The sequence below is a fragment of the Microcoleus sp. bin38.metabat.b11b12b14.051 genome, assembly GCF_013299165.1.
In the GTDB taxonomy this organism is placed as follows: Bacteria; Cyanobacteriota; Cyanobacteriia; order Cyanobacteriales; family Microcoleaceae; genus Microcoleus.
In genome coordinates, this window is sequence record NZ_JAAFKD010000039.1 from 1 (window position 1) to 55,300 (window position 55,300).

Sequence of the window (55,300 nt, forward strand, 5' to 3'; positions counted from 1 at the left end):
GGCTTTTAACAATCAGGAAAAGCTATATTTCGCCCAAACAATATGAGCAAAATTTATCAGGTCAAGGTAATCGCAAATTCACTCATCTTTGTAAATGCCGTTTTCTGACTTTTTCAGCAAGCCCTAGGTAAGCCAGGAAGATAAGGAGATAAGTTAACTGGAACGACTGGATTACCCTGTACCCCTGCATAAGCGTCATACATAGCTAAGTGAACGATCGCCAAAGCGCGAGAACTTAGAGTGGGGCCTTGTTGCTCTTTCTTTCCGTTAGTAAAACTAACGCGATTGGCTTCGAGTGCGACTTCATTCCAATACAGAATAGGATCCATTGTGGTTCTCCTAGAAATAGTTAAGTAGGGCTGCTTACCAACGCCCGGTAATGCGTTGGGCTATAATAAGGGAAATTTTGCTAATTTTAGTGCCAGCTAATTTCAGCTTGAGTTCACGCTTACCTTCAGTTAGTAAATCTAGCTGACGAGTTTTCCTCATTGCGCTGATTCTCACTAAAGTTTGAGGCAATTGCCTAGTCACTTTTTCGAGTTACCTCAAATGAGTGTCACTCGTTTGAGTGACATCGCAACTTTGCCCAAGATTTGCAGATTTTGCTGAACTAATACGGCAACCAGCTATGGAAAATAAGTAATAATTTGGAGGGAAATATTTTCCTAGGGTGTTTATAATTCGCTTGCACCAGATACTGCCCAAATCAAGAGTAGTTCTTCGATGACAACTTCCATCGGTATTTTTCGGGAAACAATAATGACACCAGCACTCTGATGGCATACATTTTTGGGGATTTTAATTACTTATTATCGGTGTTCGAGTTCGGGAGAGAGGTTGAGGGTGATGGTGGTCATGGTTATCTTGGCAGCAACATCTATTCATCATTTTAGCGATCGCACTTTCACCTTATCTCGAACTTCATCACCTGGGACTTCTCGGTTTTACTGCCCGCGTCCTGGTTTGCAATCTACGAAACCTAATGCTTCTGTGCCCTTGAAAGCTGGCGATCGAAATGGCGATCGGATCTTCAATTTTCGCAGCACGCGCGATCGGAGCCGCTGGAATTCGTTCTGGCAAACGTCCCAAAATAACTTCGGCATCAGCAGGAGAAAGTTGTTCTTGAAGTTTGGCTTGCATGGCATTCACCTTTGGGTTATAATTTGAACTAAAACGGTGGCTACACCCCAACAGATAATTTGAGGAGTTTAACGATCAAGTTGAGCGACGGCAGATAAGACTTAAACGAAGTACGAAGACTTTCGTCCGCCGCTCTAACGAATTGTTATGCCTCGTTACAGCACGACTATTCTGGATTCATCCAACCCTTAACAGCATCTTTTACAACGTTTACATAAGGGTTGCCTAAAAACTCTTCGATCGCAGTTTCACCACCAGCCTGTAAAGCACTTACTACTCGACGCTTAAAATTAGGAGTAGTCTCGTCATTGACATAGACATTTTTTTCAGCCTCAGTAGCTACAGGATTTGTCTGTTCTAGCTGTTTCAGAAGTTTCTTAATTTCAGCAGCAGCTTCGGCAAGGCTTTTATTTTGCCCTGATTGAAAGAACAGATTGTTCTCTGCACGAGCATCTTTGCCGACTGCTCCAGCTTGACCGCTTACGTAATAATTATCTCCATAAGTATCTCCTTCTACGATCATTTTTCCCTCGCTTCTATACTGAACGTTATTCGTTATAATAACACTAATAAATATGAGCGCACTACCATTTTGCTGTGATAATGCATCTTCAGTAGATTTCAAAATTTCTGTTGTCTCATCCAAATCCATTGTCTCATCCAAATCCATGAATGCTTTTGGAAGCTGACCCGGTTGTGAAAGGAGTGAGGGTAAAACTTGCTCATATTGTAAATAGTATTGACTCTTATATATCTCATTCTTCTCCAGATTATTTGTTTTAACCTTAACAGTAACCTGACCGTCTTCCGTTTTTTCCAGTGCGACAATTCTAAAAACCTCTTCAGGGTACTGATCTGCCAATTGCTTAAACGATATGGCAACAGCGCGTGAATCAAAATCATCTTTATGAAATAGATCGAGAGTACCAATTAGAGACATAGCAAAATTTTTAAACTCATCTTTTTTGAATTCCCCTCTATGAGGAATACGCTCTGTCTCTCTACTTCCTTCTACCGATTCTTTCATGTACAAATAATCGCACTTAACCTGGTCTAGTTTTGTGTTTGGTGTAGCTCCCCATCTCTCGATAAATGCCCCAGTCAGAGTAGCACCTGTAAAATCTGTTCCATCAAGGCGTGTTTGCACTAGAATGGCTTCACACAATTCTGCATCACGCAAGTTAGCATTACTGATATCCGCTCGTTTGAAATTAGCAAATTTGAGTTTGGCACCTTGCAAATTGATGCCCTGAAGTTTTAAACCTTCAAAATTTCCATATTCGCCTTCACCTGTTGTTAGCAGCTTTATTATTGATAGTCGCTTTTCCAAGTCTTTTAGGTAGAGAAAAGTCCCATCTAATCTAGATTGAGTAAGAAATTTTACCCCTAGCCAGCAAGTACCATTCAAGTCAGAATCTCTGAAGTCAGCACCTCTCAAGTATGCTCCAGTAAAATCAGCATTTGTGAGATTAGCTTCTTGAAAATTAGTGCCGCCTAGGGAGGCCAGTGCTATCCCAATTTCATTGACTAAATTATATTCAGGTCGATCGCTTGATGCTTGGTCAGCAACATAACTACCCAGAAAGACACCAAGTAGTGTGACAACCATAAACATTGCAGTAGGAACACTTCCTGAATGACTAGCATGAATAAAAAATGTTAGGGTGATAGATACGAAGATTAGTGAGCTACTTATCAATACTATAGCTTTTTTATTACTAATTAAAGTTTGAGTAACTACTATTAGAATTGCTACACAAACAGCTACAAAGCTGATTCCAAATCCTGCAACAGCAGCAGTGGCAATTTTAGCTAAAAATCTTATTGCATAGCCTGAGATAGAAGGAATACCATACCCAAATGATAGCCTAACTAAACTTAAAATCAGAATTCTAAGCATAGCAAATCCAACAATTACAGTGCCACAAATAATTGTTATCCTGAATGCTTTTTCTAAGCCACGTTGAATGTTATATGCAAAAGCTATAAATAATAAAGCGCACGTTGAAATAGCCCAAATGCTGGCTATTAGCTCATCTCTGTCCGACTGGTTGGTAGTAAATTTCACAAAGCTAGAACCGATGCCATCTCCTATGCGTTGTCCAAGATAGCCGAGGACAACTAGCACTATGACTACTAGAACAAATAATATTGTAGTCAAACGAATAGCTTTAGCAAATGACAATCCAGCTTTCGCACTGCAAAATTTAGCCTCTTCACAATTGCTATGACTGAAATCAGTGTCTTGGATAGTAGCTTTGGTGAAGTTTGCACCTCGAAGATCGGCTTTAGCGAAGTTATAGCCTGTTAGATTACGTCCATTAAAGTCTGCATTTCTGAGATCGCAATTGAAATAGTTATTTCTCATATAACTTCTGCCTTCATAAAGTGACATCAAATGAATACTTCCCAAATCATTCTGCTAAAGTTGTACATTTTGGTTGACTATCTTGTGGGAGTCTGACACAGGCGCTGAGTTTTTTTCCAGGTCCCATATTACCATAATGTACACCAGCTATACCATCATTTTCGGTTTCGTAGCGTCCATATTCTTTACCTTCTTTGTCTTTGACATAAAGGATCGAATAGGGAGGGACGATCGCCGATGCCCAACTAGCATGACACAGAGCAGAATATCTCAGTTTAAGTGTTATGTTTCCAATTTTTTGCTCAAGACGAGTTTGTACGTCAGCATCACATTTAGCATTTCGAGCATCCTGATTAATGCAAGAAATACCATGACAAATTGGTGGTTGCATGATGTCATAGATAGATATAGAAAGATCCCAAAAAATTAGAGGTGCAAGAAGAATTAACAAAGGGGAGACTAAAAATTTTAAGCTATTCATAATTTCTACATCCAAGGAGTTTTGATAAGCAAAGCTTCATCCCCTTCAAATAGCTTGAAGGGGATAACAGATACAAGCTAGTCGCTTACTTCAACCCAATGATGTGCAGAATTCTCTGCCGTCCCTTGGATGCATCGCGCAAGCTTTTACACGTGCTTTAGTCCTCAATTTATCTCCAAAGTTCCACCCATGCACACCAGCCGTGTAGCTGGTATACCTGCTACCTGACGCATCCTTAAGGTATAAAACTGTCCCTGCTGGGATACAAGCTCTCACCCATTTAATTGTATTTCGATTGGAAGTGCGAAGTTGAAGTCTTAGCCGATAGCCTCGAACAGTCTGTCGACTTTCTTGAATAGTTGTCGAACCTGGCTCAGATTTACCAGAATTATTACATATGCTGCTTGGGTCTACAGCGTTGCTGCTTGGTATAAACGAAAGCCAAGTAGCCAGCATAACTGATAATGCAAGTAGAGGCATCACTCTACGTTTCTTTAAAATACTCATGTGGTTACCTTTTAGTGTGAATACACTTTAGCCGTAAGCCACCCTGATAAGATTGATATTATACCGCAGATCAATTTTGTTTGTCAAGCCATACTCTTGATGGCTTTTTAGCTAAAATTTACCGCTTCGATTCAAACACTACTCGTAGCGTACTGAGGAGACCTATGTCTACTGAATTCGACACAGAACGATGATCGCGCGTCAGTCAATCTCTAGTTACCTATAATCCAATACTGTTCACTTAACGCTTTTTTGTCCGAAGAGAACGTCCCCGCGCCGCAATCTCCGTATATATTTTTCACATGGTTTTATAGAATCAACATTCTTAAGTGAACCGTATTGACCTATAATCTCGACAACACTTTCCCCTGCTCGAAACTGACACCGCGATATAATTCTGCGATCGCAACTTCAAGCTCAATACTCTGTAAAGTATTATTTGTAGGCTAGGCGTAGGCAGGAAGTGGCTCATAAACGAGTTGCATGAGTTTTTCTGAGGGAACGGTTTCCATTGCATAGGTATTACCTTGAGCATCGGCAAAATCTACTAGATAAGCGCGATCGTCAAACGTCATCAGAATCGTGCCAACTTGTCCGGGCCGGAGCAAAATGGGCTCAGAGGTTTCTTTATGGATTGCCTGAATTTCTTCGATCAAGGCAACAACATCATACTCGTGTAACGTCATTATAGTATCCTCACTTATTGACAGGATAGGTATTAGTTAACCTGGGAAAGTCTTCATCGATGCGAATCATCCAACATGACAGCACCCAAGAGCTTCCTGTTTCCGTAGTCATGAAAAATTTGAGATCATACAGGGTTCCATAATTGTCTGTTTTGTAAATTTTTGCCTCCTGATTGACCGCACATTCTAATAAAGCGACTTCTAAAATATCTTTATTTTCTAGTGTGATTCCCAATCTATTTTTAAACAGGATGGCTTTATCTTTTCCTTTGGGATGTTGCATATTTAGTGAGTATCGCTCAAGCTTGTCGCCAAGCAGTGCCTTCTCTCCGTTGGGTAATTTCATCTGTCGAAATGGTTAAGTCACTTGGTGGAAAGTTTTCATTTGCCAGAAACCGTATTAACTTGCCTCAGTAAACAGTAAAGGTGTGTAAAATACATCTTCCTTGAGGCATTCGGCCGCAAAAGCAAACACAGCTTCGATAGATTCAGGATTAAGCGTTGGGTAGTTTTCTAGAACTTGTTGCTGCGTCCAACCTTCTGAAAATAGCCCTAGAATAAACTCCACTGATATTCGTGTTCCCTTAATTAGAGGCTTACCAAGCAGAATTTTAGGATTTGAATGAATGTATGCTTTCCAGTTCATAGCCAGTTTGCCTCTATGGAGTTTTCATCTATTTTGAAACCTTTGTCTCTAGCTTACTTCATTTATCGCTCCAAACTCACACCGCGATATAATTCTGCGATCGCAATTTCAAGCTCAATACTCTGTAACATCACTAAATCGCCCGCACCATAAACCACCGTTTCCCACCGTTCCCCAGCCCCATCTTTCACCCGACGGCGACACTCAACTCGCATCTCATCCTGCGCGATTAAAACATACTCTTCCAAGGATTCCAACTGTCGATAATCCTCAAACTTATCAGTGCGATCCTCTTCGAGGGCTTCGCTAACGAACTTTTTAGTCGAAGGAGATAACACCTCAGCAATCAACTTAGGATAGCGCTTCACATAGCGATCGCTCTTATCTCGCGGATCGCACGTCACAAAGGCATCGGGATAATAGAAAAACGCATCAGCATAATTCACCTTTACGTCACCGGAAAAAAACTGACATTCCCCGTCACGCAGGTGAAAATTAATAACCGTTAAAAAATTAATCGCAAGACGGCTATGATCGTCGCTACCTCCGGCCATTGCGTAGACTAAGCCACGCCGATATTCATGGCGGACTTTATTGTGATGTTCCAGGGAAAGGTACTCTTCGGGGCTAAATCCAGAGGGGATGGCAATCATAGTATTGCAGGTAAATTGGATAGCTTAATTGTAGCGATTTTTGAGCCACTATATTATGATTAGACTATAATAAAAGAAGATCAGTTCCTTCAAAATTGCTAGAACAAACCTTCCCTTTGAGTTGTACTTATAAGTTAACTGAGATTTTAGACGATCACTTTTATCCTGGTGAATCGAGTAAATTAGTAGATAATTCAGACTTTATTTAACCGCAGATTAAAGCAAATTAACGTAGATTAACGCAGATTGGAAAATCTATTTTACCATAAACAAAACCCGCAAGATGCGGGCTTCATTTTGATAACTACTATTCAACTCTTGACTACATTACAACTGCACTAATCAGAGTGTGCACATTTTGGACAACAGCAGTAGTAAAGTTATGAGTCGCAGGCAAACTATCAACGACAATTCCAGCGCACAATAGCATCAGATACAGAATAGAGTATTTGAAGAGCGATCGCGAAACAGTCTTATCTTCTGGCGTCTGCAACAGCAACCAAGCTTTTTGGGCAAAAATAGCACCGAGGAAAATAGCTGTTCCCGCATATACCGGGCCCGCTAAATTCAGCGGATAAACAAACAGCAAAGTGGCTGGAAGCATCAATAACGTATAAATCCAAATTTGGCTGGCTGTAGCTGCATCGCCCTCAATTACCGGCAACATCGGCACGCCGACTTCCTTGTATTCGTCGCGAATCATCATTGCTAATGCCCAAAAATGCGGCGGTGTCCACAGGAATATAACCCCAAACAGCAGCCACGCACCCCAACTCAAATCTCCCGTCACCGCAGCCCAGCCAACTAGAGGCGGAATCGCCCCTGCTGCACCGCCAATTACAATGTTTTGGACGCTGTGGCGCTTCAGCCAGTGGGTGTAAATTAGAACGTAGAAAACTATGCCGGACATTGCTAGCATGGCGGCTAATAAGTTGGCGACAACTGTCAGTAATGTAAAGGATATTGTAGCTAGGGCGATCGCAAATATCAAAGCATCCCGCTTCTTGACTCGCCCGGAAGGAATCGGCCGCCACCGGGTGCGCTCCATAATATAGTCGATGTCGCTGTCGTAGACGCAATTAATCGTATTAGCCGACGCAGAAGCTAAAGCGCCTCCAGTAATAGTTGATACCAGCAATAGCGGATCTACTTCTCCTTTGGCGGCCATCCACATTCCTGCTGATGTGGTGATTAGCAACAGTAAAATAATTCTGGGCTTTGTAAGTTGATAGTAACTTTTCAACACTTGCGAAAAGTTTTCGTGGAGGCGAGGGCTATTGTTTGTAAGAACTTCTTGCATTTGTGATTAATTGTTAGTTGTTAATTGTCATTTAGTCCGCTTGGAGTGGACTTCGTTTGTGTAGTTTGACCTCGAATTCCTATGACGGGTGCTTCGCCACATCCGAATTTGAGGTCAACAGGTTTCAAGCGCCGAATTAATCAACACATCTATTTCAAGCTGATAAAACCCGATCGCGCCACGACAAAACACTAAAAGCTAGCAGGGTTCCCAGCAATGCTGCACCGACTGCTTGGTGGGCGACTGTCAGCGGTTCTACTTGAAGGTGCAGCCGGAATGTTGCTAATCCCAAAACTAATTGAGCAATCAGACAAACACTCGCTAAATTCCCTAATTTTCGCAAGTTAGAATTGAGTGCTGGTTGCCGCCAAGCCATGACGGCTACTGCTAAGGTTGCTGCGGTAGCGGGTACGATACCGGCGATGTGGCTGTTCATTACCGAGCACAATTCTGAGGAGCCCAAACATTGATGCAGCGCCCATCTGGAGCCGACTAAGGCACCTAGTAAGCTTTGCAGGTAAACTAGCAGTGCTGCGATCGAACTTACCCATGCTAATTTGCCTGTATTGCCCGTAGCTTCGTAGGGAGTCAGCATAAAACCGATCGCTAGCAGGGCGCAAAAAAACAGTAAAGCCGTCCCCAAGTGAGCGGTAACGATGTCAAATCTGAGCAGTTGCGTCACGGTGAGGCCGCCCAATACGCCTTGAAAAACGATTAAAAATACTGCCCCAGCGCTGGCAATCGGCAACCATTTCGGCAGGCGGCTGCGGTAGAATACAGAAATTCCTAAAAGGGCGATCGCGCTTAAGCCAATTGCTGCTGCGTCCAAACGGTGAAACCACTCCAGAAATACCTGCAAATTCATTTGCGCTGCGGGTATTAATTGACCGTAGCACAGCGGCCAGTCGGGGCAAGCGAGCCCCGCATTCATGACGCGCGTGGCGCTGCCTACTGCCATTAACAGCCAGGTTGCGATCGCAATTTTCCACACTAGGCCGCGGATAATATCTTTTGGCTGCCACTGCACTCCTGCTGCTGCGTTTGGCCCATTTAAAACTGAGTTTGCCATGAATTTTACCTTAGCCTTTGTTATCGATCGAGCTTAATTAAATATTGCGGTTTTGGATTGGCTGAGCTTAGCCGAGCTTAACACTCTTTTTCACTGACAAACCGTCATATTTACTACCTTAGCTAGTCTTCTATCCAATTAGTTTGTTTTTACATATTTTTCAACTTTCCTTTTATATTACAAAAGATTTCATTTATTGTGTCAAACTTAAAAAAAGTTTAATCTTTCACCCAATCCTCGATCGTTGACCGTTCCCCACCGTGGATTTTTTGGTAAAAAATAAAGATATAATTAAGAAAGAGATTTTAAAAAAAAGTTGTGATATGAACCGCTCAAAAGAGTTTACAAAAAACTAAACATCATAAAAAAACTATAAATTATCATTTGCAACAAACCAAATTTAGCTGATTCTGCTAGGGAGCATCTCAGTTTTGTGCGTGCAGATTTACCTCCTCGCAATTTTTTAAAGTGACAGTGGATTCAGCAGAAATCACAGTCTTGGTTTTTGTGATTTTTCCAATTCCGTTAAATAATCCTCATTTAGTTTGTTATTGACGGCTAAAGTCATCATAACAATCAGAGGAATTCAGTCATCACGACAAACCAATATAGCCATCCTAATTGCTTCTGGAGATAGGGAAAACAGAAATCCTTACTAGACAACGAGTTGAGCAATACAAGGCGTAGTTATCTTTTGAAACTCAGATCGGATTGCTATAGTATCAGTTATTTAACTTTTCTCCTTAGCAAGAGCCGGCCAATTGTTATCACCCTTAGAAACATTCCCAGAAATATCTTTTTGCCAACCCCACTGTACCGCCGAATTGTAATTAAGATAAAGTTTGCCGTCAACAATTTTCCAAGCATCGGGATCGGTAGAAGCTGTATAACCTTGACTGACAGCCCAAGCACAGAAACCGCCGTATTGAGGCGCATATTTATCAGGACTTTTAACAAACAAATCCCGATTTTGCTCGCTAGCAAATTGCCAAGTAGCATTGCCAAATTTGTAAGCAAATTCTGGATTGCCTTTAACAGGTTTGCCTTGAGTAAAGTAAGCTACAGGATCTGTACCTCGAATCGCTAGTCCCCCTTCGCTGTAAAATACCTTGGGAAGTGCTTTGTCAGGTTTCACAGCACTTCGGCTAGCTGGAGGTGCTGTTTGATTTTCAACCGAATTTGGGCTGGCCGGTGCTGTCACTGCCGTGTTAGGATTTGCTGTGTTGCTGTCAGATTTCCCGCAGCTCACAGCTAGTCCTAAACTTAGAGCAGCGGCAGCGAAAATGGTTGCAAAATAAATTATTTTCATTCTATCTCTATTGGGAATTGTTGCTAAGATTTGATGCACAACTATTATTTACAGCAGTTATGCAAAAAGTGGTTTTACGCACTACTTATAGGGCAGTACGGTTTACTTAAGATTGTCATTGCGAGGAACGAAGCAAACAAGAGTATCTATTTTTCATAGTGTTTTACCCCCAAGACGGCCTTAAGTAAACCGTATTGACTTATAGGGGTAAGGTTCACCACAAGCACCCTACATATATAGCCTCAAAAAGGTGAGGTACAGATTGAGATTTTAGATTTTAGATTTTAGATTTTAGATTGAGGGATTGAGGGATAGATAACTCGATCCGATCAATAAGTCATATTTATGATAACTGCTATAGATGAACCTTAAAAGTGCTAAAAGTGCTGATGATAGAGTAAGGTGCTGGTAGCGCACCCTACTAATGACAAATGACAACTGACAAATGACAACTGACAAATGACCAGCCTTCGGCTACGCTCAGGCTAAAATTACTAATGACTACCCTTCGACTTCGCTCAGGGCGAGATGACTAATGACTACCCTTCGACTTCGCTCAGGGCGAGATGACTAATGACTACCCTTCGACTTCGCTCAGGGCGAGATGACTAATGACTAATGACTAATGACAACTGACTAATGACTACTTTTCGGCCATTTGCCAACCCATTGGCCGCCCCGAAACCGCCACCGAGGAAACAGCAGCCGCATCATCACCCAGGAAGAAACGTAAACTGATACCCAAACTAAACTGTAGTGCTGGATAAAAGTTGGGATATCAAAAACTTCTTTGTCAATGTATGGCAATCCAAAGATTTTGATTATAAAACCGAGGAATACTGCTTCGACAATGCCAGCAAAGAATTGAAATACACCAGGCCAATCTCCATCCCACATAAATTTTTGCAAAAAGTTGTAGAGGACATCCCAACCTAATCCAAAAAATCCTACATAAAATAATACCCAAAAGTAAATAGGGCTTTCTTTAGTTCCTAAATAACCTAGGAAAAATGGTAAAGAGACTAAAACTCCAACGGTAGCTAAGAGAAATATCCGAGTTTGCCAGCGGCCAAATAATACGGGTGTCATATAACTTGAGAATTGGTAAGTGGTAATTGGTAATTAAGAGTTTTCCCTGTTCATCCATCAGTTACAAAAACTGTTGCAAAAATTCATGAGGGCGATTGATTAGTTGCCCATTTTAGCCATTGCCAAAGGGAGCCAACGCCTTCGAGATGGCTGAGTTTTGGAGCTTTCGCTCTTGCTAAACCTTCGGCGGAACGATGGGCCGCATATTGCAATCCTAAAAAGGTGTCTACTGGTGCATAAGGCCCTCCCAGCGTCATCGCTCCAGCAGCATAAATTCTACCTCGCTCGTTTCGCATTTCTACTATTTCAAAATCGTTGGCAACGTGAAGCCTTTCAAAGGGATTGATCGGCAAATTGTAGTGATTAATTAAATCATCTAACAAAGGATTGTCTTTGGGTTTAGCTTCTAAACCTGTGGCATCGATAATAAAATCGGCTTGGATTGTTTCTATTCCTTCATAATTTCCACTTTTGATGTAGGTGATTAATTTGCCGCTTTGCTGCTCTACTCGCTCTACTTTACCGAATTTAATGGTGTACCATCCGGCTTGCATTCCTGTTTTAACTATGTTGCGCCAATCTTGACGGCTGGCGGTAGTTGTACCGCCCAAAGCTGTTAGTATTTCGTGCCTTCCCTGGGGATTGGCTGCTTCTAACTTGGCGCGCATATCGCCTCCCCAAGTGCCTTTTGGCCAGTTGTAAGGTTGGAATTCCCATTGATTTTCTACATATCGCTGGGCAAAACCGAATTTGTTGCCTTGGGGTTTGGGCGATTGCATTAAGTTTATAATGTTAATCGGCTTGTTCTGCTGGCGAATTTCACTCAGTCGCTGCAAGATTCTGGAAGCAACAATTCCGCGGCCGCGGACAATGACTATGCCACCTTGGCGGCTGAGCTGTTGGTAAACGTGTTCGTGTTCTTCGTAGGCGTTTACTACTGATTTGAAGTCTTCGGTTTTGGCGCGGTATTCTTGCAAGTCTGGCAGGAATCTAATTGCTGGATAACCGGTGGCTATGTGGATGTATTTAGCTATTAAAAATCGGTGTTCGCTGCTAGCGTTGGGCTGTGGTACTGAGTAGGCGATCGCATATCTGCCGTCGTCGGTTTTGCGGATGCCTCGAACGCGGCCGTAACGTAGAATTTCGTCCCAACCGATGCGTTTTGCTTCTCTGTCCATTGAGGCGAAAACGTTTTGAATTTGCGGGGTGTAGGTGTCGGCAAATACTGGTTCGGCAAAAACTTGCCACAGGTGTTTTAATCCGGAACTAATTTGACCAGAACCAAGTTCTTTTGCTGATTCTCGCAGTGCGTATCCTGGCCAGCCCCAAATATTATCTGGGCAGGAATCGGAACCGGAGCGAATTCTTTCGTGGGGTGGAATTTGGGAATTGCGGCAGAGTCTTTGATAGCGTCCGTAGGGCTTGGTTTCTAAGCTGATGACTGTAATTTGTTCGCGGGGAACTCCGCAAGTCCTGATCGTATCTACCCAGACAAATGTTCCCATGCCGCCGCCAATTCCTGCGTAGGTTGTTTCTGTGACGGGCTTGCCGGTGGCGTGCAATTGTTGGACTGATACTCGATCGGCTGCAAATATCTCTGGCGGTGGAAAACGAGTTAAGTTATGAGTAGTTTGAGGGATTTGAGGTATTTGTGTTTGGAGGGCATCGGTATCTGGATTGAAAGAGATTCCGGGCGATGGGGCGGCATTTTGTTGTGCTTGGGCCTGTTGAGAGCTGACAACTTGGGTGTTTGGGTTGAAAATAATTGTGGATTCTGGCGCGAGGTTTGGTGAGGCTGCTGGTGCTAAGAGTACGATCGTCAGACTGTAGGGCCCGATTTGGATTGTATCTCCGCTAGCTATGGGTTTGGTGGCGCCCAGAATTTTATTTCCGTTGAGAAATGTGCCGTTAGCACTGCGATCGCCGATCGATATTTGACCGCCAACTAATGATATCAATGCGTGAAATCGCGAAATTTGTTCGCTGCTCAATACTGCCCGCGCAACTTGCTGCCCGTCAATACTGTTGGGCATTTGACTGATTTCCCTGCCTAATGCTACAGGAAGATTAAAAACAGGCTGTTTCACTTCTCCGGTAACTGGATCTTCCCAACTCAGTTGAATTTGCATAACCTTCCTCACAACAACAACAACTCCACTACCTACCCGCGATCGCACATTCTGACATTTGTGTGCCTAAGAATTCACATTAGATGCTGATACTCATCAGTCATCCGCAATTCTTTAATCTCAAAACTAAAATCTCAAATGGTATTACCCTGGCATTTCTGACACTCAGGATCTCAATACTTCCGATTCTCCTGCTTGTATTCCTTTACCGCAGTGCGGACAAAAAAGACCCAAATACTGATGGGATAAAACGTGACCTGTCGGACATTTTATGCCGTAAACTAGCCCAGCGGCAGGTTGGTTGATTTGTCGTTGCTGTTGCTCGATCGTCCTTATTTTTAAAACTATTGTTCCCAGTTGAATCTGACTGCCAACTTTGAGAGGCGCTTCTGCATCCAAGATTGTTTTACCGTCAACAATTACCGGGTTGCGTTTAGCTGGTGGCTGCTCCCGCGTCAGGTTTCGCACCCAGAATTGATTAGCGCTGTTAAGAAATATTTCAACGTGTAAGCGAGATAAACTTCTGTCGCCCTCACTTAGTACCAAATCGCACTGCTCTCGATCGCGGCCGATGCGAATTGTACCTTGGTGCTTGGTGGCTTGTGCGGGGGTGAAGGTTTGCGATCGCGACCGATGCCCTTCCATCCATTCTAGAGTTAACTTATACATAGTTCCTGCAAAAATAATATCCGCCCTCGGATTTGCGCTTATTATACTGCTGAGTGCGTCGCAATTCGCCTAAGATTTATAAAATAAATGTAAAAATGTAATTAGATGAGTTATTGGGCCTTCTGGCGGATGACCCGTCCAAAAACGGGTACAAGCCCCCGACGCCAGAAGTCTAGAGCCTCAAATTTGAGACTGAGAGTTCAAGCTCCCGATTCCAAGCTGCAAGTAAATTTAAAATCTCCTGACAAATGCCTTCTTCCTCATTTCCTCAAAATCGATCTTTTAAATCCGCATCCACCCGTTAAATCCGTTATAAAAAGCCGTTGCCGAACTTTTTTATTCCTTCTTGTTGAATCTAAAACCTAAAATCTCAAACTGTGCAGCCATGTCCCAAAAAAACGAAACCCCTGTTTTGGTATTATCGCTCTTAATTACGATCGGGCTAGCTGGTGCAGGTATTTGGTGGCTGAGAAGCGGCGGCGTCATTCCAGGAGGTTCATTACCCCAAAATCAGACGTTTTCTCAGCCCCAGACGGGGAATTCTCCGCAATCAGAGCAGCAAATTCAGCAGCGTCTGAGTGCCGGAAAAACACTGTTAATTCCAGACAAAGCAACCACAACCAAACAAGCCGCAGTACAGGCGATCGCATCTGGTAACTACAACGCCGCTATTTCCGATTTACAAGCTTCGCTAAAAACCAATCGCAACGATCCTGAAGCACTAATTTACCTCAACAACGCCCGCAGCGGCAACCAAAAATCCTACACAATTGCCGCAGCGGTTCCCATTGGCGCCGATACCAATGCTGCTTTAGAAATTCTGCGGGGCGTCGCTCAAGCTCAGAATGAAATCAACCAAAGCGGCGGCATTAACGGGACTCCCTTAAAAGTGCTAATTGCTAACGACGACAACAACCCAGAAATTGCGTCGCAAATTGCCAGTGCTTTCGCAAAGAATTCGGAAATTTTAGGAGTAATCGGGCATTTTGGTTCGGACACAACGCTAGCAGCTAGCAAAATTTACCAACAAAATCAATTAGTAGCAATTTCCCCGACAAGTACGTCTGTGCAGCTCTCAGGAGTTGGTAGCAACATATTTCGGACAGTCCCGAGCGATCGGTTTGCGGCTAATGCTCTTTCCCGCTATATGCTGACAAAATTGCAAAAGCAAAAAGTTGCTGTGTTTTTTAATTCTGCTAGCAGTTACAGCAAATCTTTAAAAGATGAATTCACTACTGCTGTTTACGGAGATGGCGGACAAATAGTATCGGAATTTGACTTTGCTAAGGGCAATTTTAATGCTGCTGAAAGCGTTAAAAGTGCGATCGCCCAGGGAGCAGAAGTCATGATGTTAGCTTCCAATTCTGCCACCATCGACCAAGCTTTGCAAATAGTCCAAGTCAACGCCAAACGCCTGCCGTTACTCGCAGGAGACGGCGCTTATAGTGCTAAAACACTGCAAATCGGTGGCGCGGAAGCTACAGATATGGTGCTGGCTGTTCCTTGGCACATTCTCGCAGATCCGCAGTCAAACTTTCCCCAAACCTCCAAACAACTTTGGAATGCTGAAGTCAGTTGGCGCACAGCTTTAGCCTACGACGCGACGATCGCCCTAATTGTCGGTTTAGGGCGCAATCCGACTCGTACCGGGATTCAACAAGCTTTATCGGCGTCGGATTTTTCGGCAACCGGAGCATCGGGCCCGATTCGGTTTTTAGCTTCGGGCGATCGCAATCGAGCAGTTCAATTGGTAACTGTTAAACCGGGAAATCGCACCAGTTATGGTTACGAATTTTTGCCGATATCCGGTTTGTAAATTCTATGGTAATCCTGATCTTATTGATAGTGCAATACGGTTTACTTAAGGATTTTTGACTAATTTCTTAAGTCAACCATATTACGGTAGGGGCAGGTGCCGGCGAACAAACCATGAAATAATCGACTGTATCAAGGCAAAACCTGCTCTTAAGTAAACCGTATTGATTGATAGTGAGAACTTTAATCCTCGGAGGGATGCGGACTAAAGTCCTCACTACAAACCTAATTCTAATAGACGGCTATCCGGTTTGTAAATTGTGTTTTAATCCTGATATTGTTGATAGTGAGAACTTTAATCCTCCGAGGGATGCGGACTAAAGTCCTCACTACAAACCTAATTCTAATAGACGGCGACACTCTCTTGAAAAGTGTATATTAAGTTGTAACCTAAAAATAAGAATTATCTTTATTTGTCAAGCTAAAATCTAAAATTGTACTCTTATGTCCCCAAAAAATCAAGCTCCGGCTGTCGTTTTGTCGCTGTTAATTACGATCGCGATCGTAGGTACAGGTATTTGGTGGTTGACAAGTCGCATTGGCGCAAATATCCAGACTCCAGCATCACCAACTCGTACTCTTCCCAATGCACCAACCCCTAAACCACGCTCGTCATCTCTCCGATAGATACACGATTTTTCAAAGAAAGCGGGTTGTTTTGAACTTAGTTCAAAGAGGATTGACAACAAGAATACCTTTACCGGGGCCTTCGTAAATTTCAACCCTAGAGACTTGTCCAGTACCGGCATAAAATGTTACTCCGGCGAGCGATCGAGATGGCATTGATTGCCAAACACCATCTGATGAAGACACCACATTAGTTGTGAATCCATCATCCCAGATGATTGTAATTTGGGTGAGACTCTGCTTGACTGAGCAGCCGATCGTTTGTGCCTGTGGTTGATTTTGTCCGTAAAAACTACATTGACCTTTATAGTTTTTAGTAGAGTTTCTAGAGTTGTCCGGCCCGGCTTGAGCAGAGATACCGAAAGCAGTGACAGATGCTAGGAGCAAATTTGTCACCAAAACTGCTTTATAAAACAAAGATGAGTTGAGTTTCATCGGTTCGGAAATTTTTACAAAAAACTAAATTCATGTTATCAAAATATTTATATTCTGTCAACTTTGGCTGTGCAAAAATGATAGATCGGATATCGGAATGTCGTTTTCCGAAAATTGATCGGGGTAGGGACACGGCACTGCCATGTCCTGATTTATGGTAGTATTAATTCCGATGCTACCGGATTTGATATGATATCTACTAAACTTGCGAAACTGCGATCGGTCTAACTGGCCTGTTTCTCTCAAACACAGCCCTCGGTTTCAAAGCAATTTTCAACAACAACCACAAAGATCGCCATTCTCCCGGCGTTTCCTGGCGCTTCCACTGGCCCGGGCGACAGTACAGCAGTTCAATCAAACAGCGGTGTTGAGTCATGTTTAGGCGATCGAACGCAATTCGTACAGTTGGAAATTCGGCAACACTGCGCCCTGCTGCATCGGGAAAACTTGAGTTTGATTGAGATCGATCGCTAATCAACTCAATCTTAGCGACAGGAATCAAACATTCCTCTTCCATAATTTCCAGAGTCGCCGAATCGCAATCAATCAAACCGTTGACAAAACAAGCTTCGGTGTCCAACTCCATCACAGCCGGTGCTAGCGATTTCTTCGCTTTGACGGCCGCACTGCGAGCGAGCGCTCTAATTTTACCCTGCGATAAACTTGTCTCAACAGCATATTTTGGCAAAATCTCTGCTGCGGTAACACTCTGATTGCTTCCTTTAGCTTTGGCCGCAAAACTCGGCCGCTGTGTCAGAGCAACTTCAGCGCCACTTTCGGAAATTACAGTTGTTATTCCCCAAAAACTTTCACCGCCCAGATTCAACTGCACCACCCTGCGTAAATTGAACCATTCGTAAATGTCCGGCTTAGGAATATCCACCAAAATTAACAGCGCAATCCCCAACATCAGCAGATTGTAAGCGCTCCAAATCCAGCCCAAACTCGTGCCTTTTAACAAATCAGCACTTTCTGATATTGCCTGCAAGCTACCAACATTTTTAAGTAAATGAAGATTTAAATTATGGCACAAACTGAATGCCGTCGCGGCGAACAAGACAATCAAAGGCCATCCCAAATTCCAGTTAAAACGAAAGCGATCGCTCGCAATTCCTTTTGGTGTCACGTTAAACCCTTTCTGAAAGGGATTTAGCATTGCACTCACCACCGTCACCGCTAAAGGAATACACTGCACGAACGAGTAAACATCCGACAGCAAAGCCGATCGCGATTTGCGATTCAGCCAAGAAAACACAGTAACTTGCACCAGATAGTAAGGCAGGAAAAAGTAGAGCAATTCCCGCGCATTTGTCCGCAAAGGAAGTACGCCCAGAAATGAATAAGCTAAAGGCATCAACAGAAACACAATCCTGCTTAAACTGGTAAACCAGTGCAGCAATCCTTCTAGATGACACAGCCTTTGTATGAATCTGAGGCCGCGAATCGTCAAAGGATTGGAATCAATAAAAAATGCCTGAAGGGTTCCTCTCGCCCAGCGCAATCTTTGAGTTAGATGGGCTTCTATATTTTCAGCCGCCAAACCAGCACTCAATTTTTCATCTAAATAAACTAAACGATACCCGGTGGCTGACAACCGAATTCCGGTAAAATAATCTTCGCAGATTGAATCTGTGACAAAGCCTCCCACTGTTTGTAGCGCGCTGCGCCTCATGACAAAAGATGTGCCAGCGCAAACTACGCTGTCGGCGCTGTCTTTGATGATTTCAATTTGTCTGTAAAATACTTCTTCTTCTGGCACCAGCACATTTTCTAAACCTAAATTGCGGGCGATGGGATCGTGGTTGTAAAAGCTTTGCGGTGTTTGCACGAGGGCAATTTCGGGATTTTGAAAAAAGCCAACTGTTCTTGTTAAAAAGTTTTTAGTGGGGATGAAGTCGGCATCGAAAACTACAATTAGTTCTCCACTGGTTAGGGATGTGGCGTGATTGATGTTGCCAGCTTTGGCGTGACTGTTATCCGGTCTGGTTATATATTTGCATCCGAGTTCTTTGGCTAGCAATTTGATTTCATGGCGCTTTGTATCATCAAGCAAATATATATTTTTGTTGCGATAATCTAAAGCTTGACAACCGATGACTGTGCGCCGCAAAATAAAGATTGGTTCGTTGTAAGTTGGGATAAAAATGTCTACGGACGGGGTAAAGTTTCCCTCTGCAACTGCAATGGCCATGCGATCGGCTTCTCGATGCCTGTCTTTCATTCTCAGCATTAAATACATTTGAATGCTGCTGCTGACAACCATCAGCATTTCTAGGAAAAACAGCCCCACACTAAATATACCGTTCAGGGGATCGCTTAAATTTAGAGTGACGAGCGATCGCCACAAAACGTAACGAATGGTTAAAGCTAAAAGTATGGCTACTACCACAGCGCGCGATATTTTCTGGGGCTGAGGCGAAATTTTCATTGCAGCTAAAGCAGCCGATACCAGGACAAAAGTTGGCACTAACAAATATATCTTGCTCGCCGCGGGTACTTGCAGCCACACAGGCGGGTTTTGCTGCCAAATGTCGATCGCCCCAAAAATGCCGCTTACTGTACCTTCACCGCTAAACCAGGCTACGGCGATCGCACTTGCGAAAGCAACCGCCCCCAACACGACTAGCGTTGCCGCCGGCACGCGCGAAATCCGCCAAAATAAGCGGCGTTTCAAGTCTTGAAGGTCAAATCTTGAATTTGTCATAAAATTTGCAATTCCCGATCGTGCTTGCAACAGTCAGGGTTTCCTGCTGTCCGCTGTTTAATTCAGTTGAAAATTCCGAGATACCCTACTGACTATCTTTAGATTTTTTAACATTCTGACAATTTGATGATACTTCACTCGCTGGCTGGTAGCAAACTGCTCAGCAAGTGCGATGCCCACTATAGCAACTGAACTTGAGATAGTGTGCGATCGCACAACCGCAATCAAACCTGGTTCGATCGTTCGGAATCGCAGTCCTGCTCTGCGGACTAAAGTCCTCACTACAAACCTGCAAGTCCCGATAAAAGTCTGCGGACTAAAGTCCTCACTACAAACCTGCAAGTCCCGATAAAAGTCTGCGGACTAAAGTCCTCACTACAAACCTACTATCAACCCAGTTTTTTGTCTGCTTGCTGCCAGCTTGACTGACTGCGAAAGCAGTTCTTTCCACCAAAAAATATTATCTCTACAAATCAAATGGGATTGCTATATCAAACGATAGCAATCCCTATGGGTTAATAATTAGACGAATTTCACATCTAACTCAAGGTAGATAAATTTTATATTAGTTTAAAAAAATACCGCGATCGCAGCATAAAAAACTAGCCGTGAAAAACTAATCAGAAATTTCTAATTGCGAAATTGCATAGCGGGCGACAGCCAAACCAACTCTAGCCTGTTCTATTTCCGACAATTGGGCCCAAGGTCTTCTAGTTTCCATCACCACTTCCACCCCGGACGAATCAGCCTCTCGCATGGCATAAGCCAAAGGACGCGCCAACACCTGCAAATCTTCCTCAGCCCACTGAGGCAAAATATCTAACACGCACTCAACCATTTGGTCAGCTAAAGATTGATACTTAACAGTTGCATTTTGGACGCTTTGAGCGATGCGGGCTAGAAAATCTTGAGGAACGCGAGCAAATTTTTCGCGCAAAGACTTTTGCAAAGCAGTCACCAGCCAAACTTGTTCTAATTTGGCGAACAAAACTTGCGATTTCTCGGCAATATCGCTGTCGCTGAAGGAATCAAACAGAGCAAATTCTTGCTCTAAATCGGTTAAATAAGATTCTGATTCAAGCTGTGCTGGATTCCAAGGATAGGCAACATCAGTCTGAACTATTGTGGTGAGAAGTTCCATCTGCGCCTGAGTTTGTGAGTCGCGAAAATATTGAGAATCAGGAGATTGGGTAGCCATGATGTAATACCTAAGTAGTTCAAGTAAAATACAGAAGGTGGACTCTGCCAAGTGCTAGTTGCCAGTGGTGAGTAACTGTTTTAACTTCAGACTTGAGACACGGGCGTCGAGAACTTTGGTGTCCCGATCGCCGATTGCCTTCATTAGCTACACCCGCACCTTAATTAGTTCCGCAATCAGTCTCACTGTAGCCCGAAGTTTTTGGAACCTCAATAGTGAATTCAAAAATCTGACCTTGAGAACTGCCAAATTTTAGCTGAGTACCCGATTGCAGCAGCAGTTCTTGGTGGTGAACTCTCACCCATCCGTCTGTACCCAAAACTAGAGTCCCGTAGCGGGAAAAATCGCGCAGGAAGTAGCTAGGTTCGCCCCCGCGATCGCCGATGCTGTTGCGGCAGAAAATCTCCGCGTGTTTTTGAGAAACCCATTGTTCTCGAATCACTACGTCGTTTTCTTCCCAGCGTCCGACTCGAACCATACCAGCGGTAATGGGCCAAACCTGATTGCCAGATTCGCTAGATTTGACATTTGGTCGATCGCGCCCCCGCAAGTAAGCGCAAGACGGCAAACGTCCCAGCCAAGTAGAAGAATTCAAAGGCAATTCAGTTTTTAGGTCATCTACCGGTTCAGTCAGTTGACCGTCAAACTCTGGGTGCATATACAGTACGGGCAACGTCCAAGCCGGTTGATTGAACTTGTACAGTGTCAGTAGCTGCTGTCTGGCGATGGCGACGGCGCGATCGATCGACATCCGCCCGGCCAAAGCTTGGGCAAAAGTTTGGATAAAACTCAGGGCTTCGCGATCGGCGATCGAGTCCCGCATCCCCAATACCGCCGGCACCCCGTGATGGATCAACACCTCGGCTAAGCTGCTGCGGGCGATCGCCTGTTGCTGACCGTTATTTGAATGCGGCCTTTCCACCGCTGGCTGAGCTCCCCAACAGGCATTAAACACCGCCAGAGTCACCCGGCATCGAACCAAAACTTGAGCTAATTCAGTACCGTTAATCGCCGTGTCTGGCCCCAAAAACAGCAAGCCGCCGTCCGGGCCAGGTATCCCGTGGCCGGCGTAAAACAGAATGTTATAAGCTTGCGTTTCCAGGCGAGAAATTAGTTCCGCCGGAGTAGGTTCGATCAGAGTATCAACGTTAGTCGGAACGCTGATGTCAAAATATTTACCGCTGTCGTCGGTTTGAAAAGCATTTTCTAGAACCCCAGCTAGGGCGACAGCTTCTGCTTCCAACTGCAAATGACGATTATTGCCCCTGGAAAATTCAGAATTAGCACTGCGCCCAGGTTCTGCTTGTCCCAAAACGAGCAAAATGTTGAGCGAATCCGCAGGACGCAGGGGCGGCAAAGGCTCAACATTGCTGGTAGTGCGGCTGAACAGCAGTTGCTGCGACAGAGAAATTGCCGGTTGACCGGCTTGAGGCTGCATAATTTCCCAAGGTAAAGCAATCAAATACGGTTCGCGTAAGTCTACGCGGACTCGCAGGGGTAGATTTTGCCCGATCGCGATACCTTTACTTTCCTGGAGACTACCCTGAATCGGGCCTTCAAACAGCCACTGCCAAAGATCGATCCCCAAATGCTGCATCAGACGACTGCTGTAGCTAGGAGGTGCTGGTGGCGGATTCTGCTCCCCCCTCTCCACCAGACCCCTTTGACTGAGGTGGAGCGGCACAGAGGACATAATAGGAGGGATTTGTAGCGATTGAGCGGTTCGTTTTTCAGTTTCTGCCAGTAGATTCTGGTTGTTTTCCGGCGAGACGAAACTGCCATCAGGATTTAGGGGCAATTCGTGAATTGTCCCTGACGGGGAGAACATTTCCTGCCAAGCTTTCCAAGATTGGGATAGGGTATCGGGCCACATACAGTCGTGGTGAACGTACCCGCTGGGATAGGGAGCTTGTAGAACCCAAGTGGCAAAATGGTTTGCCCCAGCGGTTCTCAGGCGAGCGATCGCTATACTGAGGCAAGGACTTTCAGGGCGCGCCATTCACAACTACCGAATCTGGATATAGGGATTGATCGAGTTTCTCTATTAGTAGTTTATCGGGTTTGGGGTGCGATCGAGTGCGCGACATTGGTTTGTGAGTTTTCAATTTGACTGGCCGCCCAAAAATTTATCAAAATTCGGTACATCCACCCAAGTTCCCGTAGCATTGGACTCCTGGGTCAAATCCATCAACAACTGCGAGTAAACGCCTTCTTTGAGGGACGGGATCAAAGATTTACCCGCATCAATTGCTTCTACCCACCTGTCTACTACTCGAATAAACGGTGCAATTCTGCCGTCTGGATAAACTTGAGGAAACTCCAATCTCTGAGGAATCTTAATTTCAGCTAAAGGTTCTCCAGCTTGGGAACCCCACAAGCGAAATCCGTGTACGTAATCCTGTTGATTGTCGCTTCCCAAAACCAAAGTACCCTTACTTCCGTAAATTTCGACCCAATGTCCCCGCCCTTGATAAGTAACCGAACTCAAACAAACTTGACAAGGGGTTCCCCCGGTCAATTCCAACATCAACGTGCAAGAATCATCGGCATCAACAGGTTTTAAATTTCCCGAATCGTTCGGATCTGGCCGTGCTGCAATTCCTGTAATCAATTGCCCAGAAAGCCTTTGTACGGGGCCGAATAGCCAGCTAATATAATCAAAAACGTGGGAACCTGTTGCACCCAAAACTCCGCCGCCTTGCTCTTTTTGCGCGTACCAATTCCAAGGACGAGTCGCATCAGCGCGGCCGGGCACCAACCAATCAATTTTAATTAAACGCTTTTCTCCGACATATCCTGTTGCTAATAATTCTGCTAGCATTTGCCATGCGGGGATAAATCTAAACTCAAAGTCCATTGTGGCAATTGATTTGGTTTGAGATTCGCTGTTTGCTAATCGGTAAAGTTCTCGGGCTTCATTGGCTGTCAGGGCTGTCGGTTTTTCTAGTAATAAATGTTTGCCTGCTTCTAGGACGGTTTTTGCCATTTCAAAATGCAAAAATGGCGGTGTGGAAATGCTGACGCCTGCTACTTCTGGGATCGCTACTATATCTGCGATCGAGTTGCAGGCGTAGGGGATATTGTGGGCGGTGGCGATCGCTTGAGCTTTGTCTAAATTCCGGTGATAGACGGCCACAACCTCTGTCCGGTGGTGTGTCTGGAATCCGGGAAGGTGTACTTTTTGACCGAAACCTGTACCGACTACTGCAACGCCAATTTTTGACATGATTTAATTATTGGGGATTGGGGATTAAGTCTTTGATTGAGAGGTCAACCGCAGATTGAAGGCAGATAACGCAGATTAACGCAGATAATTTTAAGATAGGAAAGCTTCAGAGTGCGATGTTGTCTGTTCGTACAAAAGCTGGCACATAGATGAACTTATGAAAATATTCAAGAATAAACCGGGTTTTTTGTAATTTTGTTAAAAAATTGGTTCTAAAAAAGTAACTATTACCTATTGATTTTTCTGGATTTTTGGGATATATTTATTTAATAATGGGAGTGGTGACTTAAATTTAAATTTTGTCACCACTCCCATTATTAAATAATACCTCTAAAATTTCTCAAAGTCAAGCTTTTTGCCCTAAAAAAAGGGCGATTTTTTTTGATTTCTCAAAAAAATATTTAGCAGCATATGAGTAATTCTCCGTTGTTAAATCCTAACTTCTAGTTCCTGCTTGCGAGACAGTCCATTCAATTACTTGTTTGCCCAAACTGACGCCATCAAATAAGTCAATTTCTCGGATTCCTGTAGGGCTGGTGACATTAACTTCGGTGAGATAACCGCCGATGATATCAATGCCGACAAAGTACAGTCCGTCTCGTTGCAGCACCGGTGCTAACTGCTGGCAAATTTGATGTTCGCGATCGGTAATTTCGGTTTTTGCGACTCGGCCGCCGACGGCCATGTTGCCGCGAAATTCGTTGCCGGTGGGAATGCGGTTGATTGCACCGACGGGCTTGCCGTTCAAGAGGATAATTCGTTTATCTCCGTCTTTTGCTTGCGGCAGATATGTCTGCACCATGACGGGAATTTGCCCTTGTAGAGTGCTAATTTCGACCAGGGAGTTGAGATTGCGATCGCCCGGTTCTAAAAACAAAATGCCCTCACCAGCTTTGCCACCCAACGGTTTAAGAACTGCGGCCCCTTTTTTTTCAACAAATTGCCGAATTACCTGCTTGTTTTGAGAAACAATTGTTTCGGGGATAGCTCCCTCAAATTGCAAAGCATACATCTTTTCATTGGCAGCCCGCAATCCTTTGGGACTGTTAACTACCAAAGTTTTCGCGGGATCGATGCCGTCGAGAAGATAAGTAGTGTACAGGTAGGGAACGTTGACTGGGGGATCGGTACGCATAAATACTGCGTCCATTGCTGCTAGTGGCTCTAAGGTAGGCTGTTCCGCTTTATACCAAGCCTCAGCGGCCTCCCAGCGCCCTTCTACCTGTTTGACTGGGGTGAGGGCCACTCTAGTCAACATTGCCCAGGTTTTGCCACCGATGATGCTTAATTCGTTGGCTTGAGTTGCCCAGACTTCGTGACCTAATTCTTGAGCTGCCTCCATCAGCGCTACGCTGGTATCGTGTCCTGGAATTAGTCGCGCGAGGGGATCGATGATGAATGCAAATTTCATGGTCAGTTACAGTTAAGATTTGGTCGCAGGAAAATTTTGGCAAATTCCAGATTCAACGGGGAATGCCTCATTTTGCTGCTAGCAGCGGATCGAGCAGGCCTCTAGCATCGAGTGCGTGGATGTCGTCGCAGCCGCCTACGTGTTGGTCGTTGATGAATATCTGGGGCAGGCTGCGGCCTCCGTTGGCTCGATCGGTCATGAGATCGCGTGCTGCTGCATCTCCGTCGATCGCGTACTCTGTAAACTGAACCCCTTTTTGCTTCAGCAGTGCTTTGGCACGAATGCAAAAGGGGCAGGTTCTCCAAGTGTAAATTTCTACTTTAGGATTCATCTGACGCTCAAATAATCACAATATTTTTTTATTTTAATCTTAACCAATCTTATTTTAATTTTTATCTAGTTGGCGCCAGCCAGGTCTAGTGTAATTATTAATACAATTTAACGTAATTTAACCTAAATATAAAAAAACACCGGCTCTTGAAGAAACGGAGACTTTGTGAAAACAAGTAGCAGGCTAGACCCGCCTACCGTTGCTGACCTACCTGCTTATTTCGTTTTCTGCCCGAACAGATGATTACTGCCCCTGTCATCAGGAGTGCTACTACTGTACCCGGTTCTGGGATAGATGTTGCTCTCTGAGAGCTGGTGTTTGTGTATATGTTTGTGAAGCTCGGCAGGGTCGCCTGTATGGGTGGAGGTGATACGACTATCGGCGGGGCTAGTGGCAATAGCGGTATCGGGTCTGGTGTTGGTACTGGCGATGCAACTACCGGCGGCGGTAGTGGTTCTACTATCGTTGGTGGTGGTGTTGCTAGTGATTCAGTTGCTACCGGCGCTTGTGGTTCTACTATCGGTGCTGGTGATTCAACTACGGGCAAGGGTAGCGGGTCGGGTGATGCCAGCAGCGGTGGCGCTACGGGCAAGGGTAGCGGGTCGGGCGATGCCAGTGGCGATGGCGCTACGGGTAAGGGTAACGGGTCGGGCGATGCCAGCGGCGATGGCGCTACGGGCAAGGGTAACGGGTCGGGCGATGCCAGCGGCGCTACAGGATCTGCGGTTGCTGGAGCTGTGGCTGCTGGAGATTGTGGGCTGCTGGTGGCATTACCAGGCAAGCAGGCACTTGAAAAGTTTCCGGGCCCACACACATCGACTGCTGCTGAAGCCGGAGGGGCGGCAGCTAGATAGTAGAACCCTGTTGCCATTGTGGCAGAGAGTCCAATCGCTAGTTTTGCCAGTGGCGTACACATAACTATTTAGTTAAACAGTGGTTAAATCGGAAAATAGAAATAGTGCTAGGATGAGCGCTGCACGGCGGGCAAGGATTTGAAAGAACTCAAAATATATGGATGTTTTCTGTCGCGGACGCCGATAAAAGATAGTATAGCGCTTGAGGCTAACTCCCAAACACTTCGATCGTTTTATTCTGTTTGACCTCGCTCTCGCGTAGCGTGGTCTGCACTATTTAGTAGTTGGCAAGGAGTGAAGCAACATTTTTGGTCAACCTCTCTACCAACAGCCGTTACGGGCATTAACAAATAGTCTCTTTACCTTGACCGCTGCCTCCTGACATTCATTATTGAACTCTTCGCAAACTAGCTCTGCTGTATTTTAATTTACAATGCACAATCCGACTACTCTTTTATAGTCTCATGCTGCGACCGAATCTGTCCTCAGTATATGTACGTATATTCCCGAATGTCAACTACTTGAAGGCAATATTTAAGTATTTACCGAGGGTAGAGGGCGTATTGAATGAGCTGGGCTAGTCTCTCGCGGAGAGTTTCCATTCCGAGACCTTTGGCGGCAGAGATAAATACGGCTTGAGGAAACTCTTCTCGGGCGAGGGCGAGAGTATCTCCGTCTACGGCATCAATTTTGTTGAAAACTACCAGGGCGGGCCCGGGAGTTACGGGCATATCTGTCAAAATATTCATGACAGATCGAATTTGGCTCTGCCACGCCGGATGGGACAGATCGACGAGGTGCAGCAAAGCATCGGCGTCTGTGACTTCTTCGAGGGTAGCTCGAAAAGCGTCGATCAAGGACGGCGGCAGTTCGCGAATAAAGCCCACTGTATCTGTGAGGACGATCGACAGCGGTTCACCGGTGAGGGCGCCCGGAATCGTCAGCTTTCGGGTGGTGGGGTCGAGGGTGGCAAATAACTGGTCGGCTGCGTAGACCTGCGAATTGGTGAGCAGGTTGAGCAGAGTCGATTTACCGGCGTTTGTGTAGCCGACGATCGCGACTGAGGGTACGTCCATGTGATGCCGGTTCTGCCGCAGCCGGAAGCGGTGGGCCAGTAGTTGATTGACTTCTTGCTGCAATCGAGAAATGCGTTTGGCGATCGTCCGCCGTTCGGTTTCGAGTTTAGTTTCCCCCGGGCCTCTGGTACCGATGCCGCCGCCTTGTCTCGACATTGCTTGACCGCGACCTGTCAGGCGGGGCAGGCTGTACTGTAGCTGGGCCAGCTCGACTTGCAATTTACCCTCGCTGGTGCGAGCTCTTTGAGCAAAGATGTCGAGAATTACCTCAGTACGATCGACTACGCGAATACCGATCTGAGTTTCCAAGTTGCGTATTTGTGCTGGGGACAGGTCGCGATCGAATACCACGAGGTTAGCGCTAATGGTTTGAGCGGTGAGGGAAATTTCTTGAATTTTGCCTTCGCCGACGACTGTCTGCGGGTGGGGGTTCGATCGCTTTTGACGCACTGTTTGCAGCACCTGACCCCCGGCGCTTTCTACCAGCCGGGTAATTTCTGCGAGTCCGTCCTCAAAATCCAGCAGAGTCATGTGCTGAGTCATGACACCAACCAAGAGCACTTTATCTTGGTCTGCATCTACTTGTCTGGCGACAAATTCAGCTTGAAAATCTGCTTCGAGTCCTTCCACCAACTCCAGAAAATCTTGGTCTGCGAGGTCGTCCAAACTCAGAGGTTCTGATATTTTCCAGGGAAAGTTTTGAGTTTTGATTGGTGAGTTTTGAATTAAAGGCTCTTCTATTTCCTGTTTGTCATCAGTTGAAGCTGGTTCTAACTTAGCGGTTAACACTGAAAACTCAAAATTTGGTCGGTCTCCCTGGGGTATCAGGTGAACGAGATAAGTTTCTTGGATGTAACCTGCCGCACCGCCGCCGCGGCGTTGAAATCCTCCGCCACTAAGTGTCAGCCACACGAGGGCGTCGAGGCGCTGAATTGCCATGGCGGTGATGGCTGCTTCACTGGGCATTTCCGGCTTGAGGTGGGTGGCGATGCACCGAATGCCGCTGAGGCGACCTCCCCCGTAGCGGGGCAATTCTAGGGGCGCAATCTGGGTTTGGCGGGGCGTACCGACGCCGACGCGAATTACTTGTCCGCGGCGGTTGATGTAGGTGCAGATTGGTTTGTCGATTTCGGTGCTGATGGCTGCGACGCGCTGGGCGAATTCTGCCGTGGTGATGCGATCGCCCGGTAGTCGCTGGTGGTAAAGCTTTTCGAGTTGTTTGAGTTGGCTGGACTTGAGACCCTGAAGGTTGCCGTAGATGGTTTCGATAACTGTTTCTCCCTCGCGCTCTGTTGATCTCCTATCTTAGTTAATTCCGGGGCGATCGTGTTCGGGTTTGCAGTTGAAATTTATTCAGCCGACAGCGGACTGTTGACAGCGGACTGTTGACAGCGGACTGTTGACAGCGGACTGTTGACAGCGGACAGCAGATCCCGCCCGCTCTCGTCGAGGGGTAGACAGTTGACGGCAATCCGGGCGACCTCTACCTGCAACCAATAGGATTCGAGTAATCAATAGTCTGATTTTAATTTATAGATAAAAGAGATTTGCCCTCAACCACTTCTTTCTGGTATTTTTTTGGGCTGCAAGCAATTCGCCGATTCAGTATTGTCGAGTCACCACCGCCGTTGCTGGTCGCTGCTGGGCCCAGACAGGGTTTCACGGCCGCCATCTGGGCTGGTGGCTGTGTTTAGTATCTACACATACAAGGCAGCCATTAAAAAATCTCGTTTAACAAAACTTAACACGTTATTTCGGATCTCAAAATCCTCCTTTAGACTTGTGTGTATTTTGAGCCTATCGGCAGATAGCAATGTAGAAATTAGCTCGCTACGATGATAGGCGAAACATGATTAAGGAATGTAAAAACATGGAAACTCGTCCTACTAACCTACCTTCAACTGCTAATGCCTACAACGGCAAAGATCGGAACGCTTTTCTGTTTGGCTTCAACCCACAAGCCGAACTTTGGAATGGTCGCTTGGCGATGATCGGTTTCTTAGCTTATTTGCTTTGGGACATGGCTGGATATAGCGTTCTGCGCGACATACTGCACTTTCTGCCTACCTATATCGTTAAATAATAACGAGCAGTATTGCCTGTCTGGCAGCCTGAGTAAATGCGGCAAAAGCCAGACAGGTTAACAGTGGTGGCAGTGACTTGGGCTTGGTTCCTATGTATCTTTCGTTACTTTTGAATGGCCTTAAAAGAATTCTTGCTGTGATTCGATGATTGCAGGTGGGGGCGCGATCGCTGGCGCGGTGAATGTGGAGAGCAAAGCAGATATTGATTGCGTCAACGCTCTCGCCCCTGCTCTATTCGTGGCAAGCAATTCGATCGAGACTCTCTGATACTTTATTAAAAATAGGAGCATCAACGATGATTAACTCAAATTTACTGGCAGTAGTGGAGTCGGCTGTGACTGACACAGCGTTAGGAAATTGGCAAAAGCCGCTAGTGATGTTTGTTTGCAATATTTTAGCGTTGCTAGTTCTGAGCCGCAGAATTTGGTATCCCCACGTCGGGCCGAAAATGCCTTTGCCTTTTCCGGCTTTGTTCAACAATGTTAGCGTACCGGCATTTCTGGCTTGCATGAGCGCGGGTCATTTGCTGGGAACGATCGCGATTTTGACGCTCGGTGTTGACAATTATTTTTAGAAGCAAATGCGCGACTGTTGTGGCAATTAGTTGCTGCGATGGATTGATTAAAATGCGAAAATTTTGCAGGGTAAGTGCAATAAATGCACTCACCCTAATTTTAAGTTTCGAGGCAACTGTTTGGGTGGCGCCTCGACGTGCTATTTTTCACGATTAATTGACCAGCCCAAAAACGGGTACAAGAGCCGACGCTATTGTGTGGATATCCCAAGATTTTAGACTTTTGCTCAAACTCCCAGATGTAGCTGTGGCATAAATCTAAAATCTAAAATCTAAAATCTAAAATCGACTGACGAGGTGTAAAACAATGGAATCTACTTCGATCGCAAATTCTGACAAACAAAACCAAAACACCGGCGATAGCGAACGCTGGGCTTCGTTGATTGGTGGGGGAGCGCTGGTACTGTTGGGCTTGTCGCAGCGTTCACTCAGAGGTGCTTTGCTGGCGGTTGCGGGGGGCGGTTTGGCCGCTCGCGGGCTGGGGGTTGTGGAGGGTTTGCAGTCGGCCGCAGACGCGAATCAAAGTATTAAAGTTGAAAAGACGGTGACGATCGACAAACCAGCCGATGAATTGTACCGTTACTGGCGCGATTTTGCGAATTTGCCTCGGTTTATGAAGCACCTCAAACACGTGACGGTAATCGATGACAAGCGTTCTCACTGGATTGCCAGCGCGCCGATGGGCAATAGTGTAGAATGGGATGCCGAGATTGTGGGTGAAGAAGAAAATCGCTTAATTGTTTGGGCGTCTGTGGAAGGGGCTGATGTGGACAATTCTGGTTTTGTGCGCTTTCAACCGGCACCCGCAGGACGGGGTACTGAGGTAAAAGTTGTGATTGAATACAACCCTCCGGGCGGTGCGATCGGTGCTGGTGCTGCTAAACTATTTGGGGAAGCTCCCGAACAGCAAATTGCTGATGATTTGCGCCGCTTTAAGCAGTTTATGGAAGCTGGGGAAATCGCTACGACGGAAGGTCAATCTTCTGGCCGCAAGTAATAAGTTCGATGGTATCCGCTCGTCTAACAATAATCAGTTTGTAGTGAGGACTTCAGTCCTTTCTTTGGGGGAATTGAAATAAATTAGGACTAAAGTCCTTACTACGAACCTTTGAGTTTGTAGTGAGGAGTTCAGTCCTTTCTTTGGGAATTGAAATAAATTAGGACTAAAGTCCTTACTACGAACCTTTGAGTTTGTAGTGAGGACTTCAGTCCTTTCTTTGGGAATTGAAATAAATTAGGACTAAAGTCCTTACTACGAACCTTTGAGTTTGTAGTGAGGAGTTCAGTCCTTTCTCTGGGAATTGAAATAAATTAGGACTAAAGTCCTTACTACGAACCTTTGAGTTTGTAGTGAGGAGTTCAGTCCTTTCTCTGGGAATTGAAATAAATTAGGACTAAAGTCCTTACTACGAACCTTTGAGTTTGTAGTGAGGACTTCAGTCCTTTGTCTGGGTATTAAAATCAGTTAGGACTAAAGTCCTTACTACGAACCGTTGAGTTTGTGTTACTAAAATATTGGTTTGTGAGATTATTAGCTGATGCCGTCAGAAGTAATTTTTGGCAATGCGGGTGCTGAAGGTGCCAGTCGCGGCGGGTGGTTTGCGGGTCACTTTATGACGCCGCTCGATGACGCGCGATCGACTTCTACGTTAGAGGTAAAATGGGGCGTTCACTCGGCCGGAGATTGCAGGACTCAGTGGGCAGTAAATGCGGTAGCAACTACGCTTTCTATCCTGGTAAAAGGGAGGTTTCGCTTGCAATTTCCTTCGCAAGAAATCTTGCTGTCTCGCGAAGGAGATTATGCTCTATGGTTGCCGGGAGTGCCTCATTATTGGTCGGCATTGGAGGATTCGGCGATCGTGACTGTGCGCTGGCCTTCGCTACCGGGTGATAGTTCTACTATTAAGAATTAAGTTTAACTTCGGGAACTAAAACGCGGCCGCTATAACCGGCGCGCTGGTAGCGATCGATCGCCTCTGATGCAATAACATCCGCTTTGCCGCTTTTGACTAGAGCTACGCAAGCACCGCCAAAACCTCCGCCCGTCAGCCTCGCGCCGAAGACTCCGGGGATTGACTGCAAGATTGCCGCCAAGGTGTCTACTGCGGGTACTGAAACTTCGTAGTCGTCGCGCATACTGGCGTGGGAAGCATTCATCAACTCGCCAAAACGCTCTGCTGGCAAGGATTTTACTGCTTCGAGCACGCGGTTGTTTTCGGTGACGACGTGGCGCGATCGCCTGTTGAGCGGTTCCGGCAATACTTCGACTGCTTTGGGATCGGTGATATCTCTAAGGGCTTTAACGCCCAATCTGCGGGCGGATTCTTCGCACTGGGCCCGCCGCTGGTTGTAGCCGCTTCCGGCTGCTAGTTGGTGGCTTTCGCCGCTGTCAATGACTAAAATTTCTGTACCTGTGGGGAAAGGTACCGGGCGGTATTCGAGGCTGCGGGTGTCAAGAAATAGCATGGTGTTGGTGTCTGCTAAACTCGACGCCATTTGATCCATGATGCCGCAGTTCAAGCCTGCATATCGAATTTCGGCTAGCTGTCCGATTTGAGCGAGGCGCACGTCGTCTAGGGGTAGGTTGAGCAGGGCGCGCATTCCTCTGAGGGTGGCTATTTCTAAAGCGGCGCTGCTGGACAAACCGGCGCCGATCGGCACGTTCGAGGTAATGTAGACATTTATTGGCGGTATTTTGTATCCTTCTTTTTCTACGAGTCTGATGCAGCCGCAGATATAACTTACGAATTTTTGCGGTATGGTATCGTCGTCTGAAAAATTTATGAGTTCGTCATATTCTGCTGAATAAAAATGGTATCGGCTGTCGCTGCTCAAGCCGATTTGTACTGTTGTGCGCTGAGGAATTGCCGTCGGAAGTACAAATCCGTCGTTGTAGTCTGTATGTTCGCCCAGCATATTTACTCTTCCGGGCGCGCTGGCTTGGGTTTTGGGTAATGTACCAAATACTCGTTGGAATTTCATTTTTGGGGAATTAGTCATTGGTCATTAGTCATTGGTCATTGGTCATTGGTCATTGCGAATTGCCAATTGCGAATTGCGAATTGCCAATTGCGAATTTGTAAACTTTTTTTTTATCGTTAATCCTTTTATGATGCCCAAGTTTTTTCCTGAATTCAACCCCTGTTTACAAAAATAAACATGACTTTAGGTTGGGAAAAAATATGAGCTTGTGATAGAATGAAAGGCTAAGATTTATCCAACAATTCAAAAAATGCGATCGACCAGACCCCGGAAACAGTTTGCTCAACATTGGCTCAAAAGCGAGAAAGCCTTAGATAAGATTGTGAAAGCGGCGAGTTTGGAGGGTTCTCGCGTCCTGGAAATCGGGCCGGGCACGGGGATTCTGACTCGGCGCTTGCTGGCTGCGGCTGAGTCTGTTGTTGCTGTGGAGATCGATCGAGATTTGTGCCTAAAACTCGCGCAGCAACTCGGCAAAACCGACAACTTTTTACTGCTGCAAGGCGATTTCCTGGAAATGGATTTAGAAGCGGAACTAAGGGTATTTCCCAAATTCCAAAATCCCCATAAAGTTGTTGCCAACATTCCCTATAATATCACAGGGCCGATCCTCCAAAAACTGCTGGGAACGATATCTGCCCCTGCTGCGAAGCCCTTCGAGGCGATCGTACTATTAGTGCAGAAAGAAGTAGCCCAAAGGCTTTACGCTAAACCTGGTTCTACAGCTTTTGGGGCTTTGTCAGTGCGAGTCCAGTATTTAGCAGAATGTGAGTTAATTTGCGACGTACCGTCAAAAGACTTTTATCCGCCGCCAAAAGTCGATTCAGCCGTGGTGCGGCTGCTTCCCAGAGTAATAGAAACGCCAGCGGTTAATCCGCGCTATTTGGAGACTTTAATCAAGTTAGGATTTGGCAGCAAGCGCAAGATGCTGCGAAATAATTTGAAAGGATCTGTGGATTTAGATAAACTCGTTCAATTGTTAGAAGAGTTACAGATAAATACTCAATCTCGTGCTGAAGATTTAAGCGTGGCACAATGGGTAAATTTGAGCAATAATTTGTTTGACAAACAGATTGTTTAGCGTTGAGCGACGGTGTGACTAAGTAGTTTTGAATGCTTATTTAATACCAATTTTCAAAATTAATGCAAAGCCGTATCTTTAGGGTGGGGATACATCGACAATCTCTCAAAAAGAGCTGAAATCTAATAGATCCGCACTTGACACATTGAATGAACGAAACAAACCAAACAATTGTTACGTAGCAACATTTTTTCTAAACCCTATAAGAAACTGACGCACTATGCTAATTTTACCAGTTGGGTCTAGGAATGTTCAACTTTTATCTAGGTAAGGTGCGTCGCCATGAGATTGTCGATGTTTTTTAGGAATTTTTCCAGGTATCCACACCCTACGGCTAATTGTGCTATTTGTGTAAGTTTTGTTAAACATTTCTCTAAGCTCATTTACGCTGACCGTAAATTGATTTACGATAATTATAAATATATTGACCATGACCGTAAATTAACTTAGTGTAGGCAAACATAGAAACATTAGATAGTATTGTTTAAATAAATTGTGCTTGACGGGAATTGCTGTCTTTGCATTAATTTGAAATTGTACGGGGTTTTACCGTGACAAAGCATCAAAACTATCCCAAATTGTTTGTCAAAACTATGTTGCAAGATTCCGCATCGAACCAAGCATCGCCCCAAGTTTTAACTAACCAAAGCTTTGAGGCCGATAATCGCGAATCCATCCGTCACGTCATCATCGGTTCGCCGTTGGGTGTACGGCGCACTATCCACTAACTCCACGCCTGGCGCTACGCGGATGTTGCTAATTAGACGCATCCCATCGCCATTACCGACAATCGCATCATCATTACACCGCAACAGGGAGAAATCATGAGCTTGTTGGTTAAGTTAATTCGGTTGAATTGATGTGTTAAATTTGCGATCGCCCTTTCTATAATCTAGTCGAAAGTGCGATCGGCAATCTCTTCTCCTCACCCGTGCTAAATCAGGGATTTTTACTTTATTGTTTCTTAGTCCGCGGAGGCGGACATTGTTTGTATAGCAGCGGTTTCAACCGCCGACTATTTTCGGGAACAATTAACTTATTGCAGCAAATTTGTCAACCCCCAAAAATCGATAAATTGTATCTCTTTGCTGATAAGTCCGCCCCAAAGAACCAATCGCATTTTGCAAATCTTCGACAGACTGACAACCGCCACCAACCGCACCGGCCATCGTGGTAATATGTTCTTCCATCAAAGTGCCGCCGATGTCGTTACAGCCCCATCTGAGCGCTTCTGTAGCTCCTGCTAAACCTAATTTGACCCAACTCGGTTGATGATTCGGAATCAAATTTCCTAGGAAGATTCTAGATACGGCGGTGAGCAACAGTGTATCTGCTAACACTGGCTGATCGCGGCCGACTCGACTGCGCAAAGGAGCCGGTGCATCCTGTCCGACAAAGGGCAGTAAAATGAATTCTGTGATGTGGGCTGGATAGTTGTTGTTAATGGCTGTTTGTTGGAGCGATCGCACTTTTTCTAAATGCAAAGCCTGCTGCATGGCCGTCTCAATATGGCCGCAAAGCATCGTGCTCGTTGTCGGCAAACCCAGACGGTGAGCAGTTCCCACAATTTCCAACCAAGTTGCCGAATCTATTTTTTCCGGGCAAATTACTCGGCGCACTGCATCGTCGAGAACTTCCGCCGCAGTACCTGGCATCGAACCAACTCCCGCATCCCGCAAAGCCGAAATTACATAGCTGAAACTAAGATTATCTTGTCGCGCAATAAATTCTATTTCTTGCGGGGAAAAAGCGTGCAAGTGCAACTGCGGAAACTTATTTTTAATAGTTTTCACCAATTGCAGATAATAAGATAAAGATTTGCCATTGAGCTTAGCTTGAACATTTAAGCCGCCCTGCATACAAATTTCGGTCGCATCCCGTCGCACTGCATCAGTTGCTTTTTCCTGAATTTGGGCTGCATCTAACCAAAAAGCGCCCTCATCTCCCTCATTGCGGCGGAATGCACAAAAACTGCAATGCTGCTCGCAAATATTTGTAAAGTTAATATTCCTATTTATAACATAGGTGACAGTATCCCCTGATTGTCGGCGCCGCAGCAAATCAGCGGTTTTTTGAATAGAAGCGATCGCATCGGTATCTTTTTGCTGCAAAAGTACCAAGGCCTCAGCGGTAGAGATGTTATAACGTTGTAAAGCGCGATCTAAAATTGCATCCACAGTTGTATTTTCCAATTCACTCATAGAATCAACTACCTATAATTAAGGGCTTTTTATATCTTAACAAATGAACTATAGACGAAACAGATTCTAAAGTATAAAGTCGTAAAAAACATCTTGTCATTTCAAGAAGCGCTAATTATGACCATTAACCAAGTAAATGAACTGTTGCCAGTGCCTTCTGGGCCTTTAGAAATTCTGGCTTTACCAACTGGCGGTTCAAATTTTACAGACGCACACACAGTGTCAATTTATTTTTCTCTGATCGTTCCCACCTACAACGAGTGCAAAAATGTCAAAACTATTGTGGAACAATTGAGCAAATTGCTCGATGGCATGATTCCCGGCAACTACGAATTAATTGTAGTCGATGACAACAGTCCCGATCGCACTTGGGAAATTGCCCAGTCCCTAACAGTCGAATATCCCCAATTGCAGGTGATGCGCCGAGAAGACGAGCGCGGACTTTCCACGGCGGTAATTCGCGGGTGGCAAGCATCTCGGGGCGAGGTTTTGGGCGTCATCGATGCCGACTTGCAGCATCCCCCGGAGACACTATTACAGCTTTTAGCAGAAATTCAGCGGGGAGCCGATTTAGCCGCTGCGAGTCGCCACGTTGCCGAGGGCGGGGTGAGCGACTGGAGCGTCATCAGGCGATTTTTGTCGCGGGGCGCTCAAACTGTTGGATTAATTATACTGCCGGGAGTGGTGGGCAGAGTTTCCGATCCGATGAGCGGCTATTTTATGCTGCGCCGCAATTGTATTGCCGGCAAAACCATGAATCCTGCCGGTTACAAAATTTTGATTGAAGTGCTAGGTAGAGGAAACATCCGCTGGATTGGAGAAGTTGGTTATGTGTTTCAGGAACGCAAAGAAGGCGAGAGCAAAGTTACATCGAAACAGTATATTGAGTATTTGCGGCACTTGTTAATATTGCGGTTTGCTCGCTGGCCGATGGGTAAGTTTGTGCGCTTTGGCATCGTGGGTTTTAGCGGTGTGTTTGTGAATATGGCGGTTTTGTACGTGTTGCGGACTTACCTCAATTTGGAACTGACTCGCAGTCTGATTTTTGCTGCTGAGTTGGCAATTATCAGTAACTTTTTGTGGAATGATTTGTGGACTTTTGGGGATATTTCTAAGCGGCAGCCTGGAATTAGCCAGCGCTTCAAACGGCTGTTGAAATTTAATACAATTTGTTTGATGGGTTTGATTTTGAATGTGCTGCTGGTTAATCTGATGTTTAATGTTTTTGGGATGAATGAATATTTGGCTAATTTAATTGCGATCGTGGCTGTGACTCTGTGGAATTTCTGGATTAATATGAAGCTGAGCTGGCGGGTGACGGAAGTTGATTAGGGCATGAGGAATTGGGCATTGGGCATTGGGAATTGGGAATTGGGAATTGGGAATTGGGCATTGGGCATTGGGCATTGGGCATTGGGAATTGGGAATTGGGAATTGGGCATTGGGAATTGGGAATTGGGCATTGGGCATTGGGCATTGGGCATTGGGCATTGGGAATTGGTAACAGTCAACAGTCAACAGTCAACAGTCAACAGTCAAATAACCAATAACTCAATTAATGATTAAGAACAAACAACTGTTGTTGCTATTACTGTGGATGACGATCGCCCTAATGCTGCGTTTTGCCAATTTGGACTCGAAACCGCTGTGGACAGATGAGTTTTCGACTATCGTGTTTAGTCTGGGTAACAGTTTTCGCGGGGTGCCGATCGATCGCCCGATCGCACTTTCCACTCTACTACAACCGTTGCAATTCCGTCCCGAGGCTGGCATTGCAGATGTTCTAAACCATTTGCTGGTGGAAAGCAACCATCCACCGGTGTATTTTATGGTGGCGCACTGGTGGATGCGGTTGTTTGTGCCTACTCAGGATAGTTTAGTGTGGATTGGGCGATCGCTGCCGGCATTATTGGGCGTAATTTCAGTTCCAGCCATCTACCTTTTAGGCAAATTTGCATTCAATTCTCGTTTAGTTGGTCAATGTGCCGCGGCGATGATGGCAGTTTCTCCCTACGGCATTTATCTCGCTCAAGAAGCTCGCCATTATACGTTAGGAATCTTATTAGTTATTGCGTCTCTTTTTTGTTTGACTTTAGCTGTCAAAAAGTTACAACAGCGCGCTCCGCTGCCTATCTGGGCGGTGCTGTTTTGGATAATTGTTAACTGTTTGGGAATTGCGGTTCACTACTTTTTTGTACTGACTTTGTGTGCGGAAGCCATAGCATTAATGGCTGTAATCTGGCAGCAGTTTCATTGGAAATTGGCGCTTTCGGAGAGTCAGCAGCCGAATATTTGGCAATTTCAAATCCTGTGGAGGCTTTTCGCAGTAGCCCTGGGGACTGTAGCGGGCGGTTTAGTTTGGCTGCCAGTATTTTTGTCGAATAGATACGGTAGCGAACTCACCAATTGGATTGTCGGTGGCGATCGCACATTTGTAGATTGGATCGCGCCGATTTTCCAAGCTTTGGCGGGATGGATCGTAGTGATGTTGCTGCTTCCGGTGGAATCTGCTAATTTGGCTGTGGTGGTTGGATCGGCGATCGTAATGGCAATATTTTTAATCTGGGCGCTTCCGATCCTGCAAAATGCTCTTAAAACTGCCTTGAAAACGCCAGATACTCGTTTAGGTACTGTTATTTTTGGCGGATTTGTGCTAGGAGCAATTTTTCTATTTTTCAGCTTTGCATATATTATAGGAATTGACCTAACTCGCGGGCCTAGATACAACTTTGTCTACTTTCCGGGGGTGATATTACTATTAGGAGCAACCTTATCAGTTATTTATGAGACACCTACAATAAAAACTCGATGGTTTAATTTACCTGTTGTGGTAATTGCTGGCAAAAAAGCAGTGGTGCTAATTTTAGCAATGGGCTTTTTGAGCGGTGTTACAGTAAATTCCAATCTCGGTTATCGCAAATATTACAAACCAGACCTTTTGATTCCGATTATCCGCGAAGTCTCGCAAGTTCCTGTGTTAATTGCGACTACTCAAAAGACTCATGTGGAAATTGGAGAGTTGATGGGGATTGGATTGGAATGGGAAAAAAGGAAGAAGGGTTCGGCAGCGGATTTTGTAGCGGATGTAGCGGATGTAGCGGATGTTAGGAAGAAAAAAGAAGTTACAGCTTTTGATTCTCCACAGTTTCTTTTGGTTAAGCAGAGAAGGGATGCGCCGGAAATTGTGGCGGGGATACTGGATAAGACACTCAGTCAATTGGAACGTCCGCTTGATTTGTGGTTGGTTAATTTTCGCGCGCCTGTCAATTTAGCCGCACAAAATTGTCAGCTTGAATCTCGCGATTTACCTGGCGTGGATGGTTATGAATATCAAGTTTATCATTGTTCTCGTTCCTAGTGCGGACTTCAGTCCGCAGCATGAGAGCGGACTGAAGTCCGCACTACGAACCAACTATTTTTTCTGGTAATCGGTGGGACATGATATGATGCGTAAAAATAGGGGCAACCATCGAGGATTACCCCTAGAAAGGTGGCAACTAGACTGTGATTAAGAGTCCGCAGCAAAATATTTAATTAAGATACTCATCACTTCACCGGAATTGTGAGTTGGGACAAGGGGACTCCAGTCAGAAACGCAGGCAAAATTATGGCAGTGCAAAGAATGAATGACGCGCGAAACAACAGGGCGAGAACTGATCAGAAAGATTTTCAGAAGTTCTTGGTTAACTGAAGTTTCCAAGTTTGCTTTTTTAGCGGAGGGCTGAGTGATTTCGGTGGTTGGATTTTCTAGCCCAATCTCGAAAGCAAGTATTAATTCGGTATTCGGTAACAGTTGTCGGATGACTTTTAGGGAAGATTCTGCTTCGCTGCGGCTGCTAAATTGGGCGACGGGTAAGCGCTGAAAGTTCGGCAGCATTCGGTAAATAATCCAGGAATTCGTAGTTTCTGGGGTGTTCATGGTTGTATTCTAAATTTTGGGTATGTTTGCCCATAGGAAAGTCACAGAATTGCACTTTATTATGAGCGCGATCGAGGATCGAACTACTAATAAAGATGCGTCCTGAGTGATAATTATTTATCGTTCGCTTTCCTATCACGTGAAACTAGATAGAGTCGAGCGATGAGGTTATGTTAGACCACAAATAAATATAAAATAGAATTATTTACAAAACTTGATTTTACATTATTAGTGCGGAAAAGCTGTTAATTTAACCACTCAAATTAGGCGGTTGAATTAAGTATTTAAATTAGGTATTTATCATGCAATAGCCAGCAAAAAAGAACGTTATATAGTGTCGTTTGACAAACAACCATGCTATAATCAATATAAGTTTTGGGAAAAACTGAAATGTTAAATTACAACTTGCCGAGGTACTTACCCTCAGCCGATGAACTGCCAGACTCTGATGAAACGCCTGTGGATAACGAACTGCAAGAACTAATACCGGGGTTGCTAAAAGCAATATTGCTGATACTTTGGGCAGAACGGATGGACTGGTTTTTTGGTATAGATATGGGTATCTATTATCACCATGAAAAACCTGCTATTGTCCCAGACGGTTTTTTGAGTTTAGGAGTAGAACGGTTTTATGATGAAGAATTGCGTCCCAGTTACGTGCTGTGGGATGAATATGTTGTGCCAACTTTGGTGTTAGAAGTTGTTTCCAAAAAGTATCGCAAGGAATACAGTGCTAAATTGGAGGAATATCAAGCTTTAGGCGTACTTTATTACGTGATTTATTCTTCGCGTCGCCGCCGCAAACCCCGTTTGGAAGTACATAAGTTAGTTAATGGCAAGTATGAATTACAGTCTGGACATCCAGTTTGGATGCCAGAAATTGGTTTGGGAATTGGTTGTGAAAGGGGAAATTATTCTGGCGTGACGAGGGAATGGCTGTATTGGTACGATGCAGAGGGAAAGCGTTATCTGACTCCTGAAGAACAGGTGAAAAGCTTAGCACAACGTGCAGAACAATTCGCTCAAAAATTACGGGAGTTAGGAATCGATCCAAATAGTCTGATTTGAAGAAATTACCAAAGCGATAATGCTAAAATTACATCAATCGAACATTCCTACATAAACACATGACTTTCGAGGCAGTTTTCAGTCTTGTTAAGCAGTTGTCTCTTTCGGACAAGTTACGGTTGATTAAGTGGATGGTTCCTGAGATAGAACGAGAATTAGTTGTCGTTCGCCCTACTCCCCGCAAATCATTGTGGGGTTTATGTGCTGACTTGGGAATGGCACCATCTGCGGCTGATATAGATGAAGTTCGCAGGGAAGAATGGGCGAATTTCTTAAGGGAGAATTTCTAATTTCATGGCAGGATTGTCTGGGGCTGGTGGAAATTGGCAAGTTATTGATGAGATAGCAGACGAAGCAGTCGTCAAGCAACAAGACAAGTTATCATGTGGCCCTGCTTGTGGTGAAATGTTACTTAGCGATCGCGGAATTTGCGATGTGAATCAATCCCTAATCGCCGCTGAAACTGGAATACCTATAAATATTGAAGATTTAGCAGTTGCACTCAATACTCTGGATGCAAGCGGTACTAGATTGTGGTTTGGCGGTACTGTCTCTATTCCTGGGGCGACAGATTCAGAAATAGTTGATGTATTAATTACTACAGGTTCTTGGGCTGCTATTTTGTGGGAACCTCTAGCTGATTTGGGGCATATAGTAATTGTTGACGGACTTGAAAATACAGGAAAAATTATGATTCGCGACCCCTGGAATGCTACAAGATATAAAATGGATAGAGAAGAGTTTTTAAGTTACTGGAATATTCAAGCTGTTTACTCATTAAAACGATGAAAGTGCAAGTTTTGTCTGTTCAGCCTGCGATCGCCCTTAACTCCCACGAGGTTGTGCTGTCAGTCGGTGGAGATAGACACAAATTTATGTTTACCACGGAAGTCGATCGCCTGGGAGAGCATTTACTGCAAACTACTCACGGCGATCGCACTTTTGCAGATTTTTTCCGATTTAATCAGCGAGTAGCGATGAAAGTGACCAATCTGGTGGTTAAATGCCAGAATCATCAAGCTGTAGAATTTCCGGCAGATGTCGGCATTTTTGTCACTCCAGAAACAGCTTTATTGAAGCAAAAACCGTTTGAAAGTGGCACTTTTGTAGCAACCGAGTCGCAGCCACCAGAAGCAATTAATCGAGAAACTCGTCAAAGGGCGATCGCAATTGTTGAGAAATTACCAGAAACTATGCTGGATGAGGCAGTTAAGTTTCTGGAATCTTTGTCTGTTAAGGCTAATCCGGTAGAGTAGCGATGTTTTTTTCCAGTAAGGGCGATCGCACTTTCGATTATCGCACAGCAGCAATAAATAACATCTATTGCGAACCATCGATCGCTAATATCGCGTAAAATTGGATACAACAAGCTTTTAAATGCGATCGCCTATGTCCAGATTTATTCAAAATTTGCTGCTACCGTTGCTATTGATACTCAGTAATGGTTTCTTGGGTTGGCTGATCAACCAACTACCCGGTAAACAGGACTTAAAAATTGACGATCCTATAATAATCTTACTGACAGTAGCGTGTATATTAGCACTTTTTATCATCGGTACTATACCCAGTCAGTCTCAGCCGAGTGCAACGCCTGGAAATCAAAATTGGCTGGTTGGTTTTTTACCCCTGCTGGGAGGTGGCATCCTGTTCGGACTCTTGAAGGGGAAGCACGTAGCCGCCGAATTCAATTCAGCAGTTTTTTATACATCACTTGTTTTATTTGGTTTGGGGACTGTGCTGCCACCCGTACTTATTTTACCAAGACAATGGCAGAATAGGTTAGTATGGGTGCCGCCGGGTTTGGGACTGGCGGTAATGTTGTATTTCATACTGAGGCGCCAATGGACAGCATCATTTTTGGCTTTGGTTGTGACTGTAATTTTGATGTTGTTTATCCATGCCATCAAGTTTCTCATCCCAGTTACTAACCAACTTACACCGAAGTTTAGGGCAAAGAGACAGCAACTTGCAGATAGTTTGGCAAACTGGATTTGGAACGAAATCGAAAATTTTACCTCACCTTTTCAGCAGCAATATTACCAGAGTTTGACTTATATCTGTCGAGACTATCAAACACAGGGATTGGATAGAGACAGAACCCTGAAGTTGCAAAAGGTATTTGTGCCACTCAAAATTTCTGCAACAGAGGCAGCGAATACAAATCCAAACATGATTCAGCCGCTAAAGGATGAAGGAAATAACTCAAATGAAACACAAATTTGGGATTTTTTAGCAAAGATAGATAAGAATAATCTGGAAGTTTGGCGCATGGCCGTATTGGGCGCACCCGGTTCCGGGAAAACTACCCTTTTGAGATATTTAACGCATACTTATGCCACAAAGCAAGAGCGCAAAGTGCATCGGAAAGCGCCGCAACTGATTCCGATATTGTTGTATCTCCGAGATGTGCGTCAGGAAATTGTGAACAATCATCAACTCACTCTGGCAGACTTAATTACTCAGCAGGTACAGCAGCAGCACCAAAAATATCAACTGCTGAATCCACCACCTAACTGGTTTGCCGAAAAATTACGTCAAAACCAATGTTTGGTAATGTTAGATGGATTGGATGAAGTGGCGGATGCAACCCAGCGCCAGCAAGTAAGTAGTTGGGTAGACGCACAGATGGGGGCATACCCGGACACAGCTTTTATTTTAACTTCTCGACCTTTTGGTTATAAAACTGCGCTGTTGCAACAAACTGTGACTGTCTCAGAAGTGCAACCATTTAGCTTGAGACAGATGCAGCAGTTTCTTCATAGCTGGTATTTGGAAACAGAGGTGATGAGTCGCGCTGGACAAAATGATATGGGAGTGCGGGCAGAGGCAAAACAACAAGCTGATGATTTAATTAAGCGGATTAAGAATAGCAAACCTCTAGCGGATATGGCGGTGAATCCTTTACTGCTAACAATGATTGCCACAGTTCACCGTCGCGGTAGCGCTTTGCCGGGAAAACGGGTAGAACTTTACAGAGAAATTTGCCAGATTTTACTAGAAAAGCGACAAACAGCTAAAAATATTGCGGATGCGCTAACAGCCACGCAAAAGCAATCTGTTCTGCAAGTGCTGGCATTTGAATTAATGCAGCGGAAAACTCGTGAATTCAAGATATCTGATGGAATTGATTGGATTAAAGACAAGCTGGCAGATGTAGCAGGCAGTGGTGCAAATCAAGAGAATTTTATCCAGCAAGTTCGGGATGTGAGTGGGTTGTTAGTGGAAAAAGAAGTAGGCGTTTATGAGTTTGCTCACTTGAGTTTTCAGGAATATTTAGCCGCAGTTCAGATTAAGGAATCGAACCAAGAGAATTTGTTAATCGGAAATATTAAACAATCTTGGTGGGCTGAAACTATCCGTCTTTATGCAGCGCAGAGTAATGCTAGCAATCTGATTCGTGCAGTCTTGGCGATGCCATCTCCATCCGTGGAAGAAATGGCACTCGCCTATGATTGCTGGGACGAGGGGTTGAGTGTAAATCCAGACATTCGGCAACAACTGGAGCAAATTTTAGAACAAGGTTTGAACTCGACAGACCCAGAAATTGCCAAATTAGCAGCACAGGTACAGTTATCGAGGCGATTGAAATAATGTTGTTACGAATTGATGAGAATGTCGAAATTGACATGAGTTACATCACCTGCGCCGAATATCAGCTTTTTATTGATGAGAAACTGGAAACGGGTGAACATCACCAACCTGACTATTGGACAAGTTACAGATTTCCGCCAGGAGATGCCAAAAAATCCATTATTGGAATACGATTTAGTGATGCTGAGGAGTTTTGTGAATGGTTGAATCAGCAATCTGCATTGGGATTCAAGTACAGACTGCCCACTTTAGCTGAAGTAGAGGAGTATCCAGTCGCAGAAAAACAAGTAGGATGTTGGTGTTTTGATGGAAAACAGGGAATCCTTGCAGGAATAGAAATTGGACAGAAGCAAGCTTGGGAAGAGAAATTAGCTAAGGTTTTGGTTCTCGACCGCGACCTCAACCGCGACCTCAACCTCAACCGCGACCTCAACCGCGACCTCAACCGCCTCCTCTACCGCGACCTCAACCTCGACCTCTACCGCGACCTCTACCGCGACCTCTACCGCGTCCTCAACCGCGACCTCAACCGCGACCTCAACCGCGACCTCTACCGCCTCCTCAACCGCGACCTCAACCGCGACCTCAAAACCAAATTTAAAGTAATTGGAGCAGGCAAAGCCAGTGATTTCTTACTTTTATACTTCCCTCTGCTTTCTCTTATTATTATCTATCATTTTTTGTCAGCAATTTATGAGGCAATCTCCGAAAATGAAGAGGCGCTCAATACAATTAAGTTAAGCCGTCAAGAAAGTGAAGCTATTAGCCGTAAGTATCTAGATAGTCTAAATGAAATATACCCACTTTATGTTTCCCTGGTATTACTAGATGAGCGACAAGCGGGTCGGATACCAGCATGGGAGAGTATTCGGATTGTCAGGGAAAGAGTTGAGTAGCAGATATAGCGCGTCACACCCATAATCCGGCAGGGGTTTAAACCCCTGCCTCATAGCTAAAGTCCTCTAAAAGAGGACTGATGAATTATTCACAAGACTTACGCATTTATTACGATTGTCTGTCATTGCGAGGCAAACGGAAGCAATCCCAAACCATTGTTATACCGTTATAATATGCAAATCCTGATTCAGTCCTCTTTGAGAGGACTTGGGCTATTAGCCAGGGGTTTAAACCCCTGGCGGTATTTGGGATTAAGCGATATTTCGGATTAAGTGAACACCAATCAAAACTTTTGTGTCCTCTGCCTGCGGGACACGCGATTGTTTGTGAAACAGTATTCTCAATCTTGCCTCACACTATCGGGCACGCCCACCGCCGAAATACCCGATATCGCCCTTAAATTCTGACACCGAATCAGCCCGTTAAAATCTAAACTTTTGCCTTCAATTTGCGCCACAGCTTCGATCGCCCCCAGCAGATGTCCCGCCGCCTCAGCTTCGGTGTAACCGCGTCTTCCCGCCACTCTAATCGCCGTTTCGTCTGCATCTAACTCTACTTGCGAACTGCGGTTGTCGCGCCAAATTCGAGTCATCGCCAGCCCAGTCAACCCACCGGCGATCGCAATTCCGATCGCATCTCCCTGCAATAACTCTACCACAGTGCCGAGAATTCCCGCCACAGCCGCACCTTGATAAATATCCGGCTTAAACCACTTGAAATTGCCCAGAAAACTTACAGTACGCAATAGCAGTAAATCTCGCTGCGGCTTAGATAGCAACCGCCACAAATCAAAATTAATATAAATTGGGCGAGATTGATTCCAAGGTAAAGGAAACTCGCAGTCAATTACTGTCGATTGTTGAGGCTTATTAATAATTTTACACGTCATGCGGCCCGAGGCGGGCATCACATCTAACAGGCGGCGAATTTCTGGTTCGGGATTCATAAATAGAAGGAAGAAGGAAGAAGGAAGAAGGAAGAGGGAAGAAGGAAGAGGGAATTGGTGCGATCGCACACAAACATCTGTATAGACACGGCAATGCCCTTGAGCGTCTCAACTTAACCCTGAAAGCCATGAGTAATCTCGCTCCTAGTCTAGTTTTTTACCCCCTAAATCCCCCTTGCTAAGGGGGGGACTTTGAGAAGAATCTTGTCCCCCCCTTAGCAAGGGGGGCTAGGGGGGTTATAGGCCCTAATTGCCAAACAGCATTCTCTGACTACTTTTGATCTTAAGTTGATTCTAATAGGCAATACCGTGTCTTAACTCGTAGCTTATTTAAGGTGTTTTCTTCGATTCAGATTTAGGAGATTCTTTGGCTTTCGGAGCCACTTTTTCACCCTTCGGCGAAGGCTTCGGGCTGGCAATTGCTGGGGCAACTGACGGCTTGGAACTCGCCGCTGGGGATGCTTCTGATTTCGGGGAAGCGGGGGCGCTTATCGGGGCAGTTGGGGGTGTCTTAGTACCTAAAATGCTGGAGTCTCCGGTGTCAAATAATCCGGCGATACAAGCAATCATCATTGTAGCTAAGGTGCCGACAAATAAGGCTTTCCAACCGAGTTCGGAAATGTCTTTGCGGCGGGAGGGAATTAGGGCGATTGTGCCGCCGACAAATATGCCGACGGAGGCTAGGTGGGCGAAACCGGAAAGGGCGTAACTGACAATCAAAACTGTGCGATCGCTAATCAGTCCTTTTGCCGCCGCTTCTGCTAAAGTTTGATAAGGCGGAATTGCTGTTTCTAACAGCCGCCGCCCGATGATGACTGAAGCTGTCCAAGAATCCTCGAAGGGAACTCCGGTTAACAAGGTTAGCGGGTAAAATAAGGCTCCTTGAATGTTTTGCAGGGTGATAAAACTAAAGATTGTACCAATTGGAGCAGGTAAAACAGCCAGCCAAGCAAAGAATTGATTGATTAAGGAAACTAAGCCCAAGATTAAAATCAAAACAGCGGCAATTGCAACTGACATTTTTACCCCGTCTAATGCGCCAATAATCGCAGCATCCAAAGGGCTAACTCGTTCGATGGGTTCTCCGCCAACTGTCTCTTGTTTGCGGAACTCACCATCATTTTGGGCGATTTCATCGCCGATGAATTCGTGGCCTTGGGGTTTCGGTTCTTCCTTGGGAATGCCGCCCATTGTCACCGGTATACCTGTTTCGGGAACTAAGATTTTGGAGAGGACAAAACAAGCAGGAATCGCGATTATTGAGGCTGAAACTAAATGCCCTAAAATATTTGGAAAAACAGGCTTGAGAAAACTGACGTAAATTGCTAAGGTTGATGAAGCGGCTGTTCCAAAGCAACAAGAGAGGATTGCACAAAGTTCGGAACGAGTCATTTGTGGCAAGTAAGGCTTGACGACAATTGCTGCTTCGATTCCTACAAAAATATTGGCGGCGCCACTGAGTGCTTCTGCACCACTCAACCGCATTGTCATGTAAAATATTTTGGCAAAAACTTCGGTGATAATTTGAATTATGCCGATGTTATAAAGTAAGGCCATGAGGCCTGAGAAAAAGACGACTGTCGGTAAAGCCCGAAAGGCGAAAATATATCCTAAATTAACTGGCGGGTCTTGACCGGGTATTGGTACAATGTTTCTGCCGAATACAAATCTTGCTCCGGCGTCAGCAGCGGTGAATACTCCATCCAGTAAGCTGGTAAACCACTCTAGGGCGATGCGAGTTGGGGGAAATAGGAAGACTAAAAATCCTAAGACTAATTGTAGGCCAATGCCCCAGATGATGACGCGCCAAGGTATATACCTAACTTGGCGGTTTTCTGAGAAAATCCAGGCGATCGCGCACAACCCAAAAATGCCCAGAAATGAGATAAAGTTGTAGATAGACATGAGCCTAGTCCTTGAAATAGCTGAGAATGCCGATCGACGGCTGACACCACATCAGTTATACTATTCATCGGATGGCAAATGCCAAAAAAATAACCGGCAGATAAATTACGCACTCAACAGCGTATTTATGCCGTGCCGATATCTCCATATATCGAGCCAGCCTTGATTTGCCGTAATTACCAGCAGTTTAGATAGACACTCTAACACATGGAAGCTTTTGCGACCCATCCTCCCGAATGGACTGCGGCGGCGGTTCACGCTACTGAGTTTTGCTGTCCCAAGTGCGCTGCTAGCTGCACGGATGCCCATGAAGTCTGGATTAATCGTCGATCGCCAGTATACACCGAGTCCAACCGCCGCAAGTGGCAAGAATTTTACCGCTGCTCCTGTAGCGCCGTGTGGTGGGCTTGGAGTAACGACAGGCCTCCTTCAGAACTTGTGCGTCCCGATGAGGGCTCCGAGGGGGATTCAGATGATGATTTTTAGAAGACTTGGCGATTTTATTTGAAATTAGGTTCAGGTGCGCGGCGTTTGCACACCTTACAGTTATATAAACGAATGCGATTTCCCAACTAATACAGCACGTCAAGTAGGCCCTTGACTACGCCTTCCATGATTCTTTCAATTAAGCTTAATTCATTTTCGCCGATCGACTCATTTAACAGCATTGACTGAATTCTTTGTCTGTCATCGCGAGTCAGTTGGCCTGATGCAAATATCCGCTCAACTACTTGTTCATTTAGAAAAGGGAAATTTTGAGTTTGCATGGTCGATTTCTCACAGCATCAATATTTTGTTGTTAACTTTGTCGGAGAAGCCAGTGATTTCGTGGGTTGACTGCTGTTCTATCTAATCAATTGACAAATTATAAAACGAAAGCGGGCATTTTGTCAAGACACCGCCTACAGATATATATCAAATCTGCCTCGTATTTCCGATATTATAGTAGTGGGTGCTTTGGAAGTGCGATCGACTCTTCGGAGCAACCCTTGGCACCCAGGAGACAAACCCTCCGTGCCGGCGTGCGATCGACATTTTTAAGTTTATTGGCACTTTCGCGGAACATTATAGATCAAACGAAATCAAAACTACTTATAGATTAGAATTGGGAATCGGGAATTGGGAATCGGGAATTGGCTTTTATAATTTTCCTTTCAGGAGTGTTAGCTGTGACTTCTCGAAGCGATATAGGTAAGCGAGCGTCCCGCTCGCACTCCTAAAAAACGATTTTCACAAAATCAGGATGCTCCCCTAATAACTAATGACAACTGACAACTGCCAACTGTTAACTGCCAACTGTTAACTGTCAACTATCAACTGTCAACTGATTCATGACCTATTTTCGCTCTGCTTTAATTTTGACATTAGGTTTTTGGCTGCTACCGCTAGCAGTGCAATCGCAACCTGTCGTCCCAGCGAATGACGGCACTAATACTGTTGTCAATTCCGAGCAAAATCGCTTAAACATTAGCGGCGGACAACTGTCTGGAAACGGCGCCAATCTGTTTCACAGCTTCAGCAAATTTAATCTCAGCGAAGGTCAAATTGCCAATTTTCTCACTAATCCCAATATTCAAAATATTTTAGGGCGGATTTCTGGCGATGTTTCCGTCATTAACGGTCTCATTTCTGTCAGCGGCGGAAACTCGAATTTGTTCTTAATGAATCCGGCGGGAATCGTCTTCGGTCAAAATGCGAGATTGAACGTGCCTGGTTCTTTTTTCGCCACAACTGCTACAGGTATCGGTTTTGGCGAGCGCTGGTTCAATGCAACAGGAATTAATGATTATAAAGCTTTACTAGGAAATCCAAATCAATTTAATTTTAATAACTCACAAGTCGGTGCAATTGTCAATGCAGGAAACTTAGCAGTCGGCAGCGGTCAAAATTTAACTTTACTGGGCCAAACTGTGATTAATACCGGGCAATTATCTGCTCCTGGCGGTCAGATTACCGTGGCGGCGGTTCGGGGAAGCAATGCAGTCCGCATCAGTCAAACTGGTAGCTTATTAAGTTTAGAAATTACTCCGTCTTTGCAGTCAGAAAAATCTGCGATCGCCCCGGCTGCTTTGGCTCAGTTGCTGACGGGCCCGGGAGTAGCCTCAGCCACAGGTTTAACTGCGAACGAACAAGGTCAATTGGTGCTGACGGGCGGCCAAACAGTGCCCCTAAATGCCGGAAGTGCGATCGTCTCGGGTGCTGTAAATGTCTTTGCCCCAAATGGCGCAACAGCAGGCACAGTAAATATTTTAGGCGAAAAAGTCGGACTGTTCGGCGCCAATATTAATGCTTCCGGGACAGACGGCGGAGGTGTTGTGCGCGTCGGAGGCGGTTTCCAGGGACTCGAACCAGTGCCGAATGCTCAGGTAACTTATGTTAGTCCTGATTCGACGATCGCACTAAACGCGATCGACCGCGGTAACGGCGGCACAGCAGTAATTTGGTCAGACAATACCACTCGCTTCTTCGGCAATATTACTGCTCGCGGCGGCACAGCAGGGGGTAACGGCGGCACTGTCGAAATTTCCGGCAAAAATGCTCTAACTTTCCAAGGAGAGGTGGATACGCGCGCGCCTAACGGGGATCTCGGCACTTTGTGGCTCGATCCGGCAAATATTACCATAGTCAGCGGTAACGGCGACACCAGCGCGCGATCGACCGCCACGGCCCTGGAACCGGCAGCAGATCCCACTCAAACATCTCTCTCAGAGGTGCAGTTGGAACAGATGGCCGTCGGCAGCAACGTGATTATAGAGACTCCGGGCGACATTACCCTCCAAGACTTGCCCGATAACAAACTTGGGCTGCAAGCAAGAACCGGAGACAGCGTAACATTTACGGCAGGCGGATTGTTTGTTGTCAATGACGGCAACGATGTCATCGAGACTCAAGGCGCCAACATCAACATTTTTGCCAGCAGCATCTCTCTGGGCGGACTCAGTGCCAATGGGGGCAATATCGCTCTTACCGCTAACGGCATAGATTTCCGGGGCGGCGCGAATTCCGTTAGCAGTGCGGGGGCAACAATTCGCTTGCAGCCCAACGACGGGCGACAAATTCGGATCGGCGGCACTGGCGATATTTTGGGCATTTTGGACTTGACAGCAGAGGATCTCGGCGCCTTGGCTCAGGGGTTTGGCTCGATCGCGATCGGGCGCGCCAACACTAGCTCGATCGCGATCGTCGGGCCGATTACCTTCAACAGCCCGCTGACACTTCAAGGCAGTTCGATCGCGATCGATAATCCCCTGAGAACCAGCGGCAGCGCATCCCTCACCCTCGATGCCGCCAAAACCGAGATCGGCGCCAACGTGGGAACATCCGGCGGCGATCTCAGTTTTATCGGCAACGTTTCCCTGAATGCTGATGCAGTTTTGGGTACTCAAGCTAGGGGAAACATTTTGTTCTCCGACAGCCTAGACGGAGCTCGCGCCCTCAGACTTGATGCTCAGCGAGTGTTCTTCGGCGGTACAGTCGGTCAAACTGCACCCCTGTCGAGTTTGACTGTCAACGGCCGGAGTACCGAGGTTTCCGCCAATATTGCCACATCTGGCGACATTGCTTTCAACAGTACCGTCACAGTCGATCGCAGCAGCACGATTTCCGCCAGCAGCGGCAGCATCACTTTTGCCAGTACCCTCGACAGCACCCCAGGCCGCGCCAATAATTTGACCCTGGGCGCTGGGAACAACATTAATTTTCGCGGCCGAGTCGGTCAAAATCAGAGGTTAGGCCTGCTCTCGGCTGACGCTGCTAACGTGAGGGCTGCTTCCACAATTACCGCCCGCAGTTTGACCGTCAACGCCCGAAATACTGCTAGCTTCGGGGGGGAAAGCACCATGATTTTGGGAGCCGATATCAAGGCAGGAAATGTCCTCTTAGAGGGTAATTTACGGACGGATGGCGGCAACGTCAACTTGCAAGCAACCCGCGAGGTTCGGACTGCCAATATTACCTCCAACGGCGGGAGGATTCGGGTTGAGGGAAATACTGTGGCTGCTGGCGCGATCGACTCTTCGTCAGCCACCGAAAGCGGCGGCGCGATCGCGCTAAACAGCAAGGCAGGCCCTTTAACTGCTCGATCTGTGAACGCTTCGGGGGCGATCGGCGGCAATATCACCCTGACTTCGCAAGCGGGGATTTCGGCTCTCGATCTCAACTCTAGCGCCACTCAGGGCAACGGCGGCGCCGTATCCTCGATCGCGCAGGGTAACATTCAGTTGGGCTTCATCAACGCTAGAGGCGGCACGGGTGGGATTGGTGGCAGCGTTGATGTCACAACCGTCGGTTTATTTCGATCGAACAATGTTTTCAACGATGAGATATTCGGCAATCTTGCCAGTATTTCTACAGCAGGAGGTGCCGGAAGCGGGGCGATCGCCATTCGCCACGGTGGCGGCACCGATCGACCCTTTGTAGTTGGAGGGGCGATCGACAACGGCACCCGAGGAAGCATTAATGCTGGTGGCGGAAACACCATTTTGCCGAGTTTAGCTTTTGGGGAAACTTACACCCAAGGAAATTTACCAAATCAAATTTCCCTAATTACACCGGGCGCGCCGTCTGCTCCTGCACCAATTCCAGCACCAATTCCCCAACCAATTCCCCAACCCGTTCCCCAACCAATTCCCCAACCAATTCCCCAACCAATTCCCCAACCCGTAAATCCCGATCGTCCGGTGTCACTTCCAGCGTCCTTGCAAGTAGAATTGCGCCCGCAAAATTCAACAGACCCAAATTCCCCGACTAGCCCTGCTATTGTAGTTCTTTCTCGCAGATTAGATTCCTCTGTTCCGGGAGTTTTAGCCTTTGAGAAATCCTTTACTAGCGAATACGAAAAATATCTTGATTTGCCCGCCCGAACGCCGATTACTAATATGTCGGTAATTTACGAAACTCTACGTAAAAACGAACAAATTACCGGGGTAAAATCGGCAATTATTTATATGAATTGGGTGAGAAGCTCGGATGCAGCAGCCAAACAAAATGATTCGGTGCTGGTGGCAAGTCGGGATTTATCTAATATATTGCCTGTTAGCAAAAACCTCAGCCCACCCTCCGATAGCTTGTTAGGAAATAAGTTGAAACAGAGGTTGCCGCCTGACAGTCAAGAAATTTCTGATGTTCCTAAGGGGGAGCATTTAGAATTAGTATTAGTCACCGCTAACGCTCAACCAATGCGAGTTTTAGTTCCGGCGACAACGCGCTGGCAAGTGCTGCAACTAGCCGATGCCTTCCAAAGCGAAATTACCAATCCCAGAAGAAGAAGCAGCAGCAGTTATTTGGATGCAGCGCAAAAACTTTATCGGTGGTTAATTGCGCCAATGACGGCAGAATTGACAGATTTAAAAATTGACAATTTAATTGTAATTCCGGCAGCAGGCTTGCGTAGCGTGCCGTTTGCTGCCCTTCACGACGGCAAACAATTTTTAATTGAAAAATACAGCATTAGCGTGATGCCGAGTCTGAGTTTGACTGATATCGGCTATGACAATATTGCTGACGATGAAATTTTGGCGATGGGGGCGTCGGTATTTGAAGATAAAGCGCCACTACCAGCAGTACCGGTAGAGTTAGAATCGATCGCGCCCCCGACGCACGGAAAATCATTTTTGAATCAAGATTTTACTCTCGGAAATTTGCAAGCTCAGCGGGCAAATCGTCCGTTTGGCATCATTCACTTAGCCACCCACAGCGAATTCCAGCCAGGGGAACCAAAAAATTCTTACATTCAGTTGTGGGATACTAAATTACGCATCGATCAAATGCGACAGTTGCGGTGGAATCAACCGCCAGTGAATCTGTTAGTTTTAAGCGCGTGCAGTACCGCTTTGGGCGATGAAGAGGCGGAGTTGGGGTTTGCGGGTTTGGCGGTAGCTAGCGGTGCGCGATCAGCTTTAGCGAGTTTGTGGGAAGTCAGCGATGAAGGAACTTTGGGGCTGATGACGGAGTTTTACCGACAATTGCGGGTGCCTAGGGCTCAGAGGAATGTCACAATTAAAGCCGAGGCTTTGCGGCGGGCGCAATTGCAGATGCTGCGAGGGCGGGTGCGGATTCAAGACGGGCTGCTGCGAGTTGAAGGAGTTTCTGCGACTCTAATTTTACCGCCAGAAATTGCCGCTAGGGGCGATCGACTGCTGGCGCATCCTTATTATTGGGCCGCCTTCACCATGATAGGAAATCCCTGGTAATTGGTCAGTTGACAGAAGAGCGCGCTCGCGACTTGCCCGCCCGCGAAGTCGAGGGGAGTCGAAGAGTTGTCAGTTGACAGAAGAGCGCGCTCGCGACTTGCCCGCCCGCGAAGTCGAGGGGAGTCGAAGAGTTGTCAGTTG

At 45.7% G+C, this 55,300-nt stretch carries 50 protein-coding genes and 3 pseudogenes; 25 read left to right on the plus strand and 28 right to left on the minus strand.

The window, feature by feature from the left end; all coding sequences use genetic code 11:
* Positions 1-113: 113 nt before the first annotated feature.
* From QZW47_RS26905 to QZW47_RS26970, 14 genes are all read right to left on the minus strand, one after another.
* A complete protein-coding gene (locus tag QZW47_RS26905; RefSeq protein ID WP_293134324.1) occupies positions 114-329 on the minus strand; it encodes a hypothetical protein in 216 nt (71 codons plus the stop codon).
* A 595-nt stretch (positions 330-924) separates the two neighbouring features.
* Positions 925-1,140, minus strand: coding sequence for a hypothetical protein (locus tag QZW47_RS26910; protein ID WP_293134327.1), 216 nt, complete (start codon positions 1,138-1,140; stop codon positions 925-927).
* 166 nt (positions 1,141-1,306) lie between these two features.
* Positions 1,307-3,535, minus strand: a complete 2,229-nt coding sequence (locus QZW47_RS26915) for a pentapeptide repeat-containing protein (protein WP_293134330.1) — start codon at positions 3,533-3,535, stop codon at positions 1,307-1,309.
* Between the two features lie 19 nt (positions 3,536-3,554).
* A complete protein-coding gene (locus QZW47_RS26920) occupies positions 3,555-3,989 on the minus strand; it encodes a DUF2690 domain-containing protein (RefSeq protein WP_293134333.1) in 435 nt (144 codons plus the stop codon).
* 953 nt (positions 3,990-4,942) lie between these two features.
* Positions 4,943-5,182: a DUF4926 domain-containing protein gene (locus tag QZW47_RS26925; RefSeq protein ID WP_293134336.1), complete on the minus strand. Its 240-nt coding sequence runs from the start codon at positions 5,180-5,182 to the stop codon at positions 4,943-4,945.
* A gap of 10 nt (positions 5,183-5,192) precedes the next feature.
* A complete protein-coding gene (locus tag QZW47_RS26930) occupies positions 5,193-5,528 on the minus strand; it encodes a DUF6883 domain-containing protein (protein ID WP_293134339.1) in 336 nt (111 codons plus the stop codon).
* A gap of 54 nt (positions 5,529-5,582) precedes the next feature.
* On the minus strand, positions 5,583-5,828 hold the full coding sequence (locus QZW47_RS26935; protein WP_293134342.1) for a DUF433 domain-containing protein: 246 nt from the start codon (positions 5,826-5,828) through the stop codon (positions 5,583-5,585).
* A gap of 62 nt (positions 5,829-5,890) precedes the next feature.
* Positions 5,891-6,481 carry a Uma2 family endonuclease gene (locus QZW47_RS26940; protein WP_293134345.1) on the minus strand — a complete coding sequence of 197 codons (591 nt, stop codon included), beginning with the start codon at positions 6,479-6,481 and terminating at the stop codon, positions 5,891-5,893.
* 322 nt (positions 6,482-6,803) lie between these two features.
* A complete protein-coding gene (locus QZW47_RS26945; RefSeq protein ID WP_293134348.1) occupies positions 6,804-7,781 on the minus strand; it encodes a heme o synthase in 978 nt (325 codons plus the stop codon).
* 154 nt (positions 7,782-7,935) lie between these two features.
* A complete protein-coding gene (locus QZW47_RS26950) occupies positions 7,936-8,850 on the minus strand; it encodes a heme A synthase (protein WP_293134351.1) in 915 nt (304 codons plus the stop codon).
* A gap of 730 nt (positions 8,851-9,580) precedes the next feature.
* On the minus strand, positions 9,581-10,159 hold the full coding sequence (locus QZW47_RS26955; RefSeq protein ID WP_293134354.1) for a YHS domain-containing (seleno)protein: 579 nt from the start codon (positions 10,157-10,159) through the stop codon (positions 9,581-9,583).
* Positions 10,160-10,795: 636 nt separating this feature from the next.
* The gene (locus QZW47_RS26960) at positions 10,796-11,248 is read right to left on the minus strand and encodes a hypothetical protein (protein ID WP_293134357.1); all 453 of its coding nucleotides are present in this window, start codon (positions 11,246-11,248) and stop codon (positions 10,796-10,798) included.
* A gap of 83 nt (positions 11,249-11,331) precedes the next feature.
* Entirely contained in the window at positions 11,332-13,377 is a 2,046-nt protein-coding gene (locus QZW47_RS26965) for an FHA domain-containing protein (protein ID WP_293134360.1), read from the minus strand.
* A 165-nt stretch (positions 13,378-13,542) separates the two neighbouring features.
* Positions 13,543-14,046: an FHA domain-containing protein gene (locus tag QZW47_RS26970; protein ID WP_293134363.1), complete on the minus strand. Its 504-nt coding sequence runs from the start codon at positions 14,044-14,046 to the stop codon at positions 13,543-13,545.
* A 385-nt stretch (positions 14,047-14,431) separates the two neighbouring features.
* Between QZW47_RS26970 and QZW47_RS26975 the strand changes: the two genes are divergently transcribed.
* Entirely contained in the window at positions 14,432-15,862 is a 1,431-nt protein-coding gene (locus tag QZW47_RS26975) for an ABC transporter substrate-binding protein (protein ID WP_293134366.1), read from the plus strand.
* Positions 15,863-16,305: 443 nt separating this feature from the next.
* Positions 16,306-16,488 (plus strand): hypothetical protein, encoded by a 183-nt coding sequence (locus QZW47_RS26980; RefSeq protein WP_293134369.1) that lies wholly within the window; start codon positions 16,306-16,308, stop codon positions 16,486-16,488.
* A gap of 42 nt (positions 16,489-16,530) precedes the next feature.
* On the opposite strand, the gene QZW47_RS26985 is transcribed toward QZW47_RS26980, so the two are convergent.
* The 7 genes from QZW47_RS26985 to grxC form a co-directional block, all read right to left on the minus strand.
* Complete coding sequence (locus QZW47_RS26985; RefSeq protein WP_293134372.1) at positions 16,531-16,923, minus strand: hypothetical protein; 393 nt, start codon at positions 16,921-16,923, stop codon at positions 16,531-16,533.
* Positions 16,924-17,122: 199 nt separating this feature from the next.
* Complete coding sequence (locus QZW47_RS26990; RefSeq protein WP_293134375.1) at positions 17,123-19,627, minus strand: glycosyltransferase family 2 protein; 2,505 nt, start codon at positions 19,625-19,627, stop codon at positions 17,123-17,125.
* A gap of 616 nt (positions 19,628-20,243) precedes the next feature.
* On the minus strand, positions 20,244-20,825 hold the full coding sequence (locus QZW47_RS26995) for a hypothetical protein (protein WP_293134378.1): 582 nt from the start codon (positions 20,823-20,825) through the stop codon (positions 20,244-20,246).
* Between the two features lie 160 nt (positions 20,826-20,985).
* Positions 20,986-22,824: a CHAT domain-containing protein gene (locus QZW47_RS27000; protein ID WP_293134381.1), complete on the minus strand. Its 1,839-nt coding sequence runs from the start codon at positions 22,822-22,824 to the stop codon at positions 20,986-20,988.
* Between the two features lie 102 nt (positions 22,825-22,926).
* The gene (locus QZW47_RS27005) at positions 22,927-24,051 is read right to left on the minus strand and encodes a Gfo/Idh/MocA family oxidoreductase (RefSeq protein ID WP_293134384.1); all 1,125 of its coding nucleotides are present in this window, start codon (positions 24,049-24,051) and stop codon (positions 22,927-22,929) included.
* A gap of 436 nt (positions 24,052-24,487) precedes the next feature.
* A complete protein-coding gene (gshB, locus tag QZW47_RS27010) occupies positions 24,488-25,462 on the minus strand; it encodes a glutathione synthase (protein ID WP_293134387.1) in 975 nt (324 codons plus the stop codon).
* Between the two features lie 67 nt (positions 25,463-25,529).
* Positions 25,530-25,793 (minus strand): glutaredoxin 3, encoded by a 264-nt coding sequence (grxC, locus tag QZW47_RS27015; RefSeq protein WP_293134390.1) that lies wholly within the window; start codon positions 25,791-25,793, stop codon positions 25,530-25,532.
* 356 nt (positions 25,794-26,149) lie between these two features.
* On the opposite strand from grxC, the gene QZW47_RS27020 reads away from it, so the two are divergent.
* Positions 26,150-26,647 carry a hypothetical protein gene (locus QZW47_RS27020; protein ID WP_293134393.1) on the plus strand — a complete coding sequence of 166 codons (498 nt, stop codon included), beginning with the start codon at positions 26,150-26,152 and terminating at the stop codon, positions 26,645-26,647.
* Between the two features lie 542 nt (positions 26,648-27,189).
* Here QZW47_RS27020 and hflX read toward each other — a convergent pair.
* Positions 27,190-28,839 (minus strand): GTPase HflX, encoded by a 1,650-nt coding sequence (gene hflX, locus QZW47_RS27025; RefSeq protein ID WP_366930936.1) that lies wholly within the window; start codon positions 28,837-28,839, stop codon positions 27,190-27,192.
* Here hflX and QZW47_RS27030 point away from each other — a divergent pair.
* The 6 genes from QZW47_RS27030 to QZW47_RS27055 all read left to right on the plus strand — a co-directional run bounded on the left by QZW47_RS27030 (position 28,777) and on the right by QZW47_RS27055 (position 32,294).
* Positions 28,777-28,914, plus strand: coding sequence for a hypothetical protein (locus QZW47_RS27030; RefSeq protein WP_293134399.1), 138 nt, complete (start codon positions 28,777-28,779; stop codon positions 28,912-28,914). The two genes, hflX and QZW47_RS27030, sit on opposite strands and share 63 nt — an antisense overlap.
* Before the next feature lie 679 nt (positions 28,915-29,593).
* Positions 29,594-29,806, plus strand: coding sequence for a chlorophyll a/b-binding protein (locus QZW47_RS27035; RefSeq protein ID WP_293134402.1), 213 nt, complete (start codon positions 29,594-29,596; stop codon positions 29,804-29,806).
* A 145-nt stretch (positions 29,807-29,951) separates the two neighbouring features.
* A complete protein-coding gene (locus tag QZW47_RS27040; RefSeq protein WP_293134405.1) occupies positions 29,952-30,074 on the plus strand; it encodes a hypothetical protein in 123 nt (40 codons plus the stop codon).
* A 28-nt stretch (positions 30,075-30,102) separates the two neighbouring features.
* A complete protein-coding gene (locus QZW47_RS27045) occupies positions 30,103-30,381 on the plus strand; it encodes a Photosystem I reaction center subunit PsaK (RefSeq protein WP_293134408.1) in 279 nt (92 codons plus the stop codon).
* Between the two features lie 307 nt (positions 30,382-30,688).
* Complete coding sequence (locus QZW47_RS27050; RefSeq protein WP_293134411.1) at positions 30,689-31,378, plus strand: SRPBCC family protein; 690 nt, start codon at positions 30,689-30,691, stop codon at positions 31,376-31,378.
* Between the two features lie 541 nt (positions 31,379-31,919).
* Positions 31,920-32,294 (plus strand): signal peptidase I, encoded by a 375-nt coding sequence (locus tag QZW47_RS27055; protein WP_293134414.1) that lies wholly within the window; start codon positions 31,920-31,922, stop codon positions 32,292-32,294.
* On the opposite strand, the gene galK is transcribed toward QZW47_RS27055, so the two are convergent.
* Positions 32,284-33,363: a galactokinase gene (gene galK / locus QZW47_RS27060; RefSeq protein WP_293134417.1), complete on the minus strand. Its 1,080-nt coding sequence runs from the start codon at positions 33,361-33,363 to the stop codon at positions 32,284-32,286. The two genes, QZW47_RS27055 and galK, sit on opposite strands and share 11 nt — an antisense overlap.
* 250 nt (positions 33,364-33,613) lie before the next feature.
* Here galK and rsmA point away from each other — a divergent pair, with 250 nt between their 5' ends.
* Both rsmA and QZW47_RS27070 read left to right on the plus strand, forming a co-directional pair.
* Entirely contained in the window at positions 33,614-34,441 is an 828-nt protein-coding gene (gene rsmA, locus QZW47_RS27065) for a 16S rRNA (adenine(1518)-N(6)/adenine(1519)-N(6))-dimethyltransferase RsmA (RefSeq protein WP_293134420.1), read from the plus strand.
* 551 nt (positions 34,442-34,992) lie between these two features.
* On the plus strand, positions 34,993-35,169 hold the full coding sequence (locus QZW47_RS27070; RefSeq protein WP_293134422.1) for a hypothetical protein: 177 nt from the start codon (positions 34,993-34,995) through the stop codon (positions 35,167-35,169).
* Between the two features lie 303 nt (positions 35,170-35,472).
* On the opposite strand, the gene cofH is transcribed toward QZW47_RS27070, so the two are convergent.
* Positions 35,473-36,642: a 7,8-didemethyl-8-hydroxy-5-deazariboflavin synthase subunit CofH gene (cofH, locus tag QZW47_RS27075; protein ID WP_293134425.1), complete on the minus strand. Its 1,170-nt coding sequence runs from the start codon at positions 36,640-36,642 to the stop codon at positions 35,473-35,475.
* 117 nt (positions 36,643-36,759) lie between these two features.
* On the opposite strand from cofH, the gene QZW47_RS27080 reads away from it, so the two are divergent.
* From QZW47_RS27080 to QZW47_RS27090, 3 genes are read left to right on the plus strand one after another with little or no spacing between them, the layout of a single operon-like run.
* Positions 36,760-37,974, plus strand: coding sequence for a glycosyltransferase (locus tag QZW47_RS27080; protein WP_293134428.1), 1,215 nt, complete (start codon positions 36,760-36,762; stop codon positions 37,972-37,974).
* 3 nt (positions 37,975-37,977) lie between these two features.
* Positions 37,978-38,208 (plus strand): hypothetical protein, encoded by a 231-nt coding sequence (locus QZW47_RS27085; RefSeq protein ID WP_293134431.1) that lies wholly within the window; start codon positions 37,978-37,980, stop codon positions 38,206-38,208.
* Positions 38,201-40,000 (plus strand): glycosyltransferase family 39 protein, encoded by a 1,800-nt coding sequence (locus QZW47_RS27090; RefSeq protein WP_293134434.1) that lies wholly within the window; start codon positions 38,201-38,203, stop codon positions 39,998-40,000. The genes QZW47_RS27085 and QZW47_RS27090 overlap by 8 nt, the downstream gene beginning before the upstream one ends.
* A gap of 150 nt (positions 40,001-40,150) precedes the next feature.
* Here the strand turns inward: QZW47_RS27090 and QZW47_RS27095 are convergent, their stop codons facing one another.
* Positions 40,151-40,561, minus strand: coding sequence for a hypothetical protein (locus tag QZW47_RS27095; protein WP_293134437.1), 411 nt, complete (start codon positions 40,559-40,561; stop codon positions 40,151-40,153).
* A gap of 390 nt (positions 40,562-40,951) precedes the next feature.
* On the opposite strand from QZW47_RS27095, the gene QZW47_RS27100 reads away from it, so the two are divergent.
* From QZW47_RS27100 to QZW47_RS27125, 6 genes are all read left to right on the plus strand, one after another.
* Entirely contained in the window at positions 40,952-41,629 is a 678-nt protein-coding gene (locus tag QZW47_RS27100) for a Uma2 family endonuclease (protein WP_293134440.1), read from the plus strand.
* A gap of 59 nt (positions 41,630-41,688) precedes the next feature.
* A complete protein-coding gene (locus QZW47_RS27105; protein ID WP_293134443.1) occupies positions 41,689-41,919 on the plus strand; it encodes a hypothetical protein in 231 nt (76 codons plus the stop codon).
* A 4-nt stretch (positions 41,920-41,923) separates the two neighbouring features.
* Positions 41,924-42,418 carry a papain-like cysteine protease family protein gene (locus tag QZW47_RS27110; protein WP_293134446.1) on the plus strand — a complete coding sequence of 165 codons (495 nt, stop codon included), beginning with the start codon at positions 41,924-41,926 and terminating at the stop codon, positions 42,416-42,418.
* On the plus strand, positions 42,415-42,885 hold the full coding sequence (locus tag QZW47_RS27115) for a hypothetical protein (RefSeq protein ID WP_293134449.1): 471 nt from the start codon (positions 42,415-42,417) through the stop codon (positions 42,883-42,885). The genes QZW47_RS27110 and QZW47_RS27115 overlap by 4 nt, the downstream gene beginning before the upstream one ends.
* 133 nt (positions 42,886-43,018) lie before the next feature.
* Positions 43,019-45,220 (plus strand): NACHT domain-containing protein, encoded by a 2,202-nt coding sequence (locus tag QZW47_RS27120; protein ID WP_293134452.1) that lies wholly within the window; start codon positions 43,019-43,021, stop codon positions 45,218-45,220.
* A complete protein-coding gene (locus QZW47_RS27125) occupies positions 45,220-46,116 on the plus strand; it encodes an SUMF1/EgtB/PvdO family nonheme iron enzyme (protein ID WP_293134455.1) in 897 nt (298 codons plus the stop codon). Before QZW47_RS27120 ends, QZW47_RS27125 begins: the two co-directional genes overlap by 1 nt.
* A gap of 341 nt (positions 46,117-46,457) precedes the next feature.
* On the opposite strand, the gene QZW47_RS27130 is transcribed toward QZW47_RS27125, so the two are convergent.
* A complete protein-coding gene (locus QZW47_RS27130; RefSeq protein WP_293134458.1) occupies positions 46,458-47,063 on the minus strand; it encodes a DUF3318 domain-containing protein in 606 nt (201 codons plus the stop codon).
* On the opposite strand from QZW47_RS27130, the gene QZW47_RS27135 reads away from it, so the two are divergent.
* Complete coding sequence (locus tag QZW47_RS27135; RefSeq protein ID WP_293134473.1) at positions 47,005-47,148, plus strand: hypothetical protein; 144 nt, start codon at positions 47,005-47,007, stop codon at positions 47,146-47,148. The genes QZW47_RS27130 and QZW47_RS27135 overlap by 59 nt on opposite strands.
* 245 nt (positions 47,149-47,393) lie before the next feature.
* On the opposite strand, the gene QZW47_RS27140 is transcribed toward QZW47_RS27135, so the two are convergent.
* Positions 47,394-48,968 (minus strand): nucleoside transporter C-terminal domain-containing protein, encoded by a 1,575-nt coding sequence (locus QZW47_RS27140; RefSeq protein WP_293134461.1) that lies wholly within the window; start codon positions 48,966-48,968, stop codon positions 47,394-47,396.
* Positions 48,969-49,175: 207 nt separating this feature from the next.
* Between QZW47_RS27140 and QZW47_RS27145 the strand changes: the two genes are divergently transcribed.
* Complete coding sequence (locus QZW47_RS27145; protein WP_293134464.1) at positions 49,176-49,454, plus strand: hypothetical protein; 279 nt, start codon at positions 49,176-49,178, stop codon at positions 49,452-49,454.
* Positions 49,455-49,540: 86 nt separating this feature from the next.
* Here QZW47_RS27145 and QZW47_RS27150 read toward each other — a convergent pair whose 3' ends face one another.
* On the minus strand, positions 49,541-49,735 hold the full coding sequence (locus tag QZW47_RS27150) for a hypothetical protein (RefSeq protein ID WP_293134467.1): 195 nt from the start codon (positions 49,733-49,735) through the stop codon (positions 49,541-49,543).
* A gap of 564 nt (positions 49,736-50,299) precedes the next feature.
* Between QZW47_RS27150 and QZW47_RS30245 the strand changes: the two are divergent.
* The 3 pseudogenes from QZW47_RS30245 to QZW47_RS30255 form a co-directional block, all read left to right on the plus strand.
* A pseudogene (locus QZW47_RS30245) lies at positions 50,300-50,980 on the plus strand (filamentous hemagglutinin N-terminal domain-containing protein); the annotation flags it as partial.
* Positions 50,981-53,583: 2,603 nt separating this feature from the next.
* Positions 53,584-53,718: pseudogene (locus tag QZW47_RS30250) on the plus strand (hypothetical protein); the annotation flags it as partial.
* Between the two features lie 547 nt (positions 53,719-54,265).
* Positions 54,266-55,159 (plus strand): annotated as a pseudogene (locus tag QZW47_RS30255) (CHAT domain-containing protein); the annotation flags it as partial.
* Between the last annotated feature and the right edge of the window lie 141 nt (positions 55,160-55,300).

Coding starts and splice junctions, on each gene's coding strand:
- QZW47_RS26905 (WP_293134324.1), bottom strand. CDS start 329: ATGGATCCTATTCTGTATTGGAATGAAGTCGCACTCGAAGCCAATCGC.
- QZW47_RS26910 (WP_293134327.1), bottom strand. CDS start 1,140: ATGCAAGCCAAACTTCAAGAACAACTTTCTCCTGCTGATGCCGAAGTT.
- QZW47_RS26915 (WP_293134330.1), bottom strand. CDS start 3,535: ATGTCACTTTATGAAGGCAGAAGTTATATGAGAAATAACTATTTCAAT.
- QZW47_RS26920 (WP_293134333.1), bottom strand. CDS start 3,989: ATGAATAGCTTAAAATTTTTAGTCTCCCCTTTGTTAATTCTTCTTGCA.
- QZW47_RS26925 (WP_293134336.1), bottom strand. CDS start 5,182: ATGACGTTACACGAGTATGATGTTGTTGCCTTGATCGAAGAAATTCAG.
- QZW47_RS26930 (WP_293134339.1), bottom strand. CDS start 5,528: ATGAAATTACCCAACGGAGAGAAGGCACTGCTTGGCGACAAGCTTGAG.
- QZW47_RS26935 (WP_293134342.1), bottom strand. CDS start 5,828: ATGAACTGGAAAGCATACATTCATTCAAATCCTAAAATTCTGCTTGGT.
- QZW47_RS26940 (WP_293134345.1), bottom strand. CDS start 6,481: ATGATTGCCATCCCCTCTGGATTTAGCCCCGAAGAGTACCTTTCCCTG.
- QZW47_RS26945 (WP_293134348.1), bottom strand. CDS start 7,781: ATGCAAGAAGTTCTTACAAACAATAGCCCTCGCCTCCACGAAAACTTT.
- QZW47_RS26950 (WP_293134351.1), bottom strand. CDS start 8,850: ATGGCAAACTCAGTTTTAAATGGGCCAAACGCAGCAGCAGGAGTGCAG.
- QZW47_RS26955 (WP_293134354.1), bottom strand. CDS start 10,159: ATGAAAATAATTTATTTTGCAACCATTTTCGCTGCCGCTGCTCTAAGT.
- QZW47_RS26960 (WP_293134357.1), bottom strand. CDS start 11,248: ATGACACCCGTATTATTTGGCCGCTGGCAAACTCGGATATTTCTCTTA.
- QZW47_RS26965 (WP_293134360.1), bottom strand. CDS start 13,377: ATGCAAATTCAACTGAGTTGGGAAGATCCAGTTACCGGAGAAGTGAAA.
- QZW47_RS26970 (WP_293134363.1), bottom strand. CDS start 14,046: ATGTATAAGTTAACTCTAGAATGGATGGAAGGGCATCGGTCGCGATCG.
- QZW47_RS26975 (WP_293134366.1), top strand. CDS start 14,432: ATGTCCCAAAAAAACGAAACCCCTGTTTTGGTATTATCGCTCTTAATT.
- QZW47_RS26980 (WP_293134369.1), top strand. CDS start 16,306: ATGTCCCCAAAAAATCAAGCTCCGGCTGTCGTTTTGTCGCTGTTAATT.
- QZW47_RS26985 (WP_293134372.1), bottom strand. CDS start 16,923: ATGAAACTCAACTCATCTTTGTTTTATAAAGCAGTTTTGGTGACAAAT.
- QZW47_RS26990 (WP_293134375.1), bottom strand. CDS start 19,627: ATGACAAATTCAAGATTTGACCTTCAAGACTTGAAACGCCGCTTATTT.
- QZW47_RS26995 (WP_293134378.1), bottom strand. CDS start 20,825: ATGGCTACCCAATCTCCTGATTCTCAATATTTTCGCGACTCACAAACT.
- QZW47_RS27000 (WP_293134381.1), bottom strand. CDS start 22,824: ATGGCGCGCCCTGAAAGTCCTTGCCTCAGTATAGCGATCGCTCGCCTG.
- QZW47_RS27005 (WP_293134384.1), bottom strand. CDS start 24,051: ATGTCAAAAATTGGCGTTGCAGTAGTCGGTACAGGTTTCGGTCAAAAA.
- gshB (WP_293134387.1), bottom strand. CDS start 25,462: ATGAAATTTGCATTCATCATCGATCCCCTCGCGCGACTAATTCCAGGA.
- grxC (WP_293134390.1), bottom strand. CDS start 25,793: ATGAATCCTAAAGTAGAAATTTACACTTGGAGAACCTGCCCCTTTTGC.
- QZW47_RS27020 (WP_293134393.1), top strand. CDS start 26,150: ATGGGTGGAGGTGATACGACTATCGGCGGGGCTAGTGGCAATAGCGGT.
- QZW47_RS27035 (WP_293134402.1), top strand. CDS start 29,594: ATGGAAACTCGTCCTACTAACCTACCTTCAACTGCTAATGCCTACAAC.
- QZW47_RS27040 (WP_293134405.1), top strand. CDS start 29,952: ATGATTGCAGGTGGGGGCGCGATCGCTGGCGCGGTGAATGTGGAGAGC.
- QZW47_RS27045 (WP_293134408.1), top strand. CDS start 30,103: ATGATTAACTCAAATTTACTGGCAGTAGTGGAGTCGGCTGTGACTGAC.
- QZW47_RS27050 (WP_293134411.1), top strand. CDS start 30,689: ATGGAATCTACTTCGATCGCAAATTCTGACAAACAAAACCAAAACACC.
- QZW47_RS27055 (WP_293134414.1), top strand. CDS start 31,920: ATGCCGTCAGAAGTAATTTTTGGCAATGCGGGTGCTGAAGGTGCCAGT.
- galK (WP_293134417.1), bottom strand. CDS start 33,363: ATGAAATTCCAACGAGTATTTGGTACATTACCCAAAACCCAAGCCAGC.
- rsmA (WP_293134420.1), top strand. CDS start 33,614: ATGCGATCGACCAGACCCCGGAAACAGTTTGCTCAACATTGGCTCAAA.
- cofH (WP_293134425.1), bottom strand. CDS start 36,642: ATGAGTGAATTGGAAAATACAACTGTGGATGCAATTTTAGATCGCGCT.
- QZW47_RS27080 (WP_293134428.1), top strand. CDS start 36,760: ATGACCATTAACCAAGTAAATGAACTGTTGCCAGTGCCTTCTGGGCCT.
- QZW47_RS27085 (WP_293134431.1), top strand. CDS start 37,978: ATGAGGAATTGGGCATTGGGCATTGGGAATTGGGAATTGGGAATTGGG.
- QZW47_RS27090 (WP_293134434.1), top strand. CDS start 38,201: ATGATTAAGAACAAACAACTGTTGTTGCTATTACTGTGGATGACGATC.
- QZW47_RS27095 (WP_293134437.1), bottom strand. CDS start 40,561: ATGAACACCCCAGAAACTACGAATTCCTGGATTATTTACCGAATGCTG.
- QZW47_RS27100 (WP_293134440.1), top strand. CDS start 40,952: ATGTTAAATTACAACTTGCCGAGGTACTTACCCTCAGCCGATGAACTG.
- QZW47_RS27105 (WP_293134443.1), top strand. CDS start 41,689: ATGACTTTCGAGGCAGTTTTCAGTCTTGTTAAGCAGTTGTCTCTTTCG.
- QZW47_RS27110 (WP_293134446.1), top strand. CDS start 41,924: ATGGCAGGATTGTCTGGGGCTGGTGGAAATTGGCAAGTTATTGATGAG.
- QZW47_RS27115 (WP_293134449.1), top strand. CDS start 42,415: ATGAAAGTGCAAGTTTTGTCTGTTCAGCCTGCGATCGCCCTTAACTCC.
- QZW47_RS27120 (WP_293134452.1), top strand. CDS start 43,019: ATGTCCAGATTTATTCAAAATTTGCTGCTACCGTTGCTATTGATACTC.
- QZW47_RS27125 (WP_293134455.1), top strand. CDS start 45,220: ATGTTGTTACGAATTGATGAGAATGTCGAAATTGACATGAGTTACATC.
- QZW47_RS27135 (WP_293134473.1), top strand. CDS start 47,005: ATGCGGCCCGAGGCGGGCATCACATCTAACAGGCGGCGAATTTCTGGT.
- QZW47_RS27130 (WP_293134458.1), bottom strand. CDS start 47,063: ATGAATCCCGAACCAGAAATTCGCCGCCTGTTAGATGTGATGCCCGCC.
- QZW47_RS27140 (WP_293134461.1), bottom strand. CDS start 48,968: ATGTCTATCTACAACTTTATCTCATTTCTGGGCATTTTTGGGTTGTGC.
- QZW47_RS27145 (WP_293134464.1), top strand. CDS start 49,176: ATGGAAGCTTTTGCGACCCATCCTCCCGAATGGACTGCGGCGGCGGTT.
- QZW47_RS27150 (WP_293134467.1), bottom strand. CDS start 49,735: ATGCAAACTCAAAATTTCCCTTTTCTAAATGAACAAGTAGTTGAGCGG.